This window comes from Rhizobium moroccans (assembly GCF_057559155.1).
On the sequence record NZ_JBHFJG010000026.1, the window covers coordinates 28,100 to 69,196 of the forward strand.

The 41,097-nt window shown below is 63.0% G+C and carries 39 protein-coding genes; 20 read left to right on the forward strand and 19 right to left on the reverse strand.

The annotated features are described in order from the left end of the window. The 6 genes from ACE04I_RS15155 to ubiE form a co-directional block, all read right to left on the reverse strand. A partial coding sequence (locus ACE04I_RS15155) for an S-methyl thiohydantoin desulfurase domain-containing protein (protein WP_487207263.1) occupies window positions 1–391 on the reverse strand: 391 nt, incomplete at its 3' end. A 1-nt stretch (window position 392) separates the two neighbouring features. Further along, a complete protein-coding gene (locus ACE04I_RS15160; protein ID WP_046794055.1) occupies window positions 393–1,640 on the reverse strand; it encodes a Zn-dependent hydrolase in 1,248 nt (415 codons plus the stop codon). Beyond that, complete coding sequence (locus ACE04I_RS15165; protein ID WP_046794056.1) at window positions 1,637–3,019, reverse strand: hydantoin-5-propionate amidohydrolase; 1,383 nt, start codon at window positions 3,017–3,019, stop codon at window positions 1,637–1,639. Before ACE04I_RS15165 ends, ACE04I_RS15160 begins: the two co-directional genes overlap by 4 nt. Window positions 3,020–3,040: 21 nt before the next feature. After that, entirely contained in the window at window positions 3,041–4,621 is a 1,581-nt protein-coding gene (locus ACE04I_RS15170) for an aromatic amino acid lyase (protein ID WP_046794057.1), read from the reverse strand. Between the two features lie 97 nt (window positions 4,622–4,718). Next, window positions 4,719–6,281 (reverse strand): 2-polyprenylphenol 6-hydroxylase, encoded by a 1,563-nt coding sequence (gene ubiB / locus ACE04I_RS15175; protein ID WP_046794058.1) that lies wholly within the window; start codon window positions 6,279–6,281, stop codon window positions 4,719–4,721. A 41-nt stretch (window positions 6,282–6,322) separates the two neighbouring features. Further along, window positions 6,323–7,099 (reverse strand): bifunctional demethylmenaquinone methyltransferase/2-methoxy-6-polyprenyl-1,4-benzoquinol methylase UbiE, encoded by a 777-nt coding sequence (ubiE, locus tag ACE04I_RS15180; protein ID WP_046794059.1) that lies wholly within the window; start codon window positions 7,097–7,099, stop codon window positions 6,323–6,325. A 147-nt stretch (window positions 7,100–7,246) separates the two neighbouring features. On the opposite strand from ubiE, the gene mutM reads away from it, so the two are divergent. From mutM to ACE04I_RS15205, 5 genes are all read left to right on the forward strand, one after another. Next, a complete protein-coding gene (gene mutM, locus ACE04I_RS15185; RefSeq protein WP_046794060.1) occupies window positions 7,247–8,137 on the forward strand; it encodes a bifunctional DNA-formamidopyrimidine glycosylase/DNA-(apurinic or apyrimidinic site) lyase in 891 nt (296 codons plus the stop codon). Window positions 8,138–8,363: 226 nt separating this feature from the next. Further along, a complete protein-coding gene (gene rpsT, locus ACE04I_RS15190) occupies window positions 8,364–8,630 on the forward strand; it encodes a 30S ribosomal protein S20 (protein ID WP_046794333.1) in 267 nt (88 codons plus the stop codon). A gap of 855 nt (window positions 8,631–9,485) precedes the next feature. Continuing rightward, a complete protein-coding gene (gene dnaA, locus ACE04I_RS15195) occupies window positions 9,486–11,057 on the forward strand; it encodes a chromosomal replication initiator protein DnaA (protein WP_046794061.1) in 1,572 nt (523 codons plus the stop codon). 16 nt (window positions 11,058–11,073) lie between these two features. Next, entirely contained in the window at window positions 11,074–11,691 is a 618-nt protein-coding gene (locus ACE04I_RS15200; RefSeq protein WP_046794062.1) for a LysE family translocator, read from the forward strand. A 12-nt stretch (window positions 11,692–11,703) separates the two neighbouring features. Then, the gene (locus tag ACE04I_RS15205; RefSeq protein WP_046794063.1) at window positions 11,704–12,306 is read left to right on the forward strand and encodes a class I SAM-dependent methyltransferase; all 603 of its coding nucleotides are present in this window, start codon (window positions 11,704–11,706) and stop codon (window positions 12,304–12,306) included. Between the two features lie 73 nt (window positions 12,307–12,379). Here the strand turns inward: ACE04I_RS15205 and hemW are convergent, their stop codons facing one another. The 5 genes from hemW to rph all read right to left on the reverse strand — a co-directional run bounded on the left by hemW (window position 12,380) and on the right by rph (window position 15,888). Then, complete coding sequence (gene hemW, locus ACE04I_RS15210) at window positions 12,380–13,570, reverse strand: radical SAM family heme chaperone HemW (RefSeq protein ID WP_046794064.1); 1,191 nt, start codon at window positions 13,568–13,570, stop codon at window positions 12,380–12,382. Between the two features lie 4 nt (window positions 13,571–13,574). Beyond that, window positions 13,575–14,219: an RdgB/HAM1 family non-canonical purine NTP pyrophosphatase gene (gene rdgB / locus ACE04I_RS15215; RefSeq protein ID WP_046794065.1), complete on the reverse strand. Its 645-nt coding sequence runs from the start codon at window positions 14,217–14,219 to the stop codon at window positions 13,575–13,577. A gap of 62 nt (window positions 14,220–14,281) precedes the next feature. Continuing rightward, entirely contained in the window at window positions 14,282–14,587 is a 306-nt protein-coding gene (locus tag ACE04I_RS15220) for an antibiotic biosynthesis monooxygenase family protein (protein ID WP_487207264.1), read from the reverse strand. 80 nt (window positions 14,588–14,667) lie between these two features. Next, window positions 14,668–15,075 carry a VOC family protein gene (locus tag ACE04I_RS15225; protein ID WP_046794067.1) on the reverse strand — a complete coding sequence of 136 codons (408 nt, stop codon included), beginning with the start codon at window positions 15,073–15,075 and terminating at the stop codon, window positions 14,668–14,670. Between the two features lie 96 nt (window positions 15,076–15,171). Then, the gene (rph, locus tag ACE04I_RS15230; protein ID WP_046794068.1) at window positions 15,172–15,888 is read right to left on the reverse strand and encodes a ribonuclease PH; all 717 of its coding nucleotides are present in this window, start codon (window positions 15,886–15,888) and stop codon (window positions 15,172–15,174) included. Between the two features lie 175 nt (window positions 15,889–16,063). Here rph and hrcA point away from each other — a divergent pair, with 175 nt between their 5' ends. Both hrcA and grpE read left to right on the forward strand, forming a co-directional pair. Beyond that, complete coding sequence (gene hrcA, locus ACE04I_RS15235) at window positions 16,064–17,152, forward strand: heat-inducible transcriptional repressor HrcA (protein ID WP_046794334.1); 1,089 nt, start codon at window positions 16,064–16,066, stop codon at window positions 17,150–17,152. Window positions 17,153–17,245: 93 nt separating this feature from the next. Then, window positions 17,246–17,905, forward strand: a complete 660-nt coding sequence (gene grpE / locus ACE04I_RS15240; RefSeq protein WP_046794069.1) for a nucleotide exchange factor GrpE — start codon at window positions 17,246–17,248, stop codon at window positions 17,903–17,905. A gap of 175 nt (window positions 17,906–18,080) precedes the next feature. On the opposite strand, the gene ptsN is transcribed toward grpE, so the two are convergent. The 6 genes from ptsN to lptC form a co-directional block, all read right to left on the reverse strand. Further along, the gene (gene ptsN / locus ACE04I_RS15245) at window positions 18,081–18,545 is read right to left on the reverse strand and encodes a PTS IIA-like nitrogen regulatory protein PtsN (RefSeq protein ID WP_046794070.1); all 465 of its coding nucleotides are present in this window, start codon (window positions 18,543–18,545) and stop codon (window positions 18,081–18,083) included. Between the two features lie 67 nt (window positions 18,546–18,612). Further along, a complete protein-coding gene (gene hpf, locus ACE04I_RS15250; RefSeq protein ID WP_046794071.1) occupies window positions 18,613–19,188 on the reverse strand; it encodes a ribosome hibernation-promoting factor, HPF/YfiA family in 576 nt (191 codons plus the stop codon). A 246-nt stretch (window positions 19,189–19,434) separates the two neighbouring features. Then, window positions 19,435–21,045 (reverse strand): RNA polymerase factor sigma-54, encoded by a 1,611-nt coding sequence (gene rpoN, locus ACE04I_RS15255; protein WP_487207265.1) that lies wholly within the window; start codon window positions 21,043–21,045, stop codon window positions 19,435–19,437. A 112-nt stretch (window positions 21,046–21,157) separates the two neighbouring features. After that, on the reverse strand, window positions 21,158–21,964 hold the full coding sequence (gene lptB / locus ACE04I_RS15260; protein WP_137326799.1) for an LPS export ABC transporter ATP-binding protein: 807 nt from the start codon (window positions 21,962–21,964) through the stop codon (window positions 21,158–21,160). A gap of 8 nt (window positions 21,965–21,972) precedes the next feature. Beyond that, window positions 21,973–22,536 carry an LptA/OstA family protein gene (locus ACE04I_RS15265; protein ID WP_046794072.1) on the reverse strand — a complete coding sequence of 188 codons (564 nt, stop codon included), beginning with the start codon at window positions 22,534–22,536 and terminating at the stop codon, window positions 21,973–21,975. Window positions 22,537–22,548: 12 nt separating this feature from the next. Beyond that, a complete protein-coding gene (lptC, locus tag ACE04I_RS15270; protein ID WP_046794073.1) occupies window positions 22,549–23,217 on the reverse strand; it encodes an LPS export ABC transporter periplasmic protein LptC in 669 nt (222 codons plus the stop codon). Between the two features lie 203 nt (window positions 23,218–23,420). Here lptC and sppA point away from each other — a divergent pair, with 203 nt between their 5' ends. From sppA to ACE04I_RS15285, 3 genes are all read left to right on the forward strand, one after another. Next, window positions 23,421–24,377, forward strand: a complete 957-nt coding sequence (gene sppA / locus ACE04I_RS15275; RefSeq protein ID WP_046794074.1) for a signal peptide peptidase SppA — start codon at window positions 23,421–23,423, stop codon at window positions 24,375–24,377. A 26-nt stretch (window positions 24,378–24,403) separates the two neighbouring features. Continuing rightward, on the forward strand, window positions 24,404–24,709 hold the full coding sequence (locus tag ACE04I_RS15280) for an integration host factor subunit beta (protein ID WP_046794075.1): 306 nt from the start codon (window positions 24,404–24,406) through the stop codon (window positions 24,707–24,709). Window positions 24,710–24,831: 122 nt separating this feature from the next. After that, complete coding sequence (locus ACE04I_RS15285; RefSeq protein ID WP_046794076.1) at window positions 24,832–25,176, forward strand: lipopolysaccharide assembly protein LapA domain-containing protein; 345 nt, start codon at window positions 24,832–24,834, stop codon at window positions 25,174–25,176. An 18-nt stretch (window positions 25,177–25,194) separates the two neighbouring features. Here the strand turns inward: ACE04I_RS15285 and ACE04I_RS15290 are convergent, their stop codons facing one another. Next, window positions 25,195–25,650: an SRPBCC family protein gene (locus ACE04I_RS15290; RefSeq protein ID WP_046794077.1), complete on the reverse strand. Its 456-nt coding sequence runs from the start codon at window positions 25,648–25,650 to the stop codon at window positions 25,195–25,197. Window positions 25,651–25,759: 109 nt separating this feature from the next. On the opposite strand from ACE04I_RS15290, the gene ACE04I_RS15295 reads away from it, so the two are divergent. The 5 genes from ACE04I_RS15295 (at window position 25,760) to olsB (ending at window position 30,976) form a co-directional block, all read left to right on the forward strand. Then, window positions 25,760–26,851 carry a class I SAM-dependent methyltransferase gene (locus tag ACE04I_RS15295; protein WP_046794078.1) on the forward strand — a complete coding sequence of 364 codons (1,092 nt, stop codon included), beginning with the start codon at window positions 25,760–25,762 and terminating at the stop codon, window positions 26,849–26,851. After that, window positions 26,848–27,708: a TrmH family RNA methyltransferase gene (locus ACE04I_RS15300; RefSeq protein ID WP_487207266.1), complete on the forward strand. Its 861-nt coding sequence runs from the start codon at window positions 26,848–26,850 to the stop codon at window positions 27,706–27,708. Before ACE04I_RS15295 ends, ACE04I_RS15300 begins: the two co-directional genes overlap by 4 nt. Beyond that, the gene (gene lspA / locus ACE04I_RS15305; RefSeq protein WP_046794080.1) at window positions 27,705–28,196 is read left to right on the forward strand and encodes a signal peptidase II; all 492 of its coding nucleotides are present in this window, start codon (window positions 27,705–27,707) and stop codon (window positions 28,194–28,196) included. Before ACE04I_RS15300 ends, lspA begins: the two co-directional genes overlap by 4 nt. Window positions 28,197–28,350: 154 nt before the next feature. Then, on the forward strand, window positions 28,351–30,006 hold the full coding sequence (locus ACE04I_RS15310; RefSeq protein WP_245282072.1) for a hybrid sensor histidine kinase/response regulator: 1,656 nt from the start codon (window positions 28,351–28,353) through the stop codon (window positions 30,004–30,006). Window positions 30,007–30,106: 100 nt separating this feature from the next. Continuing rightward, on the forward strand, window positions 30,107–30,976 hold the full coding sequence (gene olsB / locus ACE04I_RS15315; RefSeq protein ID WP_046794081.1) for a l-ornithine N(alpha)-acyltransferase: 870 nt from the start codon (window positions 30,107–30,109) through the stop codon (window positions 30,974–30,976). Window positions 30,977–31,041: 65 nt separating this feature from the next. Here olsB and ACE04I_RS15320 read toward each other — a convergent pair whose 3' ends face one another. Beyond that, window positions 31,042–33,339: an NADP-dependent malic enzyme gene (locus ACE04I_RS15320; protein ID WP_046794082.1), complete on the reverse strand. Its 2,298-nt coding sequence runs from the start codon at window positions 33,337–33,339 to the stop codon at window positions 31,042–31,044. Window positions 33,340–33,552: 213 nt separating this feature from the next. Here ACE04I_RS15320 and mutS point away from each other — a divergent pair, with 213 nt between their 5' ends. The 5 genes from mutS to ACE04I_RS15345 all read left to right on the forward strand — a co-directional run bounded on the left by mutS (window position 33,553) and on the right by ACE04I_RS15345 (window position 40,969). Further along, window positions 33,553–36,198, forward strand: a complete 2,646-nt coding sequence (gene mutS, locus ACE04I_RS15325) for a DNA mismatch repair protein MutS (RefSeq protein WP_245282082.1) — start codon at window positions 33,553–33,555, stop codon at window positions 36,196–36,198. A 61-nt stretch (window positions 36,199–36,259) separates the two neighbouring features. Next, complete coding sequence (locus tag ACE04I_RS15330) at window positions 36,260–36,553, forward strand: type II toxin-antitoxin system ParD family antitoxin (RefSeq protein ID WP_046794084.1); 294 nt, start codon at window positions 36,260–36,262, stop codon at window positions 36,551–36,553. 5 nt (window positions 36,554–36,558) lie between these two features. Further along, window positions 36,559–36,927, forward strand: a complete 369-nt coding sequence (locus ACE04I_RS15335) for a type II toxin-antitoxin system RelE/ParE family toxin (protein WP_082118314.1) — start codon at window positions 36,559–36,561, stop codon at window positions 36,925–36,927. An 85-nt stretch (window positions 36,928–37,012) separates the two neighbouring features. After that, window positions 37,013–38,041, forward strand: a complete 1,029-nt coding sequence (locus ACE04I_RS15340) for a helix-turn-helix domain-containing protein (RefSeq protein WP_052760380.1) — start codon at window positions 37,013–37,015, stop codon at window positions 38,039–38,041. A 108-nt stretch (window positions 38,042–38,149) separates the two neighbouring features. After that, window positions 38,150–40,969: a [protein-PII] uridylyltransferase gene (locus ACE04I_RS15345; protein ID WP_046794087.1), complete on the forward strand. Its 2,820-nt coding sequence runs from the start codon at window positions 38,150–38,152 to the stop codon at window positions 40,967–40,969. Window positions 40,970–41,097: the final 128 nt, after the last annotated feature.

Genomic DNA, 41,097 nt, shown 5'->3' on the forward strand with positions numbered 1-41,097 from the left:
CGCGCACGTCTCCCACGGCATCCACCACCTTCATGCCCAACACGGCCGCGGGCAGCCAGCCGTTCAGCGTCGAAGAGCGGCCGTTCTGGCCGATCATCAAACCGGAAAGCTTCTCGCTGAGCGTCTCCTGCAGGATCTGCACCGCACGGACGTAATCGACGCCGCGCATTTCCCAGGGCGTGGTCGAGGCAGGCGCGCCGATCGCCGCGGCGGTAGCGATCCAGTCGTCGTCCTTCAGTTCCTCCACGGCCACCAGTTCCGGTTTGCCGATCGAGACGGCGGCATAGCCCAGCATCCGGCCGTGATCGGCCCATCCGCCGCCGCCGGCGGCATAGACCGAGCCGCCCTTCACTGCGGCCTCCACATCCTTCTCCACCAGTATGCGTCCCATGTCAGCTCTCCTGGCCTTTATCCATCCGCAGCACCGCTTCGAACAGCACGGCGGCACCGAGCGCGATGTCGTCTATCTCCGCCCATTCCTCGGCGCAGTGGCTTCGCCCTTCCTTGCAGGGCACGAAGATCATCGCGGCGGGAGCAACCTTGGCGATCCATGCCGTGTCGTGTCCGGCGCCCGAGGCCATGCGCCGATGGCTGATGCCGCACTCGTCGGCGGCTGCCTCGAGGATATCGATCAACCGCTCGTCGCAAGGGCTCGCGGCGACGTCGGAGATGCGCACCGGAGCGGCGATCGTCACGCCCCATTTCTCGGCCGCGCGCTCTGCGGTATCGTCGATAAACGCGCAGAAGCTTTCCATGTCCTCGCGGATTTCGGCGCGCGCGTCGATCAGCATCCTCACCCTGGAGGGAACGACATTGGCGGCGTTCGGCTCGATCTGGAATTCGCCGACCGTCGCGGTAAAATGTCCCGGCGATCGCGACATGGAAAGTGCGGCCTGCTGCACGTCCAGCACGATCTCGGAGGCCGCCACCAGCGCATCCGCCCGGTTGGTCATCGGCGTTGTGCCGGCATGGTCGGCGCGCCCTTCCACGATGATCTCGATGCGCGTGATGCCGGAAATGGCGGTAACCACGCCGATATCGATGGCTTCCCGTTCCAGCACCGGCCCCTGCTCGATATGCAGTTCGAGAAAACCTCTGAGATCGGTGCGCACTTCGGTAACGGAAGCATCGCCGCCCACCTGGCTGATTCCGCCCGCAAGGCTTCGCCCCTCCGCCGTCCGGGAAAGCCAGGCCTCCGGCCGTTGCCCGGTCATGCCGCGGCTGCCGATGCAGGAAACGCCGAAAATGCTCACTTCTTCCGCAAGGAAATCGATGATCTCGAGGTCGTGGTCGAGCTCGATTCCCCTGTCGGAAAGCGCGCGCGCGACCTCCAGCGCGGCGGCCATCCCCGCAATGCCGTCGAAGCGGCCGCCGTCCGGAACCGTATCGGAATGGGAGCCGAGCATCAGCGTGCCCTTGCCCGAGACCCGACCCTCCCGCCGTCCGATGAGATTGCCGGCGGGGTCGATGCGCGTCGTAAGGCCGGCCGCCTTCATCTGCCGTTCGAGATAGGCCCGGCCTTCAAGGAAGAGCGGCGAGAAGGCGCGGCGCGTCCAGGGGCGCGCGGGTTCGGTGATCCTTGCGAGCGCATCGATGTCGGCGCCGATCCGCGCGGCCTCTACGGGCAGGTTCCTGCTCAAGCTGTTTCTCCTGTCAGAATATGTTGGCGCGGCGGCCGCTGGAAACGCCCGCTGCCGGGTTTGGCAAGCACTTTCCCGTCCTCGCAGACGAGCTTGCCGCGCAGATAGGTCGCCGCGACCGTAAAGGGCAGGACTATGCCGTTATAGGGGCTCCATCCGACGACATTGTTGCCGCTGGCCGCCGCATCATAAATCTTTTCCCTGGGCAGGAGTACGACGATATCCGCATCGCGCCCGACGGTGAGCGCCCCCTTCACATGATCGAGGCGAAAGTGCCTCGCCGGGTTCTCCGCCATCAGCCTCGCCGCCCAGGTGAGCGGAATGCCGCGTTCCAGAGCGCCTTTCACGAAGAGCGGCACCATGGCTTCGAGCCCCGGCACGCCGGAGGCGTTCTTCAGCATGTCGGGATCGTTCTTGCGGTTCTCCGACCAGCTCACATGGTCGGTGGAGACCAGCCAGACCTTGCCCTCGGAAATCTTGCGCCACAGCGTCTCCACCTCGGCGCGCGGCCGGATGGGCGGATTGATCTTCGCCTTGCCGCCCAATCGCTGAACGTCGTTTTCCTCGTCCAGCGTCAGGTAGTGGATGCAGCATTCCACCGTGGCGGCAAAGCCGTCGCGGCGGTAGGCGGCGGCGATGTCATAGCCGCGCCCGAGCGAACAATGCACCACATGCGCCGGGCACCCGGTCTCGGCACCCGTTTCGAAGATGGTGTGCATGGCCAGAAGCTCGGTGATCGGCGGACGGGAAAGGCCATGCGCCCGCCAATCGGTGATCCCGCTTGCCTTCACGGTCGCCATATAGGCGCGGACGGCTTCGTCATCCTCGTTGTGCACGCCGGCCGTCAGGCCCGTTGGCGCGATCGTCGTGAAGCAGGCGTCGAGCAGGGCGGGCGGAATGCGCGGAAACCGCTTCGGATCGGTGCCGAATGTGGAGAACTTGAAGGCTGCGACGCCCGCCTCCACCATCTCCTGAATGCGGATAGGCCCTTCTTCGGGATCGATCGTGCCGTAGAGGGCGAAATCGACCCGAGCCTGCGCGCCCGCATGGGCGATCTTCCGCTTGACCGCGTCGGCCGAGCAGACGAGGTCGCCTTCGTCATAGGGCATGTCGACGATCGTGGTGACGCCGCCCGCTGCCGCCGAGCGGGTGGACCAGATGAAATCCTCCTGGTCCTTCTGCGAGAGCGAATGCACCTGGGCGTCGATCGCGCCCGGCAGGATCAGCGCTCTGCCGAGCAGGTGGCGGTCGCGGGCAGCCGGCGGCACGCCTAAGCCGATCTGGGCCACCTTGCCGTCGCTGACTGCCACATAGCCAGCTTCGACGATCCGATCGGGAAGGACCACGGTTCCCTGCAGCACGAGATCGAAATCGGCCATGTCCTTCTCCCTTTTCCGGCCTCAGGCCCTCATCGGCTGCCGCTCGCGCGTCTCGCTCCGGCCGAAGCTGCCGAGCGCGAAGAAACCGTCGATGGCGTGGATGGGCGAAATGGCGATCAGCCGGGCGAGGAACGCCTCGGAGGAAAGTTCCGCCTCGATCGCCTCGACCTCCGTCGAAAGCGGCCGGTCGACCGTATAGTATTCCGCGTGCCGGCGAACGGCGTCGTAGACCAGTTGCACCGCTCCGCCGGGGCGGTCGCCGTGAATGTCCATGGCTTGCGCGGCAAGCAGGGCCTCGATCGCCGCAAGGCGCTTGAGCGCCTCCACCTGCCGTTCGAAGCGCTCGATGACCAGCGGCAGGAAGGCCGCCTCGTCCTCCATGCCCCCCGCCACGACGAGCGATTGCGCCGATACGGGATTGGTCATCGAAAGCACGCGCGAGAAGATCTCGCCGGCAAGCTTGATGATAGGGCCGAAACCCGTGGCGATCGCGCCTTCCGGCACGAGGTTCACCGGCAACCCGCGCCGCTGGCCGTTGCCGAGCAGGACGCAGCGGTTGAAGGCGTTGCGGGCGGCATGCGCCATGCAGATTGACGCCGCCTCGAGAAGCACGGTGACGTCCAGCGGCAGCGAGCCGCCGGAGGTAAGCACGCGGCCCTCCGCGATGACCGGATTGTCGTCGGAGCGGCCAGTGGCGGCCAGGATCTTGTGTCCCGCCATCAGCAGGCTCTCGAACACCGAGCCCAGCACCTGGGCGATCATGCGCAGGCTGAGAGGGTCCTGGATATGGGTGGCACTCGGCCAGTCGCAGTCTTCGGAAGCGGTGAGGAGCCAATTGCCGATCATCGCTTCGCGAGCCGTCCCGACATGGGTGACCGCAATCCACGGATCGCGGGAAGCGCCCATTGCGCATGCCGCGGTCATGCCGGTGGCAAGCAGGGTCCGGATCGCGCCCGCGGCTCCGCGGGTGGCTTCGGCGGCGGCCGCGAAGCTCACCGCATTGATGCTGAGCGAGGCGAGGCTGTCGCGCGGCGCCATGCGGAAAGGTTTCAGCCCGGCCTCCGCGAAAGCCTGCGCGGCCGGCAGGCGCCGGCCCTTGTAGATCGCTTCGCCCACGCCTGTCAGCACGGCGCCGATCTGGCCCATGAGGCCGATATCGGCGCAGCCGATCGAACCCGTGCGGCGGACGACCGGAATAAGGTCGGCTTCGAGCAGGCCGAGATAGGCATGCACGAGTTCGACCGAGCAGCCGACATAGCCGGTGAGCGCGGTATTGACGCGCAGCGCCATCGCATTGCGCACCACCGAGATCGGGAAGGGAACTCCCGTGCCGAAATGGTGGGCGCGGACCAGGCCGAGATTGAACGTATCCCACTCGTCCGGCGACCACTCGACATCCTTCATGGCGCCGACGCCCGTGGTCGAGCCGTAGACGGGCTGCCCTTGCGCAATCGCGCGATCCACCACGTCGCGGGCGGCCTGCACGCGCACAAGCCCCGCCGGCTCGGCCACGGGGCGGATGCGTCCTTCTCCGATATGCAGGAGCTCGGCGAAACCGAGCGGCTGCCCGGTCAGCTCGATCACGGCTCTGGTTTCCGTCATGCTGTCTCCTTCGATTGCTCCTAGGAGATTAGCGGAGAGGCCGGCGAATGGAATATCCCAAGGCCGGCGGAAGTCGCCGTGGTCGGGAAGGTCCGGTTCAGCCGAGCGAAAAGGCGAGATAGAGTGCCGAAAGCGCGATGACCCAGAGCGCGACCCGTCCGGAGCGGCTGTAGCGCGCCTCCGCCTTGCCGATCGCGTCGGCCGTTTCCGGGTCGAAGCGCAGGCCGTGTTCGCTCATGCGCACGATATCCTCGTGGAACTTCTCCGTCCTGACCGCGATTTCCGGCAGGGCTTCCGCAAGCTTCACCGCCGCCTTCACGCCGTCGCGAAGGTCGGACATGACCCGCTTCGGGCCGAGATTGTCGCGGATCCATTCGCCGACCACCGGCTCGGATGCCTTCCACATGTTGAAGCGGGGGTTGAGGATGCGCGATACGCCTTCCACCACCACCATTGTCTTCTGCAGCAGAATGAGTTCCGGCCGGGTCTGCATCTCGAAGAGATCGGTCACTTCGAAAAGCAGGGCCAAGAGCCGCGCCATGGAGATCGTCTCGGCCGGCTGGCCGTGGATCGGCTCGCCGATCGCGCGGATGGCCTGGGCGAAGCTCGAAACGTCGTGGTGAGCCGGCACGTAGCCCGCCTCGAAATGCACTTCGGCGACCCGCATGTAGTCACGGGTGATGAAGCCGTAGAGGATTTCGGCGAGGAAGCGGCGTTCCTTTTTGCCGAGGCGTCCGACGATGCCCATGTCGACGGCCACGATCATGCCGGTCCGATCGACGAAGAGGTTGCCGGGATGCATGTCGGCATGGAAGAAGCCGTCGCGCAACGTGTGGCGCAGGAAGGATTGGATGAGCGTTTCGGCGAGTCGGTCGAGATCGTGCCCGGCGGCGCGAAGCTCCTCGACGTTCGACATCTTGATGCCGTCGATCCACTCCATGGTCACCACGTCGCGGCCGGTGCGCTCCCAATCGACCGTGGGCACTCGGAAGCCCGGATCGTTCTTGGTGTTTTCGGCGATTTCGGAAAGGGCCGCAGCCTCGAGGCGCAGGTCCATCTCCACCTTGGTCGTCTGTTCGAGCGTCCGCGTCACCTCGACCGGCCTCAGCCGCCGGCTGGAGGGCATGAGACGCTCCTGCATGCGCGCCAGCAAATACATGCTTTCGATATCGTGCGCGAAGCGCTGCCGCACGCCCGGCCGCACCACTTTCACGGCGACCTTCCTGTCTCCCACCATCGCGGGATGAACCTGGGCGATGGAGGCGGCGGCGATGGGCTCGCCGAAATCGGAATAGAGATCTCCCACCGGCCGGCCGAGCGAGGCTTCGATCGCGGCTTCGGCGGTTTCGGTCGGGAAGAAGGCCATGCGGTCCTGGAGAAGGGCGAGATCCAGGGCCCAGTCGACGCCCACGACATCCGGGCGTGTGGCCAGGAACTGGCCGATCTTCACATAGGAAGGACCGAGCCTGTCCACGGCGCGGGTCAGCCTTATGCTGCGCGCCTGCTGCTTGGATCGGAAACGCGCGAGCGGCTCGACAAGCGATTTGACGAGACCGACGGAAGGCGGCAGGTCCCGTGTCGGCAGCGCCGAGACCACGCCCTCGCGCACTAGGACCCAGGCCACCCGGACCAGGCGGAAATAGGCGCCAATCGTGCTCATGATGCGCCCTTATGCTTCTTTACGGATTGGCTCTGCATCGATCAGAGCTTCCATCCGGAATGCAGGGCGGCGATCCCTCCGGAATAACTCGTATAGGTCACGCGCGAGAAGCCTGCCGCACGGATCATGGTGGCGAAATTCTCCTGGTTGGGGAATTTGCGGATCGATTCCACCAGATACTGATAGGGTTCGGCATCGCCGGTCACCAGCCTGCCGATCTGCGGAATGGCCTTGAACGACCACTGGTCGTAGAAGCGTTCCAGCAGCGGCATCTCCACTTCGGAAAACTCCAGCACCAGCAGCCGCCCGCCGCGCCTCAGCACGCGAAAAGCCTCCTTCAGCGCCACGTCGATATGCGGCACGTTGCGGATGCCGAAGGCGATCGTATAGGCATCGAAAGTGCCCGCTTCGAACGGCAGGTCCTCGGCATTCGCCTCCACGAAGGTGAGATTGTCGGAAAGCTTGCGCTTGGCGGCCCGCTCGGCGCCGACGCCCAGCATGGAGCCGTTGATGTCGAGCACGGTCGCATGCGCCTTGCGGTCCGATGCCTCCACGATCCGGAAGGCGATGTCGCCGGTGCCGCCGGCCACGTCGAGCACCTTGTAGGAAGGGTCCTTGCGCGGATTGAGCGCGTTGATCATCGCATCTTTCCAGATCCGGTGCATGCCGGCCGACATCATATCGTTCATGATGTCGTAGCGCTTGGCCACCTTGTGGAAGACGTCGTTGACGAGACCCTGCTTTTCGCCGTCCGCAACCTCGCGGAAGCCGTAGGATGTTGCCATGCTGCCATCGCTACTCGTGCGGGCTTCGGTCATCGGAAGAACTCCATGCTCATCATTCGGTCGCGACCATAGCGAAATCGCATCCGGCACGCTATCTGTGCCGCGCGTCTTCAAAGAGAATGCGGGCTGGCGGTTCTATAGATCAGGAACCCGGCCGTTGGAACGGGAAGTTAGGAAATCATGCCTGAATTGCCAGAGGTGGAAACCGTTCGGCGCGGCCTGCAGCCGGCGATGGAAGGGGCCCGGATCGAGCGTCTGGAGCTCAGAAGGCCCGATCTGCGCTTTCCCTTGCCGGAAAATTTCGCCGAAGCGGTCGGGGGGCGGCGGATCGTCGCGCTCGGGCGTCGGGCGAAATACCTGCTCATCGATCTGGAGGACGATCTGACGATCATTTCCCATCTCGGCATGTCGGGATCGTTCAGGATATCGGAGGGGCGGCAGGACGCCGTTCAGGGAGAGTTCCACCATCCCCGCTCGAAGGACGGGAAGCACGACCACGTGATCTTTCATCTGGAGGGGGCGAAAGGTCCTGCCCAGGTCATTTATAATGATCCGCGCCGTTTCGGCTTCATGCACCTTTGGAAGCGCAGCGAGCTCGATCTCTATCCGGCCTTCGCCGAACTGGGACCGGAACCGACCGGCAATGCGCTCGACGCCGATTATCTCGCGGCGCGCTTCTCCGGCAAGGCCCAGCCGCTGAAGGGTGCGCTTCTCGACCAGACGGTGATTGCCGGGCTCGGCAATATATATGTGTGCGAGGCGCTCTGGCGGGCGCATCTGTCCCCCAAGCGCGCCGCCGGGACGGTGGTCACGAAGACAGGCCGGCCGAAGAAGGAGCTGGATCTCCTGACCGAGGCGATCCGCGCGGTGATCGCCGATGCCGTCGCCGCCGGCGGCTCCTCTTTGCGGGATCATATCCGGACAGACGGATCGCTCGGATATTTCCAGCATTCCTTTTCTGTCTATGACAGGGAGAGCAAGGAATGCCGCACGCCGGGCTGCGGCGGAACGATCGCCCGCATCACCCAGGCCGGGCGTTCGACCTTCTATTGCCCGACCTGCCAGAAATGACCGCCACCCGTGGGTGGCGCGGCCCTGGGCCCGTGAAACCGGCATCTTCCTGTCCTGGCGAGAGAAATTGCGCGTTGACTGGCAGGCCCATTCCGGTTATATGCCCGCCCACAGTTGAGAAAGCCATTGGACGGCTTCCTCTATTGCTCCCGAATTGCTGAAGATGAGGTCGCGAGACCGGCGCGGCGACGGTGGAGTTTGGTTCGAATTCGTAGAGAGGCATGAGATGGCCAATACAACTTCGGCGAAAAAGGCGACCCGCAAGATCGCTCGCCGTACCGCAGTCAACAAGACTCGCCGTTCGCGCGTCCGCAGCTTCATCCGCAAGGTCGAGGAAGCCATCGCGTCCGGTGATGCCGCCGTTGCTGCCGAAGCACTCAAGGCTGCCCAGCCGGAAATCCAGCGGGCCGCTTCCAAGGGTGTGGTTCACAGCAACACCGCATCCCGCAAGGTCTCGCGTCTTGCGCAGCGCGTGAAGGCTCTGTCGGCCTAATCCCGACAAAATTCTGTCAAGATTGAAAGCCTGGTCTCGCGACCGGGCTTTTCGTGATTCTCCACGTTATCCACATCCTTACCCGGCTCATTGACAGTTCAGTGTCAGAGCCGTGACAGAATTTCTCTTTAAATAACAATGGGTTGTGAGAGGTTGTGCAACTTGATGCCTCTCCCGCGGGCATCCTGAGCCCGACAATCCGAGTCAAGAAGATTTTTATTTTTTCTCGTGGAGAAGGCTGCCACGCCGCTGTCATTTTTGAATCTCATTGATTCAACAGCGATTCTCCATCGAGCCGCCGGCGGCATTCAAAGCACGCTGTGAGAGTCAACGCCCGGCTCTTAATTTTGCGTAAAATTCATCATTGATCTTGGCATTTGATCCTGCCTAAATGCGTTCCAGCAAGGGGTGCGGGGATCACTTCAGGATTGTTTCCGGCGGCTGCCCGACGAGGGTGGCAGTGAGATTTTCTGACCTTTTGTTACGGACGATCTGTCTTCCGTTTTCACGTAACTGTCGGTTGTTCGCCGGGAATCCGTCTGGATTCCGGAGGCGGCCGATTGTGCTCAAAGCAGAGGTCTTGGCCGATCCCTGCAAGAACGAGAGAGAAGGAATATTGAGCGGCTCATGACGAGGATGGGCTCTCGGACGGGTAAAGCAAACCCGTAAACGCAAGGCCGCTTTCCGAGGCGGTCGATGACGGCCCGGCCGGCTGAAAAGCGCGGCGGGGATTTGCCATGAAAAGGACGGCGGCGGTTCTCATGAGGGGAAGACGTTGCTGTGTCCGGAAACGAGGTTTGTCCTGGCGGAAACACGAAAACCGCCCGGCAGAAAAAATTTGGAAGGCGGCGCATAATGCAAATGAATTCCGTATCGGCACGTGCAGAAGGCAAAGGGGACCCTGCACGGCAGGCACTCGATACACTTCATTCCCAGGCGGCGGGAGAAAACTCGGAAATGAAGCATGATGCTCTTTTTGAGCGGTTCAGCGCCCGTTTGAAGGCGCAGGTCGGCCAGGATGTCTATGCAAGCTGGTTCGGACGTTTGAAGCTTCACACCATTTCCAAGAGCGTGGTGCGGTTGACGGTTCCGACCACTTTTCTCAAATCCTGGATCAACAACCGTTATCTTGATCTCATCACCAGCATCTTCCAGGCGGAAGATCCGGAAATCCTGAAGGTGGAAATCCTGGTGCGCAGCGCAAGCCGCAGCACCCGTCAGCCGGCGGCCGAAGAGCGCGCGCTTTCAGCCGAGGCTGCTCCGGTGGTCAGCTCCCATTCCGCCCGTCAGCCGGCTGCCAGGGAAATCGGCAGGATTGCCCAGTTTCCGCAGCCCGCCGCGGCACAGCAATCCCGCCCGGCCCACGCCGGTCCGCTGTTCGGCTCGCCGCTCGACAGCCGCTTCACCTTCGATACCTTCGTTGAGGGGTCTTCCAATCGCGTGGCGCTGGCCGCGGCAAAGACCATCGCGGAGGCCGGTGCGGGCGCGGTTCGCTTCAATCCGCTGTTCATCCATTCGGGTGTCGGTCTCGGCAAGACCCACCTCCTGCAGGCGATCGCCAACGCAGCGATCGGCAGCCCACGGACCCCGCGCGTGGTCTATCTGACCGCCGAATATTTCATGTGGCGCTTCGCCACTGCAATTCGCGACAACGATGCCCTGACGCTGAAGGATTCGCTGCGCAATATCGACCTGCTCATCATCGACGACATGCAGTTCCTGCAGGGCAAGATGATCCAGAACGAGTTCTGCCATCTGCTCAACACGCTGCTCGATAGCGCCCGCCAGGTGGTGGTCGCGGCCGATCGCGCGCCCTGGGAGCTGGAATCACTCGATCCCCGCGTTCGTTCCCGCCTGCAGGGCGGTGTCGCGATCGAGGTGGAGGCTCCGGATTACGAAATGCGCCTTGAAATGCTGAAGGGCCGCTTGCAGGCCGCGCGGCAGGATGATCCGGCGCTCGAAATTCCCATGGAAATCCTTTCCCATGTGGCGCGCAGCGTGACCGCCAGCGGCCGCGAGCTCGAAGGTGCTTTCAACCAACTCGTTTTCCGTCGCTCGTTCGAGCCGTCTCTTTCGCTCGACCGGGTGGAGGAACTGCTTGCCCATCTCGTCGGCGCCGGCGAAGCCAAGCGTGTCCGCATCGAGGATATTCAGCGCATCGTCGCAAGGCACTATAATGTGTCGCGCCAGGAGCTCGTCTCGAACCGACGGACCCGCGTCATCGTCAAGCCGCGCCAGATCGCCATGTATCTGTCGAAAACGCTGACGCCGCGGTCCTTCCCGGAGATCGGGCGGCGTTTCGGCGGACGCGATCATACCACCGTGCTGCATGCGGTGCGCAAGATCGAGGAACTGATCTCGGCCGATACCAAGCTCAGCCACGAGATCGAGCTTCTGAAGCGGCTGATCAACGAAAACAACGCTTGAGGTCTGACGGGCATTGATGTTCCTGCTTTCCGTCGCGATGATCTGGGCTGTGGCGGCCATTACGCCGGGGCCCAACACGCTGCTCATCATGCGCTATGCGCTGATGGCCTCGCGGCGGGTGACGATCGTGGCGGCGATGGGAACGATCACGGGCACGGTCTGCTGGGGCCTGGCCGGCTGGCTCGGCATCAACGTGCTGTTTCAGGCGGCTCCCTTTGCCTATCTGGCGCTCAAGATCGTCGGCGGGCTCTATCTCGTCTGGTTGGGCTTGCGCATCTTCTGGAGCTTCCGCAAGCCGGCTGAGACGGAGGGACCTGCGGCGTCGCCTCAGGCGGTCTCGTTGAAGAGCGCCTACCGCATGGGTCTTGCCACCAATCTTGCAAACCCCAAGTCGGCACTGTTCGTCGCGAGCCTTTTCGCGGCGACGATGCCGGTCGGAACGCCTTGGATATACGGGCTTGCCGCCATCGCCGTAATGGTGGCGGTCTCAACCGTCTATTACGCGATATTGATTGCTCTCATCACCCACAGGAAGGTCGCCGCCGCCTATCTGAGGGCGCGCCGGAAGATCGACCTTGCCGTCGGCATGGTCTTCGTCGGCTTCGGCGCGAGGCTCCTGCTGTCTCAGAAATAAAGGACGGTCGGCATGGAAAGCGATCCGACTTCCCGCTTCTATGCCGATAACGCCGCCGTCTATGCGGCCAGTTCATCGAGCCCGAACCATCTCAGGCTCGGAGCTTTCCTTGAAAAGCTGGAACCTGGCGTAGAAATCCTCGAACTCGGCTGCGGCAACGGCCGCGACAGTGCGGAGATGCTGAAGCGCGGCTTCCGCGTGATGCCGACGGACGGCACCTTGGAAATGGCGCGCCAGGCGGAACAGCGCCTCGGCATTCCGGTGCGGGTCCTCCGCTTCGGGGAGATCGAAGCCGCCTCGGCTTTCGATGGTATCTGGGCCAGTGCCTGCCTTCTGCATGTGCCACGAGCCGATCTTGGAGATGTTCTTGCCCGCATCCACCGGGCGCTGAAGCCGGGCGGTGTCTTTTACGCCAGCTTCAAGGCGGGGAAGGCGGAGGGCCATGACGGCCTCGGCCGGTACTACAATTACCCCTCGGAAAAGTGGCTGCGGACGGTTTATGCAGCCATGCCCTGGGCTTCGATCGAGATCGATGAGAACAAGGGCAGCGGTTACGACAACCAGCCGACCGACTGGCTGCATGTGCTGGCCGTGAAACGCCCACCCTCCCTTTGAGGGGGAGGGTCGAACCGAAGGTTCAGGGTGGGGTGATCGCTGCCTCAAGGAAAGCGAAACCGCCCCCCAAAAATCAACAGGCGAGATCGGCGACCACGGCGTCGAGGATGAGCATGCCGGACGGCGTGCAGCGCAGGCGGGAATTGCCGAGCCGCTCGATGAAGCCGTGCTCCAGCAGCCGTTCCTCGCGGATCGGGTCCGGATCGCGGCCGGAAAGCTCCTGCCAGCGGGCGAGATCGACGCCCTCCGTGAGCCGTAGGCCCATCAGCAACAGCTCGTCCGCCTGTTCCTCGTAACCGAGGATTTCCTCCTCGATCATGCCGTGGCCGCGGCCCTCCACGAGTTCGAGCCAGGTTTCCGGCCTGCGCTCGGTCGATGTCGCGATCTTCTGCCTGCCGCGTGTCAGCCTGCCATGCGCGCCGGGTCCGATGCCGGCATAATCGCCATAGCGCCAGTAGGTGAGGTTATGGCGGCTTTCCGCACCCGGCCGGGCATGGTTGGAAACCTCGTAGGCCGGCAGGCCGTGGCGGGCGGTGATTTCCTGAGTGGCTTCATAGAGCAGCGCTGACTGGTCGCCATCCGGCACGATCAGCTTGCCGGCCTTGTGCAGGCCATAGAAGGGTGTGCCTTCCTCTATGGTGAGCTGGTAAAGCGAAAGGTGATCCACCGCATAGGAAATCGCTTCCTGCAGCTCCGCCTCCCAGGCCTCCACCGTCTGCCTGGGGCGGGCATAGATGAGATCGAAGCTCATGCGCGGAAATATCTCGCGCGCCAGCCGGATCGCCTTCAGCGCGTCCGCAACGTCATGCAGCCGCCCGAGGAATTTGAGATCGGCATCGTTGAGCGCCTGCACTCCGAGCGACACCCGGTTCACGCCGGCGGCGCGGTAGCCGCGGAACCGCTCCGCCTCCACGCTCGAAGGATTGGCTTCCATGGTGATTTCGATACCGTCCGGCACATGCCAATGCCTGGCGATCCCGTCGAGAATGGCGGAAACCGTTGCCGGGTCCATCAGCGAGGGCGTGCCGCCGCCGAGGAAGATGCTGGTCACGGTCTTCGGGCCGCCCAAGCGCCGCATGGTTTCCATTTCCGTCAGAAATGCGGCGGTGAAACGCGGCTGATCCACCGGCTGGTGGCGCACATGGCTGTTGAAGTCGCAGTAAGGACATTTGGCCGCGCAGAATGGCCAATGGATGTAGACCCCGAAGCCCGGCTCCCCGGTATCGGGCAGCAGGCCCGGTGCGAGGGCGGGGGCGAGGTTCATTCCGTCATGCCTCCAGGCAGGTTTCGACGAAGCGCTTGAAGGCGCGGGCGCGATGCGAGAGCGCTTGCGCGTCGCCCGGCTTCCAGCCGTGCTTCTCCTCGGCGCTCATTTCGCCGAATGTAGTGTCGTAGCCCTCCGGCTGAAAGACCGGGTCATAGCCGAAACCCTGGCTTCCGCGCGGCGGCCACACGACCTTTCCTTCCACCTCGCCACGGAAGAGCTCGGTATGCCCGTCCGGCCAGGCAAGGCAGAGCACGCTCACGAAACGGGCGGTGCGCTGTTCCGGCTTCGTGGCCCCGCGCTCGGAAAGCGCCTTCTCCACCTTTTCCATCGCCATCTTGAAATCGCGCGTGCCGTCCTCGCGCTCCGCCCAGTTGGCGGTATAGACGCCCGGCGCTCCGTCGAGCGCGTCGATGACGAGGCCGGAATCATCCGAAAGAGCGGGCAGGCCGGAGGCCTTGGCCGAGGCGAGCGCCTTGATCGCGGCATTCTCCTCGAAGGTCGTGCCCGTCTCGTCCGGCTCTATGAAATTCAGATCCGCGGCGGATTTCGCCGAAAAGCCGAATGGACCGATGAGATCGGCGATCTCGCGGATCTTTCCGGCATTATGGCTGGCGACGACGATGGTGCGGGTATCGAGCTTGCGCATGTTCCTGGTCTTGATGAAACTGATGATGGGGTTGGGTTGACCCGGCCGTTCTCTGGAATGATCTAGATTTCCTCGACGACTTCGTAATGTTCGACGAAATCGTCAAACTCGATAAGAGCTGCGACCGCGCCCGGTTCGACGACCGCTTTGCCGACCGTATCGCCGGCGAAACCGCGGATGGCATCCATATCCTTCCAGCGGGTCAGCACGACGAATTCGATCCGGTCGTCCAGCGTCCGACGGCTGAGATGTGCGCCTATGAAGCCCGTAAGCGCCTGCAGTTCCGGAACCACATGGTTTCGGAAATGCGTGGGATAGGCATCCGCGCTGGAAGGGAAGGCGCGGCCCCGCCATTCACGTATGATCATGGGAGAAATTCCTGAACGCTGGTTGCCCTGTCTATATCGGAGTTTTGCTGCCGATACCAAGCCTCTTGTCGGCAGGGGCCTCAGTCGAGGTCCCAAAGCTTCGCCTCCGCGCATTCGAGGCTGTTGCCGGCCGGATCGCGGAAGTAGATCGAGCGCGCGCCGTTCGGCCAGTGGAAATCGCTTTCGATGGCGATGCCGGCCGCTCGGAGGCGCAACACCATCGCATCGAGGTTTTCGGGCGAGAGCCGGAAGCAGGCGTGCCCCGCTCCCCTTGCGCCATGGGGCGGCACCGGTAGCGAACCCTTTTCCGGCGGCTTTGCGGTCTCGACGGGATTGAAGATCAGAAGAACGCCCGGCCCGCAGCGGAAGAAGATATGCCGGTTGGCGATGCGGGTGATCTTTTCGAGCCCGAGCACTCCGCCGTAGAAGGCCTCCGCCGCATCGAGGTCCTCGGCATAGAGCGCGGTTTCGAGAATGCCTTCGATCATGACATCTGTCCTGTTTTGCCCCTCACCCTCACCCCGTCCATACGGGAAGAAAGTGGCCGGCAGGCCGGATGAGGGGCAGTCCCAGTGATTATGATCTCACCCGATCGTCTGTTTCTGCAGCGCCACCAGTTCCTGCGTACCGGCCTGGGCGAGCGCCAGCAGTTTCAGGAATTCCTCCTGGCTGAAGGGCGCGCCTTCCGCCGTTCCCTGCACTTCGACGATCCCGCCGGAGCCGGTCATCACGAAATTCGCGTCCGTTTCGGCTGCCGAATCCTCCAGGTAATCCAGGTCGATTACCGGCTGGCTGGCAAAGATGCCGCAGGAGATCGCCGCCACGTGATCCTTCAGCACCTTCTCCACCTTCACCATGGAGCGGGCCTCCATCCATTTCAGGCAGTCGTAGAGCGCCACCCAGCCGCCGGTGATGGCGGCCGTGCGGGTCCCGCCATCGGCCTGGATGACGTCGCAATCGATGGTGATCTGCTTTTCGCCGAGCGCTTCGAGATCGACGACGGCGCGCAGCGAGCGGCCGATCAGGCGCTGGATCTCCTGGGTGCGCCCGCCCTGCTTGCCGGATGCGGCCTCGCGCTTCATGCGCTCGCCGGTGGCGCGCGGCAGCATGCCGTATTCGGCCGTCACCCAGCCCTTGCCGCTGTTACGCAGCCAAGGCGGCGTCTTCTCCTCGAGGCTTGCCGTACAAAGCACATGGGTATCGCCGAATTTGACAAGGCAGGAGCCTTCCGCATGTTTCGAGAAGTTGCGCTCGAAGGAAATCTTGCGCATCTGGTCGGTTTTTCTGCCTGAAGGCCGCATTCGTTGCTCCTGAAAGAGTGGGTATCGCCTTCTACGGCCCATAACCGCATTTTGCAAAGAAAAAGCCGTGGGCGGTACATTCCCGGCGAGTAGAAGTCCGCCGATTTCCCTTTTGCGGACCCGCTTGAATGATTATATTTTCCGGTATCGAACCAAGGATATGGTGGAACCGCTTATGGGTTTTTCGGCACCGATGGCCAGGGACAATGCCTCAGCGCTCGACGACCGCTCGCGGGAAATCTTCCGTCGCATCGTCGAAAGCTATCTGGAAACCGGCGAGCCGCTCGGCTCCCGCAATCTTTCCCGCCTGCTGCCGATCTCGCTCTCGCCGGCCTCGGTCCGCAACGTCATGAGCGATCTGGAGGCGCTGGGCCTCATCTATTCGCCGCATATCAGCGCCGGCCGCCTGCCCACCCAGTCGGGCCTGCGCTTCTTCGTCGATGCCTTCATGCAGATCGGCGATCTTTCCGAGGAGGAAAGGGGCAATATCGAGCGGCAGATCAGGCCGGATGATCGCGATCAGCCGATCGAAAGTCTGATGAGCGAGGCGAGCCGCATGCTTTCCGGCGTCTCGCGCGGCGCAGGCATCGTCATCACGTCCAAGAGCGACCCGGTGTTGAAGCATGTCGAGTTCATTCGCCTGGAGCCGACAAAGGCGCTGGCCATCCTGGTCGGCGAGCATAATCAGGTCGAAAACCGCATCATCGATCTGCCGGCCGGCGTGACGTCTTCCCAGCTCACCGAGGCGGCGAACTTCTTGAATGCGCATCTGACGGGCCAGACCCTGCCGGAACTGCGCACCCAGTTGCAGGACCTGAAGGCAGAGGTGCAGACCGAGCTGCATGCGCTCTCACACGATCTGGTGGAGCGGGGCTTGGCCGTCTGGTCGGGCGATAACCAGGACGGCAAGCCCATGCAACTCATCGTCCGCGGCCGCGGCAACCTTTTGGAAGGCTTGGCCGGCGTGGATGATCTCGACCGGCTGCGTCTGCTCTTCGATGATCTGGAAAAGAAGGAAAGCCTTCTCGATATCCTTGATCTCGCCGAAAGCGGACCGGGCGTGCGGATCTTCATCGGCTCGGAAAACAAGCTCTTTTCGCTTTCCGGCTCCTCGCTCATCGTCGCGCCCTATCGCGATGGCGAGGATCGCATCGTCGGTGCCGTCGGGGTAATCGGCCCCACGCGGCTCAACTATTCCCGCATCGTGCCGATGGTCGACTATACCGCCCAGCTTCTTGCCCGGCTTTCACGCAATCCCCTCTGACGAAATGTCCAACCTGCCCGCAAAGCCTTGATTTTTTCACGGCAAACCTCGATATCGGGCTCGAAATCAAGATAAGAACAACCGGAGTACGTCATGACCGACGAAACCAAGAAGCACGGACCTGACGCAACCGCCGCCGAAAACTCGGCGGAAGCTGTGGCGTCCGCCCTGGAGGACGCGGCCAATGCGAATGCCGAGAGCGAAGCCATGGCCGAAGTGCCGGCCGAGCCCGATCCGTTGGAAGTGTTGAAGGCCGAGAATGCGGAGCTGCGTGATCGCTTTCTGCGTCTCGCCGCGGACATGGACAACCTGCGTCGCCGCACCGAGCGGGAGATCAAGGATGCCAAGTCCTATTCCGTCGCCGGCTTTGCGCGCGATATGCTGGCCGTTTCCGACAACCTGCGCCGTGCGCTGGATGCCGTTCCGACGGAAATGCGTGCGGCAGCCGACGCGGGCTTGACCACGCTCCTCGAAGGCGTGGAGATGACCGAGCGCTCGATGCTTTCGGCGCTGGAACGTCACGGCGTGAAGAAGATCGAGGCGGAAGGCGAAAAGTTCGATCCGCATTTCCATCAGGCCATGTTCGAGATTCCGAATGCCGAGGTGCCGAACAACACCGTCATGCAGGTCGTGCAGGCGGGCTATACGATCGGCGAGCGCGTGCTGCGCCCCGCACTTGTCGGCGTCGCCAAGGGCGGCCCGAAGGCAGAGGCGCCGGTTTCCGAAGCCGCATCCGGTCAGAAGAACGACTGATACGACTCAGGCGGTCTCGAAACATCTGATAGGCCGTGGCGCCCGATTGGCGCCGCGGCCGATATTTTTTACAGGTTATCCGGCTCGCGCATAATCAAAAAACTGCCGAAAAAAGAAATCGCCCCGACGCTCATGGGAGCCGGGGCGATGTCTTGTCTTGCGTTTGAAATAGCCGTCAGGCCGCGTTGGAAGCCTGTTCCTCGTTGAGGAAGGCATAGATGGCGGTCGCGGAATCGGTCTTGCGCAGCTTGGCCACCAGATCCTGGTCGCGCAGCACGCGGGCGATGCGCGACAGGGCCTTCAGGTGATCGGCGCCGGCGCCTTCCGGAGCCAGCAGCAGGAAGACCAGGTCGACCGGCTCGTCGTCGAGCGCCTCGAAGTCGACCGGCGTGTCCAGCCGTGCGAAAATTCCCTTGATGGAGGAGATGCTGCCGAGCTTGCCGTGCGGGATGGCAATGCCATGGCCGACGCCGGTGGAGCCCAGTCTCTCCCGCTGCAGGATGACGTCGAATATTTCCCTTTCGGGTACGCCTGTAAGTTTGGCCGCCTTCACGGCCAGTTCCTGCAGCAGCTGCTTCTTGGAATTCACTTTCAGGGCAGGGATAATCGCATCTTGTTGCAGCAAATCTGCCAATGCCATTCTTTTCATCCTTCGTGCCGCCAGAGGGCGAAGGAGCGCGTCGGACCCGACGCTCTCCCGGGGATTGTTATCCTTTAATCTTGGTGGAATCGATCCAGCCAATATTGCCGTCGTTGCGGCGATAAACGATGTTGAGTTGCTCCTTGCCGGGGCTGCGGAAAAGAAGAATCGGTTCATCTGTCATGTCCAGTGCCATCACGGCGGTTGCTACCGACATGGTCTTTATCGGTTTTGAGCTTTCCGCAACGATGGTCGGCGCGAAATCCTCAGGAATTTCATCCTCCGCTTCCGATACGGCATCCATGACCGTATAGGCGATCTCGGCATGGCCGTTCGTGTAGTTACCGGCGTGGTGATCCTTCAGCCGCCGCTTGTAGCGGCGCAGGCGCTTCTCGATCCGCTCTGCCGCGGCGTCGAAACTACCTTGCGGGTCGTTGGCCTCGCCGGCCGCATGCAGCACTATCCCGGTATCGAGATGGATCTTGCAATCGGCTGAAAAACGAGAACCGGATTTCTCTACGATGACCTGGCCGGCATACCCCCCATCGAAGTACTTTGTGACCGCATCTCCGATCTGGCTTTCGATCTTTTGACGGAACGAGTCGCCAATTTCCATATGCTTACCGGATACACGCACACTCATGGAGTTCTTCCTTCTTGTCGTGACTTGCGTGTTCCAGTCTACGCCAAGCCGTCCCCTCATCCAAGCGATTCACACAGGCCAAGACCAATTTGCGCCTAAAAGCCTATGGCTATGGGGATAACCTACGGGATGCCCCGTAGCGATTGCGGCGGGCTCTTAAACCCCTCCCAGGCAAATGTCAACCGCAGCCTGGATGATGGCGAACTCCGGGCTTTCTCGAGGCGCTCGATCCTGGGATCGGCCTGCTCAATAGGCCGCCACCTTGGCAAGCGCCCGCTTTTCCCGGCGCCGCTGCACGGAGGAGGGGATGTTCATCGCCTCCCGGTATTTGGCGACCGTCCGGCGGGCGAGTTCCACACCGCCCCGCCTCAGGCTGATGACGATATCGTCGTCGGAGAGCACCGCCTCAGGCGTCTCCTGGGAGATCAGGGCGCGAATGCGGTGGCGCACGGCTTCCGCCGAATGCGTGTCGCCGCCTTCTTCCGCCGAGCCGATGGAAACGGTGAAGAAATATTTGAGTTCGAACATTCCGCGTGGCGTCAGCATGTATTTGTTGGAGGTGACGCGGCTCACGGTCGACTCGTGCATCTTGATGGCTTCCGCCACCGTCTTGAGGTTCAGCGGGCGCATATGATCGACGCCGTGGGTCAGGAAGGCATCCTGCTGCCGGACGATCTCGCTCGCCACCTTCATGATGGTCCGGGCCCGCTGGTCGAGGCTGCGCGTCAGCCAGCTCGCGTTCTGCAGGCATTCCGAAAGGAAATTCTGGTCGTCGCTTTTCCTGGCGCAAGTCTTTGAAACGGTTCGGTAATAAGCCTGGTTGACGAGAACGCGCGGCAGCGTGTCCGGATTGAGTTCCACCAGCCATCCGCCGTCCGGCGCGTCGCGCACGATGATGTCCGGCGCGATCGCCTCGAAGGCGCCGCGCTCGAAGCCGGTGCCCGGTTTCGGGTTCAGCTTGCGGATTTCCGCCAGCATGTCGATGAGGTCTTCCTCGTCGACGCCGCAGAGCCGCTTGAGCGTAGCGAAATCCCGTTTGGCGAGGAGTTCCAGATGCCCGGTAAGCGCCTCCATGGCGGGATCGAGCCGGTCCTTCTGCCTGAGCTGGATAGCCAGGCATTCGCTCAAGGAACGGGCGAAGATGCCCGGCGGATCGAGCGTCTGCAGCGATTTGAGGAGGGCTTCCAGTTCCCTCGGCTCCTTGCCGAGGCGTTGGGCGATTTCGTCGAGATCGCCGCAAAAATAGCCGGCCTCGTCCAGTTGCTCGACCAGGTGCTGGGCGATCAGCCGGTCGGTCGCGTTGTCGAGCGCGAACGGGATCTGCTGGTTGAGGTGATCCCTGAGCGTGACCTGGCCGGCGACGAAGTCGTCGAGATCGTAGTCGTCCCCGGTCTCTCCGCCTGGCATGGACTTCCATTGGCTCAGGAGTTCCGGCGCGTCGGCCCTTCGCGGCGGCCCGTCGTCGGGAAAGACGTTTTCGAAACCGGCATCGAGATCGCCGAGCGGCTCGGCCGCCGTGCCTGGCGCGCGCTCGTACCAAGCCTCGCTTGCATCCGCCTCCACCGATCCCCTCGCTTCGTCGCTGCCCGTTTCGGCTGACGCGAAGGTATCTTCGCCCGCAAAGGCGCTTTCCGTGTCCGTATCGCCATCACCTGATGCAATTTCGAGCAGCGGATTCTTCTCAACCTCCTGCGCGATGAACTGAACCAGCTCGAAATGCGTCATCTGCAGCAGCTGAATCGACTGCATCAGTTGCGGCGTCATCACGAGCGACTGGGTCTGGCGCAGCAAAAGACTGGCGGACAAGGCCATGATGGACGCGAAACTCCCGTTCAACCCCTTGAAATGGGCCTGCATAGATGCTGGTTGCAGTTATACTCAGCCCTTCTGTGGGGGCTGGAATATACTTGGCACGAGAATTGCTTTTTTGAAAGATTTGGTCAAGCGCCCGCCGGGCGAATCTTGAACTCTACAGGCTGAACTTGTCGCCCAGATAGAGGCGGCGGACATCGGGATTGTTGACGATGTCGTCGGCCCGTCCATGGGTCAGCACTTCGCCCGCGTGGATGATATAGGCACGGTCGATGAGGCCCAGCGTCTCGCGGACGTTGTGGTCGGTTATCAGCACGCCGATGCCGCGCGCCGTCAGATGCCGCACGAGGTTCTGGATGTCGGCGACCGAGATCGGATCGACGCCGGCAAAGGGTTCGTCGAGCAGCATGAAGGCCGGGTCCGTCGCCAGCGCGCGGGCGATTTCCAGGCGCCGCCGCTCGCCGCCGGAAAGCGCCACCGCCACCGACTTGCGAAGTTTGCTGATATGGAATTCTTCCAGAAGCTCGTCGAGCTTGCGCTCCCGCTTGTCGCGGTCCGGTTCGTGGACCTCGAGCACCGCGCGGATGTTCTGCTCCACCGTCAATCCGCGAAAGATCGAGGCTTCCTGCGGCAGGTAGCCGACGCCGAGGCGGGCGCGCCGATACATCGGCATGCGCGTCACGTCGTTGCCGTTGATGGCGATCATGCCCTGGTCCACCGGAACCAGGCCGGTGATCATGTAGAAACAGGTGGTCTTGCCTGCCCCGTTCGGCCCGAGCAGCCCCACGGCCTCCCCGCGCCGGACGACGAGCGAGACGCCGTTGACGACGCGCCGCGAGTCGTAGCTCTTCGAGAGCCCATGGGCCACGAGCGTTCCCTCGTAGCGCGTCTTGTCGCGTACGTTGAAAAGTTCGGGGGGGCGCGGCTTGCGCGCCGTCAGTTTGGATAGCAGGGGTATTTTCACGACAGGCCTTAGCGTTGCTGCTGTCGGGATTTCGGATCGAGCAGGATCTCGACGCGTCCGCCGCAGCTATCGAGCTTGGCTTCGCCCGTCTGCATCCGCACGGTGAGCTTGCAACCCTTGAAGACATTCGGCCCGTCCGACAGGACCACCTGCTTGCCGGAAAGCACGAAGACCTGGCTGGCCATGTCGAACTCACCCTTCTCGGCCGATGCCTGCTGGGTGCCCGAGGTCAGGAGCACGGTTTGCTCCAGGAATATCTTGTCGATATCGGCGTTGCCTGCGGTCATCGCGGCACTTCCCTCGCCGCGATAGAGCACGGTCATCTTGCCGGCGCGCATGGTGGTGGTGCCCTGAACGACCTTCACATTGCCGGTGAAATAGGCCTTCTTTTCCTGCTCCTTGATCTCGAGCTGGTCGCTCGCGATCTGGATCGGCTGGTCGTTGGAAAGCTTCAGGCCCTCCATCTGGCTGGTGGTTGCCTGCGCATGAGCGGAAACCGAAAGCGAGCAGGCGATGAAACCCGCCGCGATCGCGACCGCGGTGTTCTGGGTAAGGAAGCGGCGATAGCTCATGGCGGCCGGGCCCTAGTTGTCTTTGTTGCGAATCGCGACCGGGTCGACGTTGACGAGAACCTGACCCGCGAAGGTGATGTTACGTCCCTTATCCGTTATCTTCAGCGACTGTGCAACAATCGAAGATTTATCACTCTGGATGGAGACGCGATCGGAGGTCTCCATTGTTCCGGAGTGGATGTCAAGGAAGGCTGACTGGAAATGCGCCGTGACGCCGTTGCTGAGGTCCACGTCGAAGGGATGGGTCATCTGCAGCTTGTCCGTCCCGCGGTCGAAGATGCCGCCTGCGGCGGTCACGCGGGCGATCACGTCCTCGCGCATCGGCACCGCCGCCTTGACGTTTTCCAGCGTGATCATGTTGGGGTTCGCGATATCCTGCAAAGCGCGTGTCGCCGTCATCGAATAGCTGATGCCGTCGCCGTTCCGCCCTGCGATCGCCGGCCGCTCCATCACGATCATGCCGTTCTCGATGGTGGCGCTCGCAATCGAGACGTCGTCCGGCAGATAGGCGCGCACGATCGCAACCGCGATGAAGGCAGCGGAAATCACGCCGGCTGCAACCGGCAGCAGCACTTTCATCTTGCGGACGCGTTCGGAATGGGCAAGCGCCGCCTCATAGGCGTCGCCATACATTCCGAGGGCCGCCGAGAGGCCCGTTGCTCTTCGAAGTATCTGCAGCATATATGCGAATGTCGTCCTTTTCGCGCGCAACTCTCCCCTGCATCGGGAGATGCGGGTGGGAACTGGGGTCAGCGCTTTCGCCTGTCAATATGGTTTAAATTCATCAACAAACAATAATGGCCGACACAAAATCGTGATATCACCCGACGAAGCGGGCGGCCAGATACCTATTTGGGCATGGTCGCAAAGGAAGGACAGGTTTTATGGATCAAATGGCAATCGCGGACCGGCGGCAGTTGCGCCGGAAACTGAGCTTCTGGCGCGTCGCCGCACTCCTTCTTCTCGTCGGTATCGGTTTTTCGCTTTACCGCTACGGCTTTGCCGATGAGGCGAGTTCGGCGCGACCGCATGTCGCGCGCATCAAGATCACCGGCCTCATACAGGATAGCGACGAGCTTCTGGAGCGTCTCGACCGAATCGCCGAAAGCGATAGCGCCAAGGCGTTGATCGTCTCGATCTCGTCGCCCGGCGGCACGACCTATGGCGGCGAACGCATCTTCAAGGCGATTCGCGAGGTGGCGGAAAAGAAGCCGGTCGTCTCCGATATCCGTACGCTTGCGGCCTCCGCGGGCTATATGATCGCGACCGCCGGCGATACCATCGTCGCGGGCGAAAGCTCCATCACCGGCTCGATCGGCGTGATTTTCCAGTATCCGCAGGTCTCCGGAATGATGGAGAAGCTCGGGATTTCGCTTGAGGAGATCAAGTCGGCGCCGTTGAAGGCCGAGCCCTCTCCGTTCCACGAGGCGAGCCCTGAGGCGCAGGCGATGATCCGCTCCATGATCATGGACAGCTACGGCTGGTTCGTCGATCTCGTCGCCGATCGCCGCAAGCTGCCGCGCGAGGAGGCCTTGCGTCTGTCGGACGGCTCAATCCTCACCGGGCGCCAGGCCCTTTCGGCCAAGCTGGTGGATACGCTCGGGGGCGAGCGGGAGATTCGCGCCTATCTGGAAACTCGGGGCGTTTCGGAGGATCTTCCGATCGTCGAGTGGAAGGAGAAGGGCTCCTCGTCATCCTTCTGGTTCGCGAGCGCCATGGCCGAGTTCCTGCGCATGACCGGACTGGGGGAAGCGCTCGGGGCGACACGGTTCGGCACCTGGGGCACTGATAAGTTGTTTCTTGACGGTCTTGTCTCGGTTTGGCAGGTTGGTCGGGGTTGAAAATCTAATTCTTTCAGGGGGCAACCGTGATCAAGTCCGAATTGGTGCAGATCGTTGCGGCACGAAATCCGCACCTCTATCACCGCGACGTCGAGAACATCGTGAATGCCGTGCTCGATGAGATCACCGATGCCTTGGCTGCAGGAAACCGCGTCGAGCTGCGCGGCTTCGGAGCCTTCTCTGTGAAGAATCGTCCATCGCGCTCGGGCCGCAATCCGCGTACGGGGGAAACCGTCTTCGTCGAGGAGAAATGGGTACCGTTCTTCAAGACCGGCAAGGAACTCCGCGAGCGTCTTAATCCCGATCTCGCCGATGATGGCGACGCCGATTGAGCCGATAGCGGCCATCCGCCGCTCTTGAAAGGCGGCGCTGGATCCCTATCCTGCATCCAACGTGTTTTGCGAGGGTGCCGGGCGCCCCATGTCGGCGCCCCATGCCGTTCGGCGGAGGTTTGATGGACAAGGTCAGGAAAATCGTCAATCTCGCGGTGTTCGTGCCGCTCGGCATCGTGCTGATCGTGCTTGCGGTCGCAAACCGGCAGGTGGTCACGCTGGCGCTGAACCCGTTCCGTCCGGAGGATGGAATGCTTGCGGTCAGCGCGCCGTTCTTCCTGTTCCTGTTCGTCGCCCTCCTGTTCGGAATGCTGATCGGCTCGGCCGCCACCTGGTGGGCGCAGGGCAAATACCGCAAGCAGGCGCGCAAGGAAGCGCGTGAGGTCATCCGCTGGCAGGCGGAGGCGGATCGTCACAAGGCTGCCGCGGTCCAGGCGACGAGTTCTCCGCAACTGCCGTCCCCGTAGGAAACCGGATTGCGGAGATCAGACCGTCGCCGGTTCCGCCCCGACGGCCGAGTTGAAGTCGGCGAAGAATTGCGAGGCGAGCTTCTGCGAGGCGGAGCCGATAAGGCGCGAGCCGAGCTGCGCAAGCTTTCCGCCCACCTGCGCCGTGGCGGTGTAGCGCAACAGGGTCTCGCCTCCGTCCTCCGTCAGCGTCACGTCCGCAGAGCCCTTGGCGAAGCCGGCGATTCCGCCCTTGCCTTCGCCGGTGATCGTGTAGCTTTCCGGCGCGTTGACATTGCTGAGTGTCACCTCTCCGTTGAAGCTCGCCGAGACCGGTCCGATCTTGACCCGCACGACGGCGGCAAGTTCCGTTGGCGTTTTTTGCTCCAGGCTCTGGCAGCCGGGAATGCACTGGCGCAGGATTTCGGGGTCGTTCAGCGCCCTCCACACGACATCGCGGGGTGCCGATATGCGCTCTTCGCCGGTAATCTCCATGAAACCCTCCCTGTGTTCCCGGAAAGATTAGGGCAGGTGAAAGCGCTTTGCCAAGGTGGGCCTAGGTGCTATTTGCTCCAGCGGATACGAACATGAGCGGACCGAGGCATTGAAGAACAGGCAAAGACAGCCGGGGGCGAAAGCCGGAGGCGGCGATACGAGGCGCCCGATAAGGAAGGATGCTCCGGCCGCGAAGGCCCGCGCCGGAACTCCGGAAAAGGCCGTGAAGGTTTCCGCACCCGTCGAACAGCGCCCTCTCATCGTCCGCAGCGGCGAGCGGCCGGCCGAACGCGTGCCGGTCATTCTCGAATCCTCCGGTGCCGGTGATTTTCACCTGATCGACAGCGGTAATGGCTTGAAGCTCGAGCAATACGGCCCTTACCGCATCGTCAGGCCGGAAGCCCAGGCGCTCTGGCGGCCCTCGCTGCCTGCTCATGCCTGGGAAAAGGCCGATGCCGTCTTTACCGGAGATACCGACGAGGACGGCATGGGCCGTTGGCGTTTCCCGAAGGAAGCGCTTGGCGAAACCTGGCCGCTTTCGCTGCTCGGCGTCGATTTTCTCGGCCGCTTCACCTCTTTCCGGCATGTCGGCGTCTTCCCCGAGCAGATCGTCCATTGGGAGTGGATGAAGAGCCGCATCGAGGAAACCCGAGGGGAAAGGGAGCGCCCGGTGAAGGTGCTAAACCTCTTCGGCTACACCGGCGTGGCCTCGCTCGTCGCGGCTGCCGCTGGCGCGGAAGTCACGCATGTCGATGCTTCGAAAAAGGCGATCGGTTGGGCGCGGGAGAACCAGGCGCTTTCCGGGCTCGAGCGCGCGCCGATTCGCTGGATCTGCGAGGATGCCATGAAGTTCGTCCTGCGCGAGGAACGCCGCGGCAACCGCTATGATATCATTCTCACCGATCCGCCGAAATTCGGCCGTGGTCCCAATGGCGAGGTCTGGCAACTCTTCGATCACCTGCCGCTGATGCTGGATGTCTGCCGCGAACTCCTGGACCGGCAGGCGATCGGCCTGGTGCTGACCGCCTATTCCATCCGGGCGAGCTTCTATTCCATCCATGAGCTGATGCGCGAAACCATGCGCGGCGCGAGTGGTGTGGTGGAATCGGGCGAGCTCGTCATTCGGGAAACCGGCCTGGACCGCAAGAGCCCGGGCCGCGCGCTTTCCACCTCTCTCTTCAGTCGCTGGGTACCGGAATGACCGACGATATTCGCAATGCCGGACCGCGCCGGGTCGGCCAGGTGAAGGAAATCACCTCGCTGGCAAATCCCATCATCAAGGATATCAAGGCGCTTTCGAACAAGAAGGATCGGGAAGAGACGGGCACCTTCATGGCCGAGGGCCTGAAGCTCGTCATCGATGCGCTGGAGCTCGACTGGAATATCCGCACGCTCGTCTATTCCAAGGCTGCCAAGGGCAAGCCGCTGGTGGAACAGGTGGCCGCCAGGACCGTCGCACATGGTGGGCTGGTGCTGGAGGTCAGCGAAAAAGTGCTGTCCGCCATCACCCGGCGCGATAATCCGCAGATGGTCGTCGGCATTTTCGAGCAGCGATGGAAGCCGCTTGCCGATCTCAGACCCGGCCGCGACGATACTTTCGTTGCGCTCGACAGGGTGCGCGATCCGGGCAATCTCGGCACGATCATCCGCACGGCAGATGCTGCCGGCGCGTCAGCCGTCATCCTCGTCGGCGAATGCACCGATCCGTTCTCGCTCGAAACCGTGCGCGCCACCATGGGTTCGGTCTTCGCCGTGCCGGTCGTCAGATGCACGGCGGAAGATTTCCTCGCCTGGCAAAAGAGGTCCGATGCCCAGGTGGTGGCGACGCACCTTGCCGGAGCGGTGGATTACAGAACGGTGGATTACGCGAAGAAGCCCGTCGTGCTCCTGATGGGCAACGAACAGTCCGGCCTGCCGGAAAATCTCGCGGGCGCCGCAGACCGAACCGTGCGCATTCCCCAAGAGGGCAGGGCGGATTCGCTCAATCTCGCCGTCGCGACCGCGGTGATGCTCTTCGAGGCTCGGCGCCATCTTCTTTCCCTGGACGGTGCAAAATGAACGGACGTCCCGCCTTGCTCTCACGGCCGCTCATCGCCGTGGCCCTCATCGTGCTCGCCGTCCTCCTCGACCAGGCGATCAAGGTGGCCGTCGAAAACTATCTGCCGCTGGAGGAGCCGGTTCGCCTGCTTCCCTTCCTGGCTCTCTACCGGACCTATAATCTCGGTGTCGCCTTCTCGCTGCTCTCGGGCCTCGAACGGGAATTCATCGTCGGCATGCGCATCGTCATCGTCGCCTTCGTGCTCTGGCTCTGGCGCCGCACGCCGAAGGACCGCCCGCTCGCCCATCTCGGTTTTGCGCTCATCATCGCCGGCGCCATCGGCAATCTGATCGATGGTTTCCTATGGGGCCACGTGATCGATTACATCCTCTTCCACACGCGGACCTGGTCCTTCGCGGTCTTCAATCTGGCCGACAGCTTCATCTCCATCGGCGCATTTCTGGTGATTCTCGACGAAATCTTCGGCCCGAAGAAGGTGAATCCATAAAATCTTAGGTATTCGCCGAAAATATTGGGAAGAAACCTTCGCTAGTTTTCTTTCCATGCGCAGCATTGCCGACTTACATGATCGTATCGCCAAGGCGTTCGCATTTACCGTCGCAAGAGGCGGCGATGAACCGTCTGCGCAGGAGCGGCTTCCAGTGAGTCCATCGTCGGATGGCAAGGCCGGCGTCAGCGGCAGGTTCGAAAACCTCCTTTCCCGTCTTCGCGGCTGGCGGTCTTCCGGTGGACTGGAGGAAGCGAAGGCGCAAAACGCGGCCAAGTCCCGGCAGATCGCCACCGTCGTCCACGAAATCCGCACGCCGCTCAACGGCATTCTCGGCATGGCGCATCTGCTCGGCCAGACGAAGCTGACGGCCGAGCAGCAGAACTATCTGAGCGGCATCCGCCAGTCCGGCTATGCGCTGGCGCAGCTCGTCGAGGATCTTCTCGACCATGCCACGATGGAGGCCGGCCGTTTCCGGCTTAACAACCGCGCCGAAAACCTCCGCCAGTTGATCGAGAGCGTCGTGGAAATGCTGGCCCACCGTGCGCACGAGAAGCGTATAGAGGTCGCCGCGACCTTTGCCGCCGACCTGCCGGAGCTCCTGGATTTCGATCCCGCCCGCATCCGCCAGGTCCTGTTCAACGTCATCGGCAACGCGGTGAAGTTCACCTCGGAAGGCGGAGTGCTGGTGCAGGTGCGCACCGAGGAGGGCGATGTCGTGATCGCCGTTGTCGATACCGGCCCCGGCATGACGGCTGAGGAGCAGGGCCGCATCTTCCGTGAATTCGAGCAGGCGGGTGCTGCGGAAGCGAGGAGCGGCGGCACGGGCCTCGGCCTTGCGATTTCGGCGCGCATCCTGGCCGAATTCGGCGGCGCACTCTCCGTTTCCAGCGTAAAGGGCAGGGGCAGCACCTTCACCATACGTTTTCCGATGCGTCTTGCCGAAGATGCCCCAGCCGGCAGCGGCGTGCGCGGCCTGCTCCTTTCCCGCTCCCGCGTGCTGCTCCTGGCGCCCGACGGGCCTGCCGCCAGGGCGACCGTTTCGACCATCGAAACGCTGGGCGGCGGCTGCCGGCATGTAACCGAGGCCGGGGAGGTGCAGATGCTGATCGACCGGTCCGGGGCGGAGGGCAAGCCCTTCACCGATCTCATCGTCGATCATCGGCTGGCCTCGAGTTTTGGAGCCGAGCTCACCCCCTCCTCGCCGCATCGCATCCTGCTGGTGAACCCGGAAGAGCGGGCATCCCAGCCGCAGGATCTCTACGATGCCTGGCTCGTCCGCCCGTTGCGCGAAAAATCCCTGATCGACGTCCTCAGCGGGCGCCTGCGCGGCTTCGGCACGCGCGATACTCAAGTCGATGGCCAGCCGAAGGCGTCGGTAACGGCTGAACGCGCGGATTCGGGCGGGCTCGACGTGCTGCTCGGGGAAGACGATCCGGTGAACGCGCTGCTCGTCCGCGCTGTGCTGGCGAAGGCGGGGCATCGGGTGCGGCTGGTCGAGGATTTCGAAGGCCTTCTCGCCGAAGCCTTGTCGAGTGAGGCTCGTCCCGACCTGGTGCTTACGGATATGCACATGCCCGGCGGCTCCATGCTGGAGGCGCTTTCCGCCCTGCGCGAGGGGGAGCGGAGCCTCGGCGTTTCGCCCGTCCCCGTCCTCGTGCTGACGGGGGAGGGGAGCGATGAGGCGCGCAGAAAACTGCTTGCGAACGGCGTGAGCCGCGTGCTCGAAAAGCCGGTCGAACCCCAGCGTCTGCTGGAAGAAGTGCGGCTTCTCGGTGCCCTGGCAACCACTAGCCTTGAGCCCCGTTGACGCGCCTTGCGGGCGCACCTATTGTGACACTCGGTGTCACGTTCCTGTCGCAGAGTCATGGTTTATGGCGGTGATCTCAACCGGGACGGGGCGAATCATCATGACTATCGAACTCCTGAACCGTGAATTGACGCTGGATACCCAGGCTCCGGCCCTGACGCCGACCGACACCGATATCCTGGGCCGCATAGGCTCTCTGGAAACCCGGCTCGCACGCAATGCGCGCGAGATCGATGCCGCGCAGGCCGTGCGTTACAGGGTCTTTTCCGAGGAAATGCATGCGCAGCTCGGCGCGGAGGCGGACCGCCGCCGCCGCGATGTCGATGCCTATGATGCCATCTGCGATCACCTCCTCGTCATCGATCGCGCGATCGAAGGGGATGTGGAGGATCAGATCGTCGGCACCTATCGCCTGCTGCGGCAGGAGGTGGCACTCGCCCATGGCGGCTTCTATTCGGCTTCCGAATTCGATATCGAGCCGCTTCTGACCCGCCATCCGGACAAGCAGTTCATGGAGCTCGGCCGTTCCTGCGTGCTGCCGGCTTATCGCACCAAGCGCACGGTGGAGCTTCTCTGGCAGGGCAATTGGGCCTATGCCCTGAAGCACGGCATGGGCGCCATGTTCGGCTGCGCCTCCTTCCCCGGCACGCGTCCGGAAGAGCATGCGCTGGCGCTCTCCTTCCTGCACCATAATGTGGCCGCGAAGGGCGAATGGGCGGTGTCTGCCCTTCCCGAGCTTCACCGGGAGATGGACCTGATGCCGATCGAAGGGGTGAACGCCCGCAAGGCCCTTTCGGCCATGCCGCCGCTCGTCAAGGGTTACCTGCGCCTCGGCGCCATGATCGGCAACGGCGCGGTCGTCGATCAGGCCTTCAACACCACGGATGTTCTTGTGGTGCTGCCGATCGCCTCGATCTCCGATCGCTACATCAACTACTACGGCGCCGATGCCGGCAGGTTCGCGAGCTGAAAAGCTGATATTCTGAAAGAGTTTTGAAAGGCCGAGGCGGCTTGCCGCTTCGGCCTTTTTTAATCTCACGTCCCGGCGTTATACGCCGCAATCGCCGCCATGTTGACGATGTCGCTATCCTTGGCGCCCATGGAGGTGATCTGCACGGACTTGTCGAGGCCGACGAGCAGCGGGCCGATCAGGGTGGCGCCGCCGAGTTCCTGCAGCATGCGGGTGGCGATCGAGGCCGAATGGATCGCCGGCATGACGAGCACGTTGGCGGTCCCGGAAAGCCGGCAGAAGGGATACTGCTCCATCCGGTGCGGGTTGAGCGCCACGTCCGCGGCCATCTCGCCATCATATTCGAAATCGACGCGCCGCTGGTCGAGGATCTTCACCGCCTCGCGCACCCGTTCGGAGCGCTCGCCGGTCGGCTGGCCGAAGGTCGAGTAGGCCAGCAGCGCGACGCGCGGCTCATAGCCCATCCGCCTGGCAACGCGTGCCGCCTCCACGGCGATATCGGCGATATCCTCGGCGTTCGGCATGTCGTGCACGGCGGTATCGGCGACGAAGACGGTGCGCCCGCGCGAGATCATCAGCGAGATCCCGATCACCTTGTGGCCCGGCTTGTCGTCGATGCAGCGGCGCACGTCCTGGAGGGCCGTCGCATAATTGCGCGTCGCACCCGTCACCATGGCGTCTGCATCCCCCACCGCCACCATGGTGGCCGCGAAGTGGTTGCGGTCGTTATGGATCAGCCGCTGCACGTCGCGCAACAGAAAGCCCTTGCGCTGCAGGCGGGCGTAGAGATGGTCCACATAGGTATCCACCCGGTCGGAGAGGCGGGCGTTGACGATCTCGATGCCGGGTCGCTCGAGGTCGATGCCGGCCTTTTCGGCGGTCGTGCGGATCACGTCGTCGCGGCCGAGCAGGATCGCGGTGCCGAGCCCCTGGTGGCAGAAGGAGATCGCCGCGCGCATGACCTGCTCTTCCTCGGCCTCGGCGAAGACGACGCGCTTCGGGAAGCGGCGCACCCGCTCGTAGATGCCCTGCGTTGTTGCGGCCATCGGGTCGCGGCGGGCCGAAAGCTCGTGCGCATAGGCTGCCAGATCGGCGATGTTCTTTTGGGCGACGCCGCTTTCCATGGCGGCCTGAGCCACGGCCACCGGGATCGCCGAGATGAGCCGCGGGTCGAAGGGCACGGGAATGATGTATTGCGCGCCGAAGCGCGGCCGGTTGCCCTGGTAGGCGGCGGCAACGTCGTCCGGCACGTCCTCGCGCGCCAGGTTGGCGAGCGCCCGCACCGCGGCGATCTTCATCGCGTCGTTGATCTGGGTCGCGCGCACGTCGAGCGCGCCACGGAAGATATAGGGGAAGCCGAGAACGTTGTTGACCTGGTTCGGATAGTCCGAGCGGCCGGTCGCCATGATGGCGTCGTCGCGGATGCGGGCGACCTCTTCCGGGGTGATCTCCGGATCGGGATTGGCCATCGCGAAGATGATTGGCCGCTCGGCCATGGAACGGATCATCTCTTCGGTGAAGGCGCCCTTCTGCGAAAGGCCGAACACCACGTCGGCGCCCTTCATGGCCTCGGCGAGCGTCCGGTGGGCCGTCTTCACCGCATGCGCCGATTTCCACTGGTTCATGCCTTCGGCCCGACCCTGGTAGATCACGCCCTTGGTGTCGCAGAGGATGATGTTGTCGGGATTGAAGCCCATCGCCTTGATGAGCTCGATGCAGGCGATCGCCGCCGCACCCGCCCCGTTGCAGACGAGCTTGGTCGTCTTGAAATCGCGGCCGGTGAGTTCGAGCGCGTTGATGAGGCCGGCGGCGGCGATGATCGCCGTGCCATGCTGGTCGTCATGGAAGACCGGGATGTCCATCAGTTCGCGCAGGCGGCTTTCGATGATGAAGCAGTCCGGCGCCTTGATGTCTTCCAGGTTGATGCCGCCGAAGGAGGGGCCGAGATAGCGCACGCAGTTGACGAACTCGTCGACATTCTCGGTATCGACCTCGAGGTCGATGGAGTCCACGTCGGCAAAGCGCTTGAAGAGCACCGACTTGCCCTCCATCACCGGCTTGGAGGCGAGCGCGCCGAGGTTACCGAGCCCCAGGATCGCAGTGCCGTTGGAAATCACCGCCACCATGTTGCCGCGCGTCGTATAGTCGTAGGCGGTCGCCGGATCGGCGGCGATCGCCTTCACCGGCACCGCCACGCCCGGCGAATAGGCCAGCGAAAGGTCGCGCTGCGTCGCCATCGGCTTGGTGGGGTTGATCTCCAGCTTCCCAGGCCGGCCTTCCGCGTGGAAGTCCAGCGCTTCCTGCTCCGTCACCGAAGCGCGCGCGCGGACGTCCTTCTCCGTGGCCTTCTCTTTCGCGGGCATGAACTCCTCCAGCTTTTTGTGGGCAGCCGTCTTCGAGAGCGTAGCGGCTGTTGTCTTTCAGGGGTCAACATCGATAGTGTCGCCAATTCCCTTGCGCAACAAAAAATCGATTCCGTGACTCAATTCGAAAGATTCTCCCCCCGGTCTCAAAATGGCGAAGCCTTGAATACCGCCGAGCTCGCCTCGGAGGAGAGCCGTGCCTCGGCCACGCCGATGATGGAGCAGTATATCGAGATCAAGGCGAACAATCCCGGTTCGCTGCTTTTCTATCGCATGGGCGATTTCTACGAATTGTTCTTCGAAGATGCGGTGGAGGCCTCCCGCGCGCTCGGCATCACGCTGACGAAGCGCGGCCAGCATATGGGGCAGGATATTCCCATGTGCGGCGTGCCCGTACATGCGGCGGACGATTATCTCCAGAAGTTGATCGGTCTCGGCTTCCGCGTCGCGGTCTGCGAGCAGGTGGAAGATCCGGCCGAAGCCAAGAAGCGTGGTTCGAAATCCGTGGTGAAGCGGGATGTCGTGCGCCTCGTCACGCCCGGCACGATTACCGAGGAGAAGCTCCTTTCTCCCTCGGAATCGAATTACCTGATGGCGCTTGCCCGCATCCGCGGCGGCTCCGAGCCGCAGTTCGCGCTTGCCTGGATCGATATTTCCACCGGCGTTTTCCGCCTCGCTGAAACCGATCCGTCGCGGCTGCTCGCCGATATCCTGCGCATCGATCCGCGCGAACTCGTCGTTGCGGACACGATCTTCCATGATGCGGAACTCAAGCCTGTTTTCGATGTGCTGGGCAGGGTGGCCGTGCCGCAGCCGGCGGTCCTGTTCGATAGCGCCAGTGCGGAAGGCCGCATAACGCGCTATTTCGGCGTCGGTACGCTGGATGGCTTCGGCACCTTCTCGCGCGCCGAGCTTGCAGCCGCTGCGGCCGCGGTCGCCTATGTCGAGAAGACCCAGATTGCCGAGCGCCCGCCGCTTGGATACCCCGAGCGCGAAAGCGGCGCTTCCACGCTTTTCATCGACCCTGCCACGCGCGGCAATCTGGAACTCACCCGCACGCTTTCCGGCGATCGCGACGGCACGCTCCTGAAGGCGATCGACCGGACGGTGACCGGGGGAGGCGCGCGGCTTCTTGCGGAGCGGCTGATGTCGCCGCTCACCGATCCGGATCGCATCAACCGTCGGCTCGATTCCATCTCCTTCCTGCTCGATGAGCCCTCGCTGTGTTCGGAACTTCGCGCTGCGCTGAAGCATGTGCCGGATATGCCGCGCGCACTCTCCCGCTTGGCGCTCGATCGTGGCGGCCCGCGGGATCTCGGTTCCATCCTTCAGGGCCTTGAAGCCGCGCGCAGCGTCGCGGCGTTTCTTTCCCGCGCCATGCTGCCGGAAGAGCTAGGCGATGCACTGGCGGATCTGAAAGCCCTGCCGCTTTCTTTGGAAACCATGCTCGGCAGCATGTTGGCGCAGGACCTACCGCTTCTGAAACGCGACGGCGGTTTCCTGGCGGAAGGCGCCCATTCGGAACTGGACGAAGTAAGGGCGCTGCGCGATCAGTCCCGCAAGGTGATCGCCGGCCTGCAGCTTCAATATGCCGAGGAGACCGGCATCAAGTCGCTGAAGATCAAGCACAACAACGTGCTCGGCTATTTCATCGAGGTCACCGCCGGCAATTCGGGCACGATGACGGATACGCCGGAAGGAAAGGCGCGCTTTATCCATCGCCAGACCATGGCGAACGCCATGCGCTTCACCACCACCGAACTTGCAGATCTCGAAAGCCGCATCGCCAACGCCGCCGACCGGGCGCTGACGATCGAGCTGGAAGCCTTCGAGAAGATGGTTGCGGCAGTCACCTCCGAGGCCGAGGCGATCAAGGCGGGTGCCCGCGCGCTCGCTGTCATCGATGTGGTGGCCGGTCTTGCCATGCTCGCCGAGGAATGGAACTACCGCCGGCCCGTGGTGGATGCTTCACGCATGTTCGCCATTGAAGGCGGCCGCCATCCGGTGGTCGAACAGGCGCTCCGCCGCCAGTCCTCCGGCCCCTTCATCGCAAACGATTGCGATCTCTCGCCCAATGGTACGGGCGATTTCGGTGCCCTCTGGCTGCTCACCGGTCCGAACATGGGCGGTAAGTCGACCTTCCTGCGTCAGAACGCGCTGATCGCCATCCTCGCGCAGATGGGCTCTTTCGTGCCGGCGGCGTCCGCCCATATCGGCATCGTCGATCGGCTCTTTTCGCGCGTCGGCGCATCCGACGATCTCGCCCGCGGTCGCTCCACCTTCATGGTCGAGATGGTCGAGACGGCGGCAATCCTCAATCAGGCGACCGACCGCTCGCTGGTCATTCTGGATGAGATCGGGCGCGGCACGGCCACTTTCGACGGCCTGTCGATCGCCTGGGCGGCGGTCGAGCACCTGCATGAGGCCAACCAGTGCCGCGGCCTCTTCGCCACCCATTTCCATGAGCTGACCGTGCTTTCCGAAAAGCTCGGCCGGCTTTCCAACGCCACCATGCGGGTAAAGGAATGGGATGGCGAGGTGATCTTCCTTCACGAGGTCGGGCCGGGTGCGGCCGACCGCTCCTACGGTATCCAGGTCGCCCGTCTCGCCGGCCTTCCCGATAGCGTCGTGGCCCGCGCCCGCGATGTACTGACGAAACTGGAGGATTCCGATCGCAAGAACCCGGCGAGCCAGTTGATCGACGATCTGCCGCTCTTCCAGGTCGCCGTCCGCCGCGAGGAGGTCAAGCGCGCAGGCCCCTCCAAGGTCGAGGAGGCCCTGAAAGCCCTCAACCCGGACGACATGACGCCGCGTGACGCTCTGGACGCGCTTTATGCGCTGAAAAAGGAGCTTCAGTAGGTCCTATTGGCATAATATGCCAATAATGATAATTTTGTCGCGGCAGTTAGGAATTACCACAATGCCGACACGTAACGTTGTACTGACCGGACATCACGAAGAGATCATCGAGAGGCTCGTCACTTCGGGCCGCTATCAGAATGCCAGCGAGGTTCTACGTGAGGGGTTGCGTCTGATCGAGCAACGCGAAGATCGCGAGGCAGCCAAGCTGGCGGCATTGCAGGAAGCGGCGCGAGTTGGCTTTAGCGATCTGGATGAAGGCCGTTTCGTCAATATCACGGATGATGGACTGGAAGATTTTATCGCCGGTCTTGGCCGTGATGCCGAGGCCCGGGTGCGCAAGACCAATCCCTGAAGCCAATGGCCGATTTCCGTCTCTCCGCAGTGGCAGAAGCTGATCTTGTCGAGCTTCTGGCTTGGACACAGGAGCGCTTCGGCACCCAGGCCCGGTTACGTTACGAGCGATTGCTGGTGGTGGCGTTGCACGACATCGCCGTAGAGCCACAACGGCCGGGAAGCACTCTCCGTCCGGAGTTGGGCGAAGATATCCGCAGCTATCATCTTCGCCATAGCCGTGATCGGGCGCGTAATGAAAGCGGTGTGGTCCGCCGCCCGCGGCATCTCCTGCTTTATCGCATCGCTCACCCTGGTCTGGTCGGTGTGGGACGCGTGCTCCATGATGCCATGGAAATCGAACGGCATCTGCCAACTGACTACGGCGGGGAATGACGACGCCCGCTTGAGCGCCCGTCGATCCGTGCCTTTTACCCGCAGACGTGATAAAGGCCGTACTCGAATTTAATCAGGTGTCAGCTTGCTCTCCGTCCCGCTGCCGTTTCTTGCCGGCCTTGTCTTCGCGCTGACGCTCTATCGCAGCCTGAAGGGCGTCGAGACACCCGGCTCCCGGCGGTATTTCCACGCCTTCCTCATCCTCTATGCCTTGCAGGGTATCGGCATCGGCCTGCGCTTCGGCTACGGCGTCAGCCAGCTCATACCTTTCCTGCCGATCTCGGCCGCGGCCATGCCGCCGCTCGCCTTTCTTGCCTTTCGCGGCCTGACGGCGAAACCCTTGATAAAGCCCTGGCTTCACCTGTTGCCGCCGCTGGTCGTCGCCCTCGCCGTCGCCTTCTTCCGCGATCTGGTCGATCTGCTGCTGCTCCTGATCTTCCTGTCCTATGGCTTGGCTCTCTGGCGCCTGACGATGAGCGATGGAGACGAGGTGATGGCGGAAACCTCGCTGCAGCGCATGCGTCCGGCACTTCGCGCCGCTCGGCTGACGGCCTGCCTGATGCTCTTCTTTGCCTTCAGCGATGCGGCACTCGCGCTCTACACCAGTCTCTATGGTCCGAACGATGTGCCGCTCGCGGTCGGGATCATGAACCTCGCGGCGATCTTCGCCGTATTGGCCTATTATTTCGCGCCGGATATTCCGCCTGCAGACGTGGCCGAAAGGCCCGTCTTGCGGGCAACCGGGGAGGATCGCGCAATCCTCGCCAAGGTGGAAGGTGCGCTCGACCGCGATGCGCTCTACCGGAACGAGGATCTGAGCCTCGCCAAACTCGCCCGCCGGGCGGGCGTTCCCGCCCGCGATCTATCGGCCGCCGTCAACCGCGCCACCGGCCTTAACGTTTCGCAATTCGTCAACAACCGGCGGATCGCCGAGGCTTGCCGGCTTCTGAAGGATACGGAAAAGCCCTTGATGGAAGTGATGTTCGAGGCGGGTTTTGGCACCAAATCCAATTTCAACCGCGAGTTCCGCCGCGTGACGGGTGCGAGCCCCTCGCAATATCGCGCGCGGATGAAGGCTGAAGGCGGCGTTTCGGGAAAGGGCGCAAAGCCTTGACCTTGACGCGCCGTGGAGCCAACTTTGAAACATCGGGGTTGATATTTCTTGGCCAGTTTGCCCAAAAGGACTATAGCCTCCCAGGCGGCCCGGCATCGACAGGATAACATGGCCAGAGACGATATCGATTTTTCCGAACTCCTCGATGTGGAGCGGCTGAGCGCCGAATGCCGGCGGGTCGCCGAAGGCAAGGATCGCCCGCTTCTCGAGCTGCGCTCCGCACTTCTGCCGCTGCTGAAAAAGGCAAGCGCCGAAGGCCGCGCGAAGGCCCGCGAGCTTCTCGCCAAGGATGGCAGCGGCCTCAATTGCGCCCAGCGCATCTCATGGCTTCAGGATCAGCTGATCCGCGTCTTGCACGAGGTGATCGCCGAAAGCATCTACAAGGATGCGAACCGCATCGCGATCGCCGCGGTCGGCGGTTACGGCCGCGATACGCTCGCGCCGGGTTCGGATATCGATCTTCTCTTCCTGCTTCCGGAGAAGAATTCCGAGGACATGCGCAAGGCCGTGGAATTCCTGCTCTATCTCCTGTGGGACATGGGCCTCAAGGTTGGCCACGCGACCCGCACGGTGGAGGAATGTATCCGCCTGTCGAAGACGGACATGACCATCCGCACGGCGATCCTGGAAACGCGCTATATCTGCGGTGCCGAGCCGCTGGTGAGCGAGTTGGAGACCCGTTTCGACAGGGAGATCGTTGCCGATACCGGGCCGGAATTCATCGCCGCCAAGCTTGCCGAGCGCGACCAGCGCCACCAGAAGGCCGGCGATACCCGCTACTTGGTCGAGCCGAACGTCAAGGAGGGCAAGGGAGGCCTGCGCGACCTCCACACGCTCTTCTGGATTGCCAAATATTATTACCGCGTCCGCGATACGGCCGAGCTCGTCAAGCTCGGCGTCCTCTCACGGCATGAATTGCGTCTTTTCCTGAAATCCGAGGATTTCCTCTGGGCGGTGCGCTGCCACATGCATTTCCTCACCGGAAAGGCGGAGGAGAGGCTGTCCTTCGACATCCAGCGCGAGATCGCCGAAAGCCTGGATTATCATACGCGCCCAGGCCTTTCCGCGGTCGAGCGCTTCATGAAGCATTACTTCCTCGTCGCCAAGGATGTGGGGGATCTCACCCGCATCTTCTGTGCTGCGCTCGAAGATCAGCAGGCCAAGGCTGCGCCCGGCATCAAGCGGGTCATCTCCCGCTTCACCAAAAGGGTACGCAAGATCCCCGGCACGGTGGATTTCGTCGAGGACCGCGGCCGCATCACGCTCGCCGATCGCGATGTCTTCAAGCGCGATCCGGTCAATCTCATCCGCTTCTTCCATGTCGCCGATATCAACGGCCTGGAACTGCATCCCGATGCGTTGAAGCAGATGACGCGCTCGCTTTCCTTGATCGACCACGCTCTGCGTGAGAACGAGGAGGCGAACCGGCTCTTCCTGGCGATCCTCACATCCAGGCGCGATCCGGCGCTGATGCTGAGGCGCATGAACGAGGCCGGCGTGCTCGGCCGCTTCATCCCGGAGTTCGGCAAGGTCGTCGCGATGATGCAGTTCAACATGTATCATCACTATACCGTCGATGAGCACCTGATCCGCTCGGTCGAAGCGCTTTCGGAGGTGGACAAGGGCGAGGCCGCCGATATCCATCCGCTCGCCAACAAGGTCATGCCCGGCATCGAGGAGCGCGAGGCGCTCTATGTCGCCGTCCTGCTGCATGATGTCGCCAAGGGCCGCCAGGAGGATCATTCGATCGCCGGCGCCCGCATCGCCCGCAAGCTCTGCCCGCGCCTCGGCCTCAGCCCGAAGCAGACGGAGCTGGTCGTCTGGCTGATCGAGGAGCACCTCGTGATGTCGATGACCGCCCAGACCCGCGACCTTCACGACCGCAAGACCATCACCGATTTCGCCGAGAAGGTGCAGTCGATGGACCGGCTGAAGCTTCTCCTGATCCTGACGATCTGCGATATCCGCGCCGTCGGCCCCGGCGTCTGGAACGGCTGGAAGGGGCAGTTGCTGCGCACGCTCTACTATGAGACCGAACTCCTCTTGACCGGAGGCTTCTCGGAGGCCTCCTCCCGCAAGGAGCGGGCGAAGGAGGCGGAGGCCGCGCTCTTCGAGGCGCTGGCCGACTGGAGCCAGAAGGACCGCCGCACCTATGCGAGGCTCCACTACCAACCCTATCTGCTCTCGGTGCCGCTGGAGGATCAGGTCCGTCACGCGCATTTCATCCGTGAGGCGGACAAGGCCGGCAAGGCGCTCGTCTCCATGGTGCGCACCCATTCCTTCCATGCCATCACCGAGATCACCGTGCTCGCGCCGGACCATCCGCGGCTTCTGTCCGTCATCGCCGGTGCCTGTGCCGCGGCCGGCGCCAATATCGCTGACGCGCAGATCTTCACGACCACCGATGGCCGCGCGCTCGATACCATCCTCATCAACCGGGAATTTCCGGTGGACGAGGACGAGCTGCGCCGCGCCGCCACCATCGGCCGCATGATCGAGGACGTGCTTTCGGGCAGGAAGCGCCTGCCGGAAGTCATCGCCACGCGCGCCAAGGCCAAGAAGCGCAACAAGACCTTTACGATCCCGCCCTCGGTCATCATCTCCAACGGGCTGTCGAACAAGTTCACCGTCATCGATGTGGAATGCCTCGACCGCACCGGCCTGCTTGCGGATATCACCGCGGTTCTCGCCGATCTCTCGCTCGATATCCATTCGGCCCGCATCACCACCTTCGGGGAGAAGGTGATCGACACGTTCTACGTGACCGATCTCGTCGGCCACAAGGTCACCAACGAGAACCGCCAGGGCAACATCGTCGCCCGGCTGAAGGCGGTGATGACCGACGAGGACGAGCCGAAGAGCGTTGCACCCGCCGAAGCAGCACCTCCCCCTTCCGCTCAGCCCCGCAAGACCAGGGCCAGCGCGTGAACTCCCGCCCGATGAGCCGTGCTCGCATCATGCCCCTCATCCCCCTGCCGGGACCTTCTCCCCGCTTGCGGGGAGAAGGGGTGTGCCGCGCCGTCTCCGGTCCCCCTCGCCCCGTTTACGGGGAGAGG

What these genes read in the sequence shown, in the direction of transcription:
- ACE04I_RS15165 (WP_046794056.1), bottom strand. Translation starts at nt 3,019, where the DNA reads ATGGCCGATTTCGATCTCGTGCTGCAGGGAACCGTGGTCCTTCCCGAT.
- ACE04I_RS15170 (WP_046794057.1), bottom strand. Translation starts at nt 4,621, where the DNA reads ATGACGGAAACCAGAGCCGTGATCGAGCTGACCGGGCAGCCGCTCGGT.
- ubiB (WP_046794058.1), bottom strand. Translation starts at nt 6,281, where the DNA reads ATGAGCACGATTGGCGCCTATTTCCGCCTGGTCCGGGTGGCCTGGGTC.
- ubiE (WP_046794059.1), bottom strand. Translation starts at nt 7,099, where the DNA reads ATGACCGAAGCCCGCACGAGTAGCGATGGCAGCATGGCAACATCCTAC.
- mutM (WP_046794060.1), top strand. Translation starts at nt 7,247, where the DNA reads ATGCCTGAATTGCCAGAGGTGGAAACCGTTCGGCGCGGCCTGCAGCCG.
- rpsT (WP_046794333.1), top strand. Translation starts at nt 8,364, where the DNA reads ATGGCCAATACAACTTCGGCGAAAAAGGCGACCCGCAAGATCGCTCGC.
- dnaA (WP_046794061.1), top strand. Translation starts at nt 9,486, where the DNA reads ATGCAAATGAATTCCGTATCGGCACGTGCAGAAGGCAAAGGGGACCCT.
- ACE04I_RS15200 (WP_046794062.1), top strand. Translation starts at nt 11,074, where the DNA reads ATGTTCCTGCTTTCCGTCGCGATGATCTGGGCTGTGGCGGCCATTACG.
- ACE04I_RS15205 (WP_046794063.1), top strand. Translation starts at nt 11,704, where the DNA reads ATGGAAAGCGATCCGACTTCCCGCTTCTATGCCGATAACGCCGCCGTC.
- hemW (WP_046794064.1), bottom strand. Translation starts at nt 13,570, where the DNA reads ATGAACCTCGCCCCCGCCCTCGCACCGGGCCTGCTGCCCGATACCGGG.
- rdgB (WP_046794065.1), bottom strand. Translation starts at nt 14,219, where the DNA reads ATGCGCAAGCTCGATACCCGCACCATCGTCGTCGCCAGCCATAATGCC.
- ACE04I_RS15220 (WP_487207264.1), bottom strand. Translation starts at nt 14,587, where the DNA reads ATGATCATACGTGAATGGCGGGGCCGCGCCTTCCCTTCCAGCGCGGAT.
- ACE04I_RS15225 (WP_046794067.1), bottom strand. Translation starts at nt 15,075, where the DNA reads ATGATCGAAGGCATTCTCGAAACCGCGCTCTATGCCGAGGACCTCGAT.
- rph (WP_046794068.1), bottom strand. Translation starts at nt 15,888, where the DNA reads ATGCGGCCTTCAGGCAGAAAAACCGACCAGATGCGCAAGATTTCCTTC.
- hrcA (WP_046794334.1), top strand. Translation starts at nt 16,064, where the DNA reads ATGGGTTTTTCGGCACCGATGGCCAGGGACAATGCCTCAGCGCTCGAC.
- grpE (WP_046794069.1), top strand. Translation starts at nt 17,246, where the DNA reads ATGACCGACGAAACCAAGAAGCACGGACCTGACGCAACCGCCGCCGAA.
- ptsN (WP_046794070.1), bottom strand. Translation starts at nt 18,545, where the DNA reads ATGGCATTGGCAGATTTGCTGCAACAAGATGCGATTATCCCTGCCCTG.
- hpf (WP_046794071.1), bottom strand. Translation starts at nt 19,188, where the DNA reads ATGAGTGTGCGTGTATCCGGTAAGCATATGGAAATTGGCGACTCGTTC.
- rpoN (WP_487207265.1), bottom strand. Translation starts at nt 21,045, where the DNA reads ATGCAGGCCCATTTCAAGGGGTTGAACGGGAGTTTCGCGTCCATCATG.
- ACE04I_RS15265 (WP_046794072.1), bottom strand. Translation starts at nt 22,536, where the DNA reads ATGAGCTATCGCCGCTTCCTTACCCAGAACACCGCGGTCGCGATCGCG.
- lptC (WP_046794073.1), bottom strand. Translation starts at nt 23,217, where the DNA reads ATGCTGCAGATACTTCGAAGAGCAACGGGCCTCTCGGCGGCCCTCGGA.
- sppA (WP_046794074.1), top strand. Translation starts at nt 23,421, where the DNA reads ATGGATCAAATGGCAATCGCGGACCGGCGGCAGTTGCGCCGGAAACTG.
- ACE04I_RS15285 (WP_046794076.1), top strand. Translation starts at nt 24,832, where the DNA reads ATGGACAAGGTCAGGAAAATCGTCAATCTCGCGGTGTTCGTGCCGCTC.
- ACE04I_RS15290 (WP_046794077.1), bottom strand. Translation starts at nt 25,650, where the DNA reads ATGGAGATTACCGGCGAAGAGCGCATATCGGCACCCCGCGATGTCGTG.
- ACE04I_RS15300 (WP_487207266.1), top strand. Translation starts at nt 26,848, where the DNA reads ATGACCGACGATATTCGCAATGCCGGACCGCGCCGGGTCGGCCAGGTG.
- lspA (WP_046794080.1), top strand. Translation starts at nt 27,705, where the DNA reads ATGAACGGACGTCCCGCCTTGCTCTCACGGCCGCTCATCGCCGTGGCC.
- olsB (WP_046794081.1), top strand. Translation starts at nt 30,107, where the DNA reads ATGACTATCGAACTCCTGAACCGTGAATTGACGCTGGATACCCAGGCT.
- ACE04I_RS15320 (WP_046794082.1), bottom strand. Translation starts at nt 33,339, where the DNA reads ATGCCCGCGAAAGAGAAGGCCACGGAGAAGGACGTCCGCGCGCGCGCT.
- mutS (WP_245282082.1), top strand. Translation starts at nt 33,553, where the DNA reads ATGATGGAGCAGTATATCGAGATCAAGGCGAACAATCCCGGTTCGCTG.
- ACE04I_RS15330 (WP_046794084.1), top strand. Translation starts at nt 36,260, where the DNA reads ATGCCGACACGTAACGTTGTACTGACCGGACATCACGAAGAGATCATC.
- ACE04I_RS15335 (WP_082118314.1), top strand. Translation starts at nt 36,559, where the DNA reads ATGGCCGATTTCCGTCTCTCCGCAGTGGCAGAAGCTGATCTTGTCGAG.
- ACE04I_RS15345 (WP_046794087.1), top strand. Translation starts at nt 38,150, where the DNA reads ATGGCCAGAGACGATATCGATTTTTCCGAACTCCTCGATGTGGAGCGG.